Source organism: Epilithonimonas hungarica (assembly GCF_900102265.1).
Classification (GTDB): Bacteria; Bacteroidota; Bacteroidia; order Flavobacteriales; family Weeksellaceae; genus Epilithonimonas; species Epilithonimonas hungarica.
Genome location: NZ_FNBH01000004.1, coordinates 115,344 through 173,014, shown reverse-complemented (window position 1 = coordinate 173,014; position 57,671 = coordinate 115,344). Strand labels below are relative to the sequence as shown.

Sequence of the window (57,671 nt, the reverse complement as noted above, 5' to 3'; positions counted from 1 at the left end):
GATTTTTATTTTAAAATACAGATCCTTAAATCCTAATCTTTTTAAATATACAAGTTTCCATCCCTTTCGAGATGAAAACCTGTATTAAATATTAATTATATAATGTTGTCTGAAAAATTCAAAAACATTATCGTTATAGATTATTTTTTGATAATCTTTTTAGTCACTGTTCCATTATCTGTTGTGACGCTGACAATATAATTACCAGTATTCAAGCTTCTCAGATCAACCGAATCACCATTCATAGTTACATTATTTTTCACAATAGCTCCGGCAAAATTGTAAATTTTAACGCTTAGCACTTTTCGACCATCAGTATTGATATGCAGATGATCTGAAACCGGGTTTGGATATAACTTGACCTGAGCTTTGTTGACATCAGATGTTGCCATTGTTGCATAAGCTGTCTTGATGTAGAACAAATTGGTCGTATCCCCTTTTGTAATACTATGTGTACCCGCAGCAACATTTGGAATTGTAACGATACCGTTTACTGCCGTATAATTAGTTCCGTCAAACTTAACATTTTTAGAGAAGTCTGCATCGAAAACTAAAGTCAGTGTAGACTCTACAGTAGTTGTATAATTTATACTTGTAGAAGATTCCATTTTGAAACGCTTCGTCAAAGTCAATCCATCGTAAGACTGGGAACCGTCTGTAGAATTCATATTACCAGTGATGGCATAGAATGTACTTACTTTTCCAGAAGTCGTGAAGTTATGGATCAATCCATCTGGTTCACCAGAATTTCCAGGACCAATTTTAACTGTTCCGCTGATAGAAACTGAATTTCCAGTACCTACCGTTGTTACTGTATAGCTTATTGTAATTGTTGGCGTTCCACTGATTGTAAGCGTTTTAGCAGCTGTATCTTTTGTGAAAGAAAGTCCGTTAGCAGGGATTCCTGTAACCGTAACATCTGTTGCATCGCCACCCCAAGTGAATACAATTGGAGCAATCGCTGCGCCATCTGCCACTGTTTGATCCTTGTTCCCTGAAGTATTAACCAAAGTCTGAGAGCTGCCTTCTGCCTGGATATAAACTAAATTGGTCCCGTAGTTTGTTAAAGCAGATTTTAGTCCCGTAATAACTGCGTAAGATCTGTCATCAACGGCGTTATCAAAAGTCCATTTGAAATCTCCGCCTTCAACACGTCCAGAGTATATTTTAACTTTATCCCTTGCTGCGGTAGGTTCATCAGTTATTAAATTCTTAACATAAAGAGCTGCATCTGTATCAAAATTGTTATAGGTTTTTGCTCCAACTTTTGATTTAACCGTTGCAGGAACTGTTTCACCACGAGTGGACGCCAGATAAGCATCAAAATCCGTCAAAGAACTGATCTTGCCATCGATATTATATAAAGGATTCGGATCTGCGTACGCAACAAATCTCATTGAATTGGTTGCAATATCAGCATCCATCGTATTGTTGAAAGCCTTGATCATGCCTCCATCTTCTCCGGAGAAAGTCCCTTGATTAGCCGGGTCGTTCATTTGCTTTGTCGGATTCCAAACATCGGTTCCCTGCAATGAGATCATCATCGGATTTTTAGAATTTCTGAAATAATTTCCTTCCAAAAACAGAGATGAACCTTCTGTAGAACCAGAGCCGTATTTCGCAATTCCATCAAAATAATTATTATAAATATGGGCCGAATAATAACGAACTCTAGGATGCCTGGAATCTGAATGGTCGAACCAATTGTGATGATAGGTAACATACAAGCCAGAAGTTGTATTCTCACTAAGACCTAACAAACTTGCTTTTCCAGAATCCCAGAAATGGTTGTAAGAGTAAGTTGCATATGTTGTTCCTTTGTTATCCAATGCACCGTCACCTTTGATCTGATCGGCATCGCTTCCAGCATGACCGTAGAAAAGGTCGTTGTTATGAACCCAGATGTAAGAATTGTTCTGTTGCATCCCGATGTTATCCCCTTCACTGCTATCGCAATTCATGAAACCAAGATTGGCAATCTCTATATTAGTGGCATTTTTCACACGGATTCCCCAACCATTTGCAGTTGCATCATTCCCTACCCCTTCTACAGTAATATAACTTAGGTCGTTATTTTTATTTTCAACCACAAGATCACCGCCTTCCATATCTGTAAAATCTGTGATATTGCCTACCAACCTGAAAATATATGGTCTTTTATCTATCCCTTTTTTAATACCTGAAAAGATGTTTTGAAAACCCACATAATTTGTAGTATTACCATTGTTATTTGTGATAACATTGAAAGAAATTGTGTTTTTACTTTTCTCTGTAATGTATAAAATAACAGCATTATCTTTTGGAGTACCATCTGCCTTATATCCCCCGGGAACTCTTCCGCCATGGAAGGCGAAACCGTTCCTGTCCTGAGGAAGAACCGTCAATGTGCTTGTTGTAGAACCTTCTCCTTCTATTCCTAAAATCACAGGTTTTACAGTAATCGTATAATTTCCTGCTTTTAAACCTAAAATATCTGTTCTAAGATATGATCCATAACTACGGATCAAATAATCATCTACCTGTTTGTTCACTACTCCTTCACCAGAATAGTAAACATTATACCTTCCAGCATTGGTCACCGGCTGCCATTTTACAAAAGCAGTCTCTACCCAGCCCGCTGATTCGTTGAATGTAACAGACTGTCCCGATACTTGCATGATCGCAAGTAAAAAGAATAGATAAAGTAATTTTAATTTATTCATATAAAATATATTTAATGAGTTTTTTACGAGTTTTTAATTAATTGTAATTATTATAATTAGTGTTGACCTTCAACGAACCCATCTCATTAACTAATTTTAAATAATAGCTGTGTTTTTTTCTTAGAATTAAGTCAATACAATTCTTAGATTCAGCTCCATCAGGGTATAAAACCCTGATGGAGTGAGTCTTCAAAAAAAATTAAAAATATAATAACTTAAAAAATCCTAGTCCAGAATTCTTTCTTTTCTAATAGCCGTAATCTTGTGTCAGATTATAGTTAGATTGGATAATGTCTTGGTAGATCGGCAGCAATTCTTTTCTGTTGGCTTCAAAATATTGAGCATAACCTTTTAGAGGATCATTGATGTATTGTCCAGTTACCGCCGCTCTCCAGTTGATTGCTTTGTAACCTGTTGGCACAGTTGTCGAAGCAGGAGCAGGTGTATAATAAACATCAGATCTATTAACCCCGGCAGGAACATAAATATCGATGGTCTGAAGCGCTGCTTGTGCTGTTTTTGTTCTGTCGTAAGGTGATTCCTTATAATATAAAACAGAAGGTACATTCGCATATTGCCCTGTTCCATTTGACAAATCTGAAAGTTTGTGTTTCGTTTCAGCAATTTTTGTTGCTAATAGATTCCAACGGATAAGGTCATATTTTCTAAGGCCTTCCCCTCCAAATTCCAATAATCTTTCGTGAACGATATAATTAAAGAATCCAGTTTTATCTGTCGGGATAGAACCAGCCTGCCCAACATTACCAGCATAAGCACGATTTCTTACCAATTGTACCGCATTGATAGCATCTTGAGAAGGAGAACCGTTCAGTTCATTGTCAGCTTCTGCAAACATCAATAAAATATCTGAGTAACGCAGCAATGGCCAGTCAATAGCAAGGTTTTGTGCTGTTCCTGTAATGCTAGTCCATGATTTTCTGAATTTTCCGTCTGTACAAAGTGCACCAGTTGCCAAAATCGCCTGATTGGCATCATTGATCTGCATAGAAGCCACTGTAAGATCTCTTCTTACATCATATTTTCCAAATTCATAGAAATAAGTTGCAACTGCATTGATACCTCCACTGCTTTTCCAGTTAGATCCGTCAGTATGTCTCATCCCGTTGTAGTAACCAATCTTACTATCTGTCGCAGCATTACCTCCAAATGCTCCTACTGCAAAGATCACTTCGTGAGCTGCATCTTCCGTATTGTCATGCAAAGCTCTGAAAACGGCTTCAAAACTGGCATTCAAACCATGTTGACCAGAGTTGATGATATCTCTACATTCGTCATAAGCTATTTGATAATATGCTTCTGAATTAGAACCTTTTGCCATGATTCGCGGATCTCTTCTGAGAGAATATCCAGCTCTGGCCAAAGCAATTCTTGCTCTAAGTCCTTTTACAGCAGCTTTTGTAAACCTCACATTAGCAGTCGCTGCTTCTGATCTCCAAGGAACCAGTTCTGCTGCAGTTGCAAGATCGGCAATGATCTTATCATAAATAACATCTCTGTCCGTTTTTGGCAAATAAACCGACTCCAGATCTGAAGACGGAACCATTTGCATTGGAACATCTCCCCAGTTCTTGATCAGATCATAATAGAACATTGCTCTCAAGGTCAAAGCTTCTCCTAAATAACGATCCATTGATTTTTTGTCAGCAGCAGAACCTGTTTGATAAACTGGCGATAGAGGAATATTCTTAATTACAAGATTAGCTCTTTCAATTCCTGAATATAATTTCAAGAATGGTTTATTAAGGTCAGGATTGGAAGTACAGGCACCATAAGTACTGATCCCTCTTCTGTCATTACAGTTATAATCTCCGGATGTTTTGAAATCATCGGCCGTCTGTGGATAATATAGGTTAAGTCTTTGCCCATATCCGTCATCGCCGATCACTTGATTGTAAACCCCGATCAATGCTGTGAAGGTATCTGCTACACTATCAAATTGTTGATCTTCGTTTGAATTAGAAATATTTTCGGCGTCCAAAAACTCACTACAAGAAGTAACTGTAGTAAAGCTTAGTGTACAGCTTAATATTGCAATTATAAGTTTATGTTTTTTCATTTTTTTTTGAATTAAAAAGTTACATCAACACCTGTTAAGAAGAATCTGCTTCTAGGAAAAGCCGCATAATCTACACCTGGTGTAAGGGTGCTTTTTCTTGTACTCACTTCCGGGTCATATCCTGAATATCCTGTGATCGTGAATACATTATTGGCCGTTGCATATAGCCTGAAATTGGTGATTCCAAGCATCTTCAAAGAATCCTTTGGAAGTGTGTATCCGATTGTCACGTTGTTAAGCCTCAAGAATGATCCATCCTCAATTGCATACGAGTGTAAGAAATAATTACCTCCTGTCGGCGTCCACATTGTTGTATCAGCATTTAATGCGGCAAGTGCTTCCGGGTTGACAACTTTCACACCATCCGCTCCAAACCATTTCCAACGGTTAGCCATTTCTGCTAACATATTTTGGTCTGTGTACTGATACTTTGTTGTAAATTCAATTTTGTTTGCATTATAAACTTTGTTCCCAACAGAGAAGTTGAAGAATAAGCTCATATCAAAGTTTTTATAACGGAAAGTCTGGTTAAAACCTCCATAGAACTTAGGTTGGGCATTTCCAAGGTCTGTTTGGTCCTTTACATCGATTACTCCATCTCCATTAAGGTCCCTTAATTTCAGATCCCCTGGTTGAGGCACTTTGTTACCTAAAGCTACAGAACCTGAACTTGGAATACCTTCTTTTAATTTATAGGTGTTATTTGCTGAGTTGAAATCAAAATCACTGATCTCATACCTGCCTTCTGTAACATATCCATAGAAAGTTCCAACAGGTGCTCCGATCTGAACTTTGAAATCATATAAATTATTAACCCATCCTGATGGTTGAAGATAATAATCCGTTTCCGCATTGGTAAGTGGCCCTAAACTTTTGATAATATTCTTATTAGAAGCAACGTTAAAGTCAGCTTTCCACTGGAAGTTTTCATTGCTTACTACAATTGCTCCTAAACTTAATTCCAAACCTTTGTTCTGAGTTTTCCCAGAATTCTGGTATTGAAATTCATACCCTGAAGTTTGAGGAATTTTAGCTAATAAAAGCAAATCCTTGGTATTAGTTATATATCCATCAAGCGCTCCATAAACCCTTTTATTAAACAATGTAAAATCTACACCAACATTCTGAGAGACAGTCGCTTCCCATTTGATATTAGGATTCGCCATAATATTACCTGGCGCAGAACCTGTAATAATTCCTGTTCCTCCTGTATATCCATAAGTGCTGGATGGCGTATAAAAAGTATCGAATAAGAATGGTGTGATCCTATCATTTCCAGATTGTCCATAACCTAAACGTAGTTTAAGGTCATTTACGATTTTAGAATCTTTCAAGAAGTTTTCTTCTCCAACTTTCCATGCCAATGATGCTGATGGGAAATTTGCCCATCTGTTAGAAGGACCAAAAGAGTTAGACCCATCTCGTCTTATAGAGAATGTTGCAATATACTTGTTGTTATATATATAATTTGCCCTAGCAAAGAATGATGCTAATCTCCCAACCGTCATAGATGTTGCTGGCGCATCCTGGATCATGCCTGCAGGTGGCATTGCCAATTGGATATTTGCAAAAGCCTGTTTAGGGGACAATGATGTTGGCAACCATCTTATTGTCATATCCAATTTATCGCCATCTGTCTGAACGATCTCCTGACCTAACAGGAAATCCATTTTGTGGTTACCTATCTTTTTTTTGTATGCTAAGGTATTGGTATTTGTAATTCTTCTAGTCTGGGTATTGGTCAACTGAGCAACTGACATATCAGAATTAATTCTAGATAAATATGTTGAAGGACCTGAGAATTGTTGTATTTCCTGATCATTTTTCACATAACCTATCGTACTTTTGAACGTTAGGTCCTTCATGATATTATAAGTAATAACCCCATTCAAAAATAGGTTATCAGTATTGTTATACTTGATCTCATTATTAACCAGAACCAATGGATTGATCAAGTTTGTAGTTGCATAATCATCAGAATCAAATTCATCAGAGCCTGCACCTGCATAAGCTCCATCTTCAAAAGGTTTGTAACGGATGATGTTTCTAAGTCTGTTTGTTGTCTGTGAACCGGTAGTTGATGTACCCGCTCCAAGAATAGAAGTTTCGCTATATCTTGCTGTCAAGCCAACTTTCAGTTTTTTACTGATATCAAAATCGTATTTGAAGTTGGCCATGTTTCTCTTGTAACCGGAATTGATCATAATTCCATCTTCTTCCACATGGTTCAAAGATAACGTAAAAGCAGAGTTTGAGTTACCACCTGTGATATTCAAGTTATGTGTGTAGTTGAAGGCTTCTTTACCAAAAACCTCATCCTGCCAGTTTTTAGTCTGGATTGTTCTATACTTTTCTATTCCAGCATCTATCAATTTCCCTTCATTATCGTAAGTTGGAAGATAATTGCCATAAAGCTCTACGAATTTGTCAATCTGTTCCTGATAACCATCTTTGTTCCGAAGTTCGTACTGATATTGCACAAAATCATACGGACTCATTACATCCAAAGTTTTAGCAATCTTTCTTACACCTGTGTAACCATTGTAGTTAACGGTAGTTTTTACATTTTTCCTACCGCTTTTAGTTGTGATCAAAACTACACCGTTTGCACCCCTTGCTCCATAGATAGAGGTTGAAGAAGCGTCTTTGAGAACTTCGATAGACTCTATTTCTTTTGGTGATATCAATGATAAAGCATTATCCATCTGGATTCCATCCACAATGTAAAGTGGCGCATTATCCTGGGTGATAGATGTCCCACCTCTCACCTTGATCTCAGGGTCAGAGCCTGGAGAACCTTCTCCAAAAGTCACCTGAACTCCAGCCATTCTTCCTTGGATAGCTTCTGCAGCACTGTTTACAGGCATATCGGCCAATTGCTCCCCTTTTACAGATGCAATAGAGTTGGTAACATCTTTTTTGGAAACAGTCGTATATCCTACCAGAACGACTTCATCGATAGTTTTTTCCTTGTTAGAATCAAATTTCGCCAATGCAATATTGATCACATTCTGGCCATTGACATCTACCTCTTGCTCTTCGTACCCTTTTCCACGAATCACCAAGGTTGCATTTTTAGGAACATTGAGTTCATACCTTCCAGACTTGTCAGTCATTGTGGAGAATTTGGAATTCTTCACAGCGACTTCCACATTCGGAACAATCTTCTTTTGGTCAGAGGTAATTGTCCCGGAAACTTTAATTAATTCTTGAGCTAATCCAAATGCTGGTAGTAAAAAGACAGATGCAATCGTCGTTTTAATAAAAGCACTATGGATACCTAGTTTTAAACCACTCATAGATATTTGTTAGTTTTTATAATTAGTAATTTATTCTTTACTTAATAAAAGTGTTAATCTCTATTAAAAAATGCAATCGATTGCACTTATTTTTTAAAGTTTTCTTAACTCGACTAAACTAAGATTATTTTTTAATTGACAAATGCAAATTGTATTTTTTTCATTAATATTAATTTAACATAAGTAAAAAACAAATTCTGACATCCATTATAAACAACTGATTAATTGATAATTAAAATTTACATTAGAATAATGGCCATCATTCAAATTAACAAAATTTTAACATTTTCAAAGATACATTTTAGCTCAAAAAGTGATTTTTTCAGCAAAGCCAATTAACCAAAAATTAACTTAAAATCCTTTTTTTTTTCAAAATCATACTTTTTTTGTACAAATTGTACATTTTTAGACACAAAATCAAAAAACGATAAAAATAACTATAGTATAAACCAAAATAACTTGATAATCACATATTTAAAATTATAAATAAAGAATATTGATAATAAATTACTAGAGATAACATAATTTTGAATGTTGCACAAATTTTGGCGTTTAAAAGCAAAATATTGCACAAAAAAAATTATCAAAATAATAAATAAATGTATCAAAAATAACCACAACTAACTGTTTTTCTTTAAATTAAAAAATATTTAAGATTTTTCTTCCTTGGTTAATATTTATATATATATTTACAAATATTATTTTTTGTTTCAGAAAGAGCATTATTTAATGCAATCGATTACACAAAATTAATTTTCAGTTAATATAAATAGATAACATGACTCATTCAGAATTCAGATATGCGCATCATCCGGATGATGTAAAAAAATATACCACTGAAGACCTTAGAAGAGAATTTCTCATCAACGATTTATTTCAGGAAGGACAGATTAAATTGGTTTATACAATGTATGATAGACTGATTGTTGGAGGAGCAATGCCTACCGACAAAGCATTGAAATTGGAAACAATCGATGAACTGAAGGCCGAAAACTTCCTTGATAGAAGAGAAATCGGAATCATCAACGTTGGTGGGAAGGGAAAAGTAACCATTGACGGGACAGTTTACGAACTTAATAATAAGGAAGCCTTATATATAGGAAAAGGAAACAAAGACGTAACTTTTGAAAGCGTAGATGGTGAACAAGCTTATTTCTACATCAATTCTGCACCAGCTCATCATTCTTACCCAACAAAAAAGATTACAAAAAATGAAGCTGAAATCGTAGAATTAGGAGATTCCAAATATGCGAACAGAAGGACCATCAATAAATTATTGGTAAACAGTGTTCTGGAAACCTGTCAATTACAAATGGGAATGACGGAATTGCACGAAGGAAGCGTTTGGAACACAATGCCTTCTCATACGCACACCAGAAGAATGGAAGCTTATTTCTACTTCGATTTGGAAGAAGGGCAATCGGTTTCACATTTTATGGGACAGCCTCAGGAAACGAGACATATTTTCCTAAAAAACAGAGATGCTGTGATTTCTCCGGAATGGTCTATCCACTCTGGTGTTGGAACTTCAAACTATACCTTTATTTGGGGAATGGCAGGAGAAAATATGGACTACGGCGATATGGATGCTGTAAAAACTGACGAATTAAAATAAAAGAAGAATATAAATTCTCGGAGATTGAGCAAATCAAGCAAATTTAAAATCAGCACAATCTGCTAAATCAGCGAGAAACAAAATATTTGAAATATTCTATCTAAAGATATTTAAAAATGAAAAATTTATTTGACTTAACTGGAAAAGTAGCTCTTGTAACCGGAGGAACGCACGGTTTGGGCTTGGCGATGGCAGAAGGTTTGGCTTCAGCTGGAGCAGAATTGGTTGTCACCAGCACTACGCCTTCCAAATTGGAAGAAGCCATTTCTTATTACCAGTCAAAAGGTTACAAAGCAACTGGTTATATTTTTGATGTGACCGATGAGAAGATTGCTGCTGAAAAAGTAGCAGAAATAGAAACGAATCACAAACAAATTGATATCCTTATTAATAATGCCGGCATCATCAAAAGAATTCCGGCTTTGGAAATGGAAGTTTCAGATTTCCGAAAAGTAATTGATGTGGATTTAACAGGGCCTTTCATTATGTCTCAGTTGGTAGCAAAAAGTATGATTGTCAGAAAATCGGGTAAAATCATCAATATCTGTTCTATGATGAGCGAATTGGGTCGTGACAATGTTGTGGCTTACGCTTCTGCTAAAGGCGGATTGAAAATGCTGACGAAAAACCTAGCAACCGAATGGGCAAAATATAACATCCAAGTGAACGGAATCGGTCCCGGGTATTTTGCAACGTCTCAGACAGAACCAATTAGAGTTGATGGAAATCCATTCAACGAGTTCATTATCAGCAGAACACCAGAAGGTCGTTGGGGAAACCCCGAAGATTTGGCAGGAACAGCAATATTTTTAGCATCCGAAGCAAGTCAGTTCATCAATGGGCAAATCATCTACGTTGACGGCGGAATCCTTGCAACCATCGGAAAACCTTCAAACGAATAAAGTCTTTTATCTATCAGTCAATTATCTATTAGTCATGAGCACACTTACAAAACCATTTATCACAGATACATTTCTATTAAAGAACAAATTCGCTGAAGAGTTGTATTTCAATTTTGCAGAAAAACAGCCCATCATCGATTATCATAACCATTTGCCTCCGAAAGAGATTGCAGAGAACCGTCAGTTTGAGAACATTACTCAGGTTTGGATCGGTGGCGACCATTACAAATGGAGAGCAATGAGAACAATGGGCGTGAATGAAAAATTCATTACCGGAGATGCTTCTGACAAAGAAAAATTCGCAGCTTGGGCAAAAACAGTTCCGAACACGTTGAGAAATCCTCTATTCCATTGGACACATTTGGAATTAGCGAGATATTTTGACGTTTACGATTTGCTTAATGAAAAAAATGCAGATGCAGTTTACGAAAATGTATCGGCTCAGCTTCAAACACCGGAGAAATCAGTTCACGGGTTGTTGAAAATGAGAAACGTGGAAACGGTTTGTACCACAGAAGACCCAATCGATACTTTAGAATATCATCAAACAATCAAACAAAATAATATTGGAATCACAGTTAGCACGGCTTTCCGTCCTGACAAAACGATCTTGATTGATAATGAAGATTATAATGCTTACATCGATAAGTTAGGCGAATCTGCAGGAATCGAAATCAACTCTTACAAGGATGTACAGGATGCGCTACTCAGAAGGATTGAATACTTTCACGCCAACGGATGCAGATTGTGTGACCACGGATTGAACAACATTTCTTTTGAAACGTTCACAGATTCAGAAATCAACGCAATTTTTGAAACGAAGAGAAAAGGAGAAACTTTAACGCCTCACCAAATTGAGCAGTTCAAAACAGCAATTTTGTTATTTTTGGGCGAGACTTACCATTCTTTTGGTTGGGTTCAGCAATATCATTTGGGCGCGTTGAGAAACAATAATGCAAGAATGTTGAAAGTTTTAGGACCAGACACAGGTTGGGATTCCATCGGCGATTTCAGTCAGGCTGCAAACCTTTCGAGATTTCTAAATACATTGGATTCTAAGGATAAATTGACTAAAACAATCATCTACAATCTGAATCCTGCCGATAACGAGATTATGGCTACAATGATTGGAAATTTCAACGATGGTTCTGTGAAAGGAAAAGTACAATTCGGTTCCGGCTGGTGGTTTCTGGACCAGAAAGACGGAATGGAAAAACAGATGAATGCGCTTTCCAATATGGGACTCATCAGCACATTTGTCGGGATGTTGACCGATTCCAGAAGTTTCCTTTCGTTCCCAAGACACGAGTATTTCAGACGTGTATTGTGTAACCTTTTAGGAAACGAAATAGAGTCTGGTGAATTGCCTGAGGATATGGATTTAGTCGGAAAAGTGGTGGCAGATATTTGCTATTTTAACGCTAAAGAATATTTCAACTTCTAAACAACCAACCCAAAGGGTTGAATATCAATAGCCGTAGGTGAAACCTATGGATGACAAAATAAAAAATGGAAACAAAACAAACATCCAAAATATATTACAAATCCGATTCAACAGAATGGGAAAAAATCGATGACTATATAGACCGCCAAATTGTAGGCTACGACGAATCTGTAATGATGGTGAATGTCCGTTTCAAAAAAGGCGGAATTGGATACAAACACAAACATCCTCATATTCAAGTGACATATGTTGCAGAAGGAAAATTTGAAGTCAACATTGGCGAAGATATTTCAATTTTGAAAAAAGGCGATTCGTTCTTCGTTCCTTCCAATGTTCTTCACGGCGTCGAATGTCTGGAAGACGGAGTTTTGGTAGATGTTTTCAGTCCGTTTAGAGAAGATTTTATAAAATAAAAACTCAAACCTTCGAGGTTTAGAAAAAATAAAAATTAATGAGCAAAGTTGTAACCTTTGGCGAAGTATTGATGAGATTGTCTCCGTCCGACAGCAAAATGCTGAGACAAAGCCGCGAAATGGAATTCTTCTTCGGAGGAACAGAAATGAACGTCGGTGCGTCTTTAGCCATTATGGGATGCGAAACCAGACACATCACGAATGTTTCCGATTGTTTCATCGGAGAATCAGCCATTGCAACAATGAAAAGTTACGGAATTGATACACAATTCGTCAACAGAACAGAACATCCGATTGGTTTATATTTCCTAGAAGTTGGTTCTGCAATGCGTGCGAGTCGAATTTCGTACAACAGATTAAACGGTTCTTTTGCTAACATCAAACCAGAACAAGTGGATTGGGAAAAAGCTCTGGAAGGTGCAGAATATTTCCACTGGACAGGAATTTCTCCCGGAATTTCGGAAGGTGCTTATGAAACTCTGAAACAAGGTTTACAGTTAGCTAACTCAAAAGGAATCGAAATTACTGCTGACCCAGCTTATCGTTCCAATCTTTGGAAATATGGAAAAGAAGGATTCACTGTTCTTAAGGAACTCATCTCCTACTCTACGATTTTCATTGGTGGTGTAAACGAAATCAATGAAATCCTTGGAACATCTTTCGGGTATGATAAAGACAGTTTTATCCAAGCTGCTGAGACATTAATGAAAGAAATTCCTTCTATCAAGAAAGTATTTGATAAAACCAGAATTGGTGTGACAGCAAGTAATCAGGCAACTCAGGGAAGAGCTTTGGTTAACGGACAATATTTCGAAACAGAAAGTCTGGAAGTAAATCCTGTTGTGGACAGAATCGGAACCGGCGATGCGTTTGCAGCAGGTTTGATTTACGGTTTAATAAACTTCGATGATGAGAAAGCTTTGAAGTTTGCCAACGCAGCCTGCGCCATAAAACATACGATTTTAGGTGATGTAAATCTGAGCAGCGCCAACGATATTCTGGAAGTAATGAACGGCAATTCAGGAGGAAGAATTAAAAGATAATTTAGAAAAAAATGATTATAGATACATTAGAAAATGCTTCTCAATATTCTTTACTCAATCCATTATTTGAAAAAGCTTTCGAGTATTTAAAATACAAAAATTTAGATTCCTTAGAGGTTGGAGTTACAGAGATTGAGGAAGGTCTTAGAATGATTGTTTTTGATGAAATGGCCAAAACAAAAGAAGAAAGTCTTTCCAAATTCGAATGTCATAATCAAAATATTGATATTCAAATCTGTCTGAAGGGAATAGAAAATATTGGTTGGAAATCAAGGCAAAAATGCACAAACCCAATCGGAGAATACAATGCAGAAAAAGATGTTCTTTTTTACAATGATAATCCGGATATGTTTTTCCAATTAAACGAAAATCAATTTGCTATTTTTTATCCAAATGATGTCCACGCGCCAATGATTGGAAATGGTTTCATCAGAAAAATAGTTTTTAAAGTAAAAATTTAAAAAAATGACAAAGATTCAATTAGTTACAAACGCCATCATCAAGCAAGGACTTTTGCCTTTGTATTATAATGCTGATGAAACGGTAACTTTAGAAATACTGAAATCGCTTTACAGAGCAGGAATCCGAGCGGTAGAATACACAAGCCGAGGCGAAGCTGCATTGAGCAATTTCATAAAAATGATAGAAATCCGAAATGCAGAAATGCCGGATATGCTTCTTGGAATCGGAACAATTAAGAATCAAAAGCAAGCAGAAGAGTATTATAATGTTGGTGCAGACTTTTTTATCAGTCCGGGATTTGTTTCTGAAGTTGCAGAATTCCTGATTCCGAAAGATGCTTTGTACAGTCCGGGTTGTATGACGCCGACAGAAATCATCGAAGCTGAAAATTCAGGTGTAACATTCGTCAAATTATTCCCTGGAAATGCTTTAGGAACTGGATTTATGAGTGCTATAAAAGACGTATTTCCAAATCTGAAATTTATGCCAACAGGTGGTGTTGACACAACCAAAGAAAACATCGAAAGCTGGTTTAAAGCAGGCGTTTCCGCGGTTGGAATGGGAAGCAAATTGGTAAGCAAAGAATTAATGGCTTCCAAAGATTACGCTACCATCGAAAACGAAACGAAAAAAGTATTGGACATCATCCAATCCACCAAATAATTATTGAAAACTAAATTCCTAAAACCAATATGAGTTCAGTCAAATCCTTAAAACCTAGTAATTTCAGATGGTCCATCTGCGGACTTCTGTTCATTGCTACGACTATCAACTATCTTGATAGACAAGTTCTTTCTTTGACTTGGAAAGATTTCATCCAGCCCGAATTTCATTGGAATAATAATGACTATGGAAACATAACAGCATTATTCTCGATTTTCTATGCAATCAGTATGTTATTCGCAGGGAAATTTGTGGATTGGATGGATACGAAGAAAGGATTTCTTTGGGCGATTTTCATTTGGTCAATTGGAGCCATTTTACACGCATTTTGCGGAATTGCAACTTCCGGGATCCTGACAGGGAATTGGTTTGTAGGATTTGCAGAATCAAAGGAAATCATTAGTACAGTTAATAATATTTCGCTTGTCACAAGCACAAGTGTGACGCTTTTCATCTTTGCAAGATTTGTTTTAGCGGTCGGAGAAGCTGGAAACTTCCCTGCTGCAATCAAAACCACTGCAGAATATTTTCCTAAAAAAGACAGAGCATTTTCTACAAGTATTTTCAATGCGGGAGCGACTGTTGGAGCTTTGGCAGCACCGGTAACCATTCCATTTATCGCTAAATCGATGGGCTGGGAAATGGCATTTATCATCATTGGTGCACTTGGATTTGTTTGGATGGGACTTTGGATTTTTGTTTACAAAAAACCTCATCAGCACCCGAAAGTTAATGAACACGAATTGGCTTACATTCAACAGGACCAAGACGATGTTGTAGAAAATGCAGACGAACCTCAGAAAAAAATGAGCTTGAAACAAGCTTTTGGATACAGACAGACTTGGGCTTTTATTTTTGGTAAATTTATGACAGACGGCGTTTGGTGGTTTTACCTTTTCTGGACTCCGGCTTACCTAAGTTCAGTTTACGGAATGGACAGTACACAAAGTGCATTACCGCTCTTCGTTTTGTATATGATAACGCTGGTTTCAATTGTTGGAGGCTGGCTTCCAAAATATTTTGTGGACAAAAAAGGAATGAATCCTTATTCAGGAAGGATGCGTGCCATGTTGATTTTTGCTTTCTTTCCATTGTTGGCTTTGGTTGCACAACCAGCAGGAAGTATTTCTTATTGGCTTCCGGTTTTGATCATCGGGGTTGCAGGTGCAGCACATCAGGCATGGTCTGCTAATATCTTTTCAACGGTTGGCGATATGTTCCCGAAAAAAGCAATTGCTACAATCACAGGAATTGGTGGAATGGCTGGCGGTATCGGTTCTTTCCTGATCAATAAAGGTTCAGGATTATTGTTCGACCATGCTCACAAAGCCTGGACAACTGTTAACGGGGTTCCGCTTTTGGAGAAATTCCCTCAATATGCTGAGGAGCGTCTTCCTGATGATCTATTTGAACAATTAAAAACTTCCGGTGCTGTTGTTTCAGACGGTATCGACAAAGGATATATGATTATTTTCTCAATCTGCGCAGTAGCTTATCTCATTGCGTGGTTCGTTATGAAATCATTGGTTCCTAAATATAAAATCATTAAAGAATAAAAAAATGGAATATCAAACTAAACAAAAACTTAACCGTGAAAATTCAGGTTCTACCGAGAAACTTCCAATCAAATTTTTACAGTTCGGAGAAGGTAATTTTCTTCGCGCATTTGTAGATTACCTTATCGATAAGATGAACAAAGAAGCTGGTTTCAACGCTGGGGTAGCTGTTGTTCAGCCTACTGTTGGTGGTCTTGTCGATATGCTGGAAGAGCAGGATAATCTTTACACGCTTTTCATAAGAGGTGTGAAGAAAGGACAAATCGTGGATGATAAGAGAGTGATTTCCGCAATCCAGCGTTCATTCAGTCCTTATGAAAATTACACTGAATACCTTGAACTTGCAAAAGGCGAAGACTTACAATTCATTTTATCTAATACAACAGAAGCCGGAATTGCATTTGACGAGTCTGAAACATCTTTGGCTTCAGGTCCTCACAAGAATTTTCCTGCGAAAGTGACTGCGTTTCTTTACGAAAGATTCAAGCATTTCAATGGCGATTCGGAAAAAGGTCTTCACATCATACCTTGCGAATTGATTGAAAACAATGCTTTGACTTTGAAGCAATATATTTTAAAATATGCTCAATTATGGAATCTTGAAGAAGGATTCTCAGCTTGGGTGGAGAACAACAACTATTTCCACAACACTTTGGTGGACAGAATTGTTCCGGGTTATCCAAGAGAAGAAAAAGACGAATATGAAGCTAAATTGGATTATGATGATAATCTAATGGTGGTTTGTGAAGCTTTCCTACTTTGGGTCATCGAAGGTGATGAAAAATTGAAAGCTTTGATTCCGTTTGATAAAATTGATGACCAGGTTTTGGTTGTGGATGACATCACGCCTTACAGAACCAGAAAAGTTAGAATCCTGAACGGTGCTCACACGGCGATGTTAGCCTTCTCTATCCTTGATGGAAAAGAAACAGTGAAAGAAGCAATTGATGCAGAATTTGCAGGACAATGGATTTCCGATACGGTTTATAATGAAATCATTCCTACTCTGGATTTATCAACAGAAGAATTGACGGCGTTCTCAGATGAAGTCTTTGACAGATTCAGAAATCCGTTCCTGAAGCATTTGCTTTCCAGTATTGCGTTGAATTCGGTTTCTAAGTTCAAAGTGAGGGTTTTGCCAAGCTTATTGAAATATGTTGAGATCAAAAATGAATTACCTACTAACTTGACTTTTGCATTAGCAGCGTTGATCAGATTCTATCAAGGTGAGTTTGACGGAAAACAACTTCCTGTAAATGATGATGCCCCAGTTTTGGAGAGATTCAAAGAAATCTGGTCAACCAATGACCTTGGAGAAGTGGCGAAAAATGCTTTATCAGAAGTGAGTTTCTGGGATATAGATTTGACTCGGGTTCCTGGATTAACAGAAGCTGTAACCAATGCTTTGCGTGCAATCGATTCCAATGGAATTGAGGAAGGGTATAAAAGTTTCATTCAGTAATTTTTGTTTTAATAATTAAACGTTGAATCACAGCAGCCCGACTTGAGCGGAAATCCTTTTTTGCTTTGACTAAGAGTTCTATTTAAACTGAAATCGTCTGCAAAAAAGATTGGGAGCGGAAGGCGGATTAAGCTGCCCAAATTATTATTGAGAATAAAGTTATAATCTGAAAATTATGCAAAAGAAAGTATTAAAAGTCAATCCAAATGATAACGTAATTGTTGCGCTGATGGATTTGCGTGCCGGAGAAATCGTGCATCTTGATGGTGCGGATTACACGGTTCTAAAAGATACGAAAGCAAAACATAAATTCGCGGCAGAAGATTTTGCAGTGGGCGACCATATCATTATGTACGGCGTCATCGTTGGAAAAGCGAATCAGCCGATTCAGAAAGGCGAAGTTATCACGACGGAAAACGTAAAGCACGAGAGTGAAGAGGTTTTCAAAAAGACAGGAGATTTGGGTTGGACTCCGCCCAATGTGGATAAATGGAAAGACAAAACATTCAATGGTTATCATCGTTCTGACGGACAAGTTGGGACTAAAAATGTCTGGTTGTTTTTCCCATTGGTGTTTTGTGAAAACAAGAACATCGAGAAGCTAAAAGATATTTTCGAAAATGAATTGCTGCCGAAAAAAGAAGTTTCATATAAGAATTTCCTGCGCTCTCTGATTGAAGAAAAGAGCGTGGAAGAAGTGGAAGACCAATCCCGAAATGAAAATCTTCTGGATAATATCGAAGTGAAATTTATCAATCATCAAGGTGGTTGTGGTGGAATAAGACAAGATTCGGAACTGTTGGCGAAATTGCTTGCCGGTTATGTGAACAACCCTAATGTGGCTGGTGCAACGGTTTTGAGCTTAGGATGCCAGAATCTGCAGGTTGATATTTTTCAAAATGCTTTGAAAGAAATGAGCCCGAACAGCGATAAAGAAGTTCTGATCTTTGAACAACAAAAAATCGGGACTACGGACAAGATGTTCCAAATGGTTATCAAAGATTCTTTTGAAGCAATAAAAAGAGCCAACAAAATCGAACGTAAACCTGCGCCAGTTTCTAAGCTGAGTATTGGTCTGGAATGCGGTGGTTCTGATGGATTTTCAGGAATATCAGCGAATCCGGCTTTAGGAATTGTCTCAGATATTTTTGCAGCATTAGGCGGAAAAACAATTTTGGCAGAATTTCCAGAATTATGTGGTGTAGAACAGGAATTGATGAACCGGTGCGTGGATGAGGAAAAAGCGGATAAGTTCTTATCATTAATGAAAGCTTTTGAGAAATCCGTTGTGGATGCAGGTTCAGGATTTGATATGAATCCATCACCCGGAAATATCAAAGACGGTTTAATTACAGACGCAATGAAATCTGCAGGAGCTTCTAAAAAAGGTGGAACTGCACCGATTGTAGATGTTTTGGATTACGGCGAATATATTTCGAAACCAGGTCTGAATCTATTGAACACACCTGGAAACGATGCCGAATGTACGACAGGTTTAGTTGGTGCAGGTGCAACAGTCGTTTTGTTTACGACAGGTTTAGGAAATCCAATGGGAAATCCAATCGCTCCTGTTGTGAAAATCTCTTCCAATACAGCTTTGATCAACAGAATGTCGGATATTATTGATGTGAATGCCGGAACCGTGATCACTGGCGAGAAAAGCATCCAGGAAGTGGGTGAAGAAATCGTAGATTATATTATTGAACTGGCTAGCGGCAATGTAGAAACAAAAGCAGACCAACTGAAACAGGATGTATTTATTCCTTGGAAACGAGGAGTGTCATTATAATTTTTTTGAATTTTAAGGTTTTTATTTTTAAAGGGCATTTCTTCTTTTTGAAGAGTGCTCTTTTTTATTGAAGAAAGTCTGAGCAAAATCAATTTTATTAAAGACAAAAACTCAGTAATTTTGTTAGAAAATAGAACAATATGCTCATTATAGATTCGCCTTCTCACAACGCTTTTTTCAACATTGCTTCCGAAGAATTCCTATTGACCAAATTCCCGACAGAAGATATCTTCCTTCTTTACATCAATGCGCCCTCAATTATCGTTGGGAAATTTCAAAATACACTCGCAGAAATCAATCTGGACTATGTGAACGACAACAACATCAAAGTTGTACGAAGAATGTCTGGCGGAGGAACGGTTTATCACGATTTGGGGAATCTTAATTTCTCATTCCACACGCTTTTGGGCGACTATGATTTTATGGATTTCGGGCAGTTTACAAGTCCGGTTCTTCAGCTATTGAAAGACTGGAATGTTCCAGCCAAACTGGAAGGCAGAAATGACCTTTTGGTTGACGGTAAGAAATTTAGTGGGAATGCGAAATTGGCGAGAAGCGGAAAAATGATCCAGCACGGAACGATTTTGTTTAATTCTGAAATGAGCGTTCTGAATGATGCCCTGAAAGTCAATCCTTTAAAGTTCCTCGACAAAGCAACAAAATCCAACCGCTCACGAGTAACAAACCTGATCGATTATTTACCAAAAGGAACAACGATAGAAGTTCTGAAACAAAAGCTGATTGATGAAATACTGAAAGGCTCTGATAACGGACAAATCTATGATCTTACAGACGAAGATATCCAAGGCATTGAAAAATTAGCCAAAGAAAAATACGAGACCTGGGATTGGAATTTTGGTTTCTCCCCGAATTATAATTTCAAAAAAGCTATTAAAATCCCAGCAGGTTTTATAGAAATTCATCTCGATGTTGAAAAAGGAATCATTAAAAAAGCTAAAATCTTCGGCGACTTTTTTGCTTCCAAACCGATTGAGGAATTAGAAGATCTCCTCATCGATGAAAAACACGATATTGAGAATTTAAACCAAATTTTTTCTAAAATCCATATCACAGATTATTTCGGAAAAGTGACTGTTGAAGAGATTTTGGAATTATTCAAATAAAAACAAAGCCTCCAAATTAAGTTTTTGGAGGCTTCATTATTTAAAATTTAAAAAGATTATTTCTTGATGAATTTCTCCTGATAAGTTGCTTTATCGGTTGTAATCCTTAAGATATAATTTCCTTTCAATAGTTCAGAAACATTGATTTTTCCATCAACTATCTTCGTATTGATCACTTTTCCTGTAGAATCAAACACAGAAACCTCAACAATTTTGTCCTGAGTTTTGAGGTTCAAAATATCTGTTGTTGGATTTGGATAGATGCTTAGATTGATCTTCTTAGCATTATCATTTACAGCTAATGATGAAGAAATTATGGTCAAAGTTTTATCTACCACTTTCCCATTGGAATTAAAACTAACAACAATATTTGCCGTTCCTGCACCTTGTGGTGTTAGAACCAACTCTTCATCAGAGTTGATTTCAGCAGAAATTGCATTGGTATTGCTATTGGATCTGATTGATTTCAAAATAGAAACTGAAAGATTATCCGCATCCGTAACAATTGTTTTCAGGTCAATTTTTATAGCACTACTTGCATTAATTTCTGAAGGGAAAGTAGAGCTGACAACCGGCTCAGTAACATCCGGAAATACCGTCACAGCAGGGAACCAATAGTAATCATTTAAGGTTTTTGTATTTAGCAAAGCTCCTGTATTGCTATATGTATGGATCCAATTCTTCTGATAATGCGCACCATAACCGCTTTCTGTAGTATTCAAAATCAATCTGTCAGAAACAGGATCTACTCTCAAAGCTGCGCCGTAAGGAATCTGCTTGTACGTGCCTTCCTGTCCGGGAATCGTGATAAAATTGTCAACCAATGTTTTTGTTGTCACATCGAATTTGATAACCTTTGTTCCTGATGTGAACGCATTAAGTGAATTCATCCAATACAGGACATTCTGTTGATTACTGTAAGTGAAACTTCCTGCGTTCCAAGCGCCCCAAGAACCCAAATACTGCGTTGCAGTAGAAAGTGCATATTCGGTAATTGCGAAAGTTGTCGGATCAATGTTAACCAATTTCTGATTTTGAATTGCCCAAACGCTTCCATCTTTTGCCTGAACGATAGAATGATAAGCGCCAGAAATGGTCTTCACCAAAGTATTGGTCTTAGGGTCAATGATTAAAACACCTGCAGATTGCTTCACAGCGAAAACGTATTGCGAAGTTCTTATCATATTCCCGATCTGTCCCGCATATTGGCTTCCACCGCCAGTTCCACTGATCAAAGTTCCAACCTGTAGATTTTCGATATCGAAAGTATAGATTCCGTTGGATGCACCGATATAGCCCAATTTGTCAGTTACACCCACGAAAGAGCGGCCGTCTCCTCCACCGATGTTATCGAAACTCTTTATTTTCTCCATCGTCGTAGCATTGGCAACAACCAATCTTCCGCCTGGCGTGTATTGCGTGTCTCCGCCGTCAGCTGCTTGTTTTGAGATAAAATAGAATTTGTCTCCGTAGATCGTTCCAAACTGAGTCGTCGCACCAAAAGCCTGATTGTTATTTTTTTCGCTGTAAACTCTGTAATGGATTTGGTCATTTTCTCCTATGAAATTCACGGAACCGTTGGTGTGACCAAACCATTCCTCATTCACCATAAAATAGCCTTTAGTAAAATCTGCCTGCGTAGAATAAGCTGAAACCGGCGTAAAAGCTGAAGAAATATCATAACTTTCCATATTCGGGTTAAAATTCCAGACATCCCAAGAACCATTCTCCAATTGTCTGCTGCTCGCTCCCAGACCAGAATATCCAAATTCCGTATCAGCCGGGTCTTTTACCCAATACGACCAATACCCAGAATACCAGCCACTTCCCCAATGGTCATCGGCATCTTTTGCGGTATAATCATCAAAATCATACGATGTCGTATTGATGATACCGTCCACAGGATAAAGCGGATAAGTAGTGTTTCCGTTCTTAAAAAGTGCGTTCGTGTCGTTCCCGTCCAGGTCAAAACCAAGTCCACCAACGGCGCTTCCGAATTGCGTTCCCTGGTAAAGCAATGTAAAGAATCGCTTGTCGGTTTTGGCAATCGCTTTCAGCATATCTTCGCCGGTTGCAGTACCATTCCACCTGAATCCCCAAACCAAAGCGTCCGGATTTTTGGCATCGTTCCATTGAACGACGAAAGCCGCTTCGTTGGTTCCTGTTCCAACCCAATAGATGATGTCATCAAAATTGAAATCGGCTTTTTTGGATTGTTTTTTAATTGAGTTTCCCTTGATGTCATTTCTGGGAACACTTTGAACTGTGACTTGTGCATTGGTAAAAAATGTGAAGAACAACAGCAATGTCAAAAGATAAAACTTTTTCATTTTTAATTGATTTAAAGAATATTATTGTTGAATTTTATTTTAAATGTAAATCGTATGCGCCAGCAACTTCTGTAGAAACTTCACCAAGCCAGCCAGCTTCCTGATTGATTCCAGTATAAACTTTCACGAAATCGATTCCGGGAAGTTTGACGTAATTGCCGTTCTTGTCAACAGCCCAAGAAATATCAATATTGGAAGCTTCGTCGTTATTCGGTGCGTTGTCTGCGTATCCGAATTCATAGGATTTTCCAACCCAATAAGTTCCGGTTCCGCTTTGGTCATAATAATTGTTAGCGAGTTTGGTTCCTGTAAATTGATAAGAAGCATCCGTAATCCATAATGGATAATAGCTTTGAACGTGGAAAACATTTTTAGTTTTAAATCCTGAATTCCCAAGATTGTCTGTCCATTTGATATACTCTACATCATTTTCCCAATATTCTATTCCGGGAACTGGCGGTTTATTTTCATTGGGTTTGAAGTAATTAATAGTGTAATTCTTTATCGTCGTATTTTTGAAATATTCGCTTCCTGCAATTTCGTACCATTCGTCTTCATCGGGTTTTCCGTTTTTATTTTTGTCATAAGCCACCAAAACAATTCCGGGTTCACAAGAGCCTGCGCGTTCATCTTCTGATAAGTCGCCCCAAAAAGCGTTACCAAGTATTTTAAAATCCCGTCCGTTCATATTCGGAATCGTGTGGTCAAATCCGAAAGTGACATAACCGCCAAATCCGCCCAATGAAATCATTGTAGAATTGGAACCAACTAAAGATTGTTTCGCTTTCTGAATCATTTGTTCCGAAGTATTTTCAGCAACATATTCCGGAATTTCATTCATAAACTGTCCAACTGCAGGACGGAAATCAAAAACATTTGAAATGTACTTACTGTAAGAAACGGATTCTTTGTTGACAATGATTTTTGAAGTGTAAGTAGTTGTCGTTCCATTACTTTCAACCTTCAGTGTTAAAGGATAAGTTTTAGCGTAAGGGCTGATGAAATCCAAAGTTGAATTTTCAGAAATCAAAGAATCATTAATTTTCCAAGTGAAAGTTCCTGAAATATTAGTCGGAATATTCAAAACTGTGAAGCGGTCAACGGAATAAGAATCAGCAAGACTAAACGTATTTTCGTCGTCATCATTTTTACAGGAAATGATTCCAACAGTAAAGATTGAAAGCAAAGTGAATTTTAGAAAGTAATTTTTCATTTTCATATCAATTTATTTATAAAGAAAAACAAAATGTGCTGGGATATTCCCGCCTTCGGTTTTCCATTTGAATTTTCCGTTTTTATCAAAACAATACACGAATCCTGTTGAAACATAATTCCGGGCATCAGTCATATAGATGTCTTCTGTGATTGGATTTACAGCGATTCCGTAAGGCGTTTTTATCACATCTACATATTCTTGGTCAATGATTTTGCTGGAAATGATTTGCTCCGTTTTCACATCGATGATTCCGAAAGATTTGGTGTAGGCGTGCGTGTTGTAATTGAACTCGTTGCCGTAATAATAGAGCTTGCCGTTCACAATTGTCATTTCGCTAACCGCAATGTGAAAGTCTTTTTTCACCGTTCCCGTTGCTGCATCTACCAAAAATAAACTGGAAGGAACTGTGTAATAATCGCCTCTGGAACTCACATACAAATCGCCGTCATCGTCCTTTGCAATGTGATGCAGATTGATTGCCGCATCGATTTTTTTGGTCTCTGTAAATGTGTTCAAATCAACTACGGAAACGGTTCTGTCATAATTCGGAAAACGATAACCACCGGAATTGGCAACGTAAAGATTGTTCCCAATAATCGCCATTTCTTCCGGCTGATAACCGACCACCACTTCCCTCTTTATCGAAAGCGAAACCGTATCAATTTCAGCGACTTTTCCGAGTGGTGCATTTGGATTTAGAACTACAGGTCCGGCGTAACTTGAAGCGTAAACTTTCCCGTCTTTGAACGTCACATATCTACAATTTTCCAGATTGATGGTTTTGATTCGTCTGGCCGTTTTTGCGTCTAGAACTTCGATTTTGTTGGAAACGTTGATGACCGCGTACATTTTGCTGCCGTAGATTTTGATATCATTGCCGACGTCTCCAAGTTCCTTCACCACATCCGGATTGATGTCCGCATAGATATTCCTGTGGTAAGTCCCAGTTGTATAATCGAAGAAATCCAAAGTTGCCTTATTGCTTCCCATATTGCCTTCGTTCAAAAGATAAAATCCTCTGATAGCAGTATTTTCAGGTGTTGCAAGACCTTCCTCCACTTCCGGGCGAACGATTATTTCATCTGTTCGGCAAGACACCAGACAAAGTAAAATCAGCAGAAAAAAGTTTATTTTCTTCATAATGTAAAGCTTAAAATGAGTTTGAAATTCCGGCCTGGCATTGGGTAATTAAGAACCACGTCGTAGTATTGATTGAAGATATTATTGACCTCGAAACTGGCTTTGAACTGGTGATTTTTCCAATTCATTTTCTTCTGGATTGATAAATCGTGTGTGTACCAAGGCTGGATATAATTGTACTGGATGTTGTTCTGCTGACCATCGTAACGCTCGCCGACATACATAAAACTGTAATTGAAACTCCAATCCTTATAATCCGACATCAGGGAAAAAGTTCCGGAATGCCAAGGCGTGTACGGGATTTGGTCACCAAAATAAGTTTCATTTCTGTCGGAAAAATCTCTTGCTCTTTGGAAGGTGTAACTCACCAAAGGTTTCAATTTGACGTTCCCGACGAGCAAATCAGCCTGAACATTGACATCTGTCCCGATTATTTCCACTTCGCCGAGATTCAGCATCATCCAGCGGAACATATTTCCGGTTGGTGCCGCGATGATTTTGTTTTCAACTTTATTAAAATAACCATCGACCTTCGCATAGAAATTTTGAAAAAGCTGATTATGAAAAGACTTCTGATACGTGAATCCAAGGTTGTACTGATTGGTAAATTCCGGTTCCAGAAAAGCATTTCCAATCATCGTGTAATACAAATCATTGAAAGTCGGCATTCGAAAAGTCCGCTTGTAGAAAGCTCTGACCGTAAAATTATTGGAGTCAAAAGGCTGATAACTGAGAAAAGCCGCCGGTGTCCATTCGGTTTTGTCCGGTGATTTGGCATTTTTCTCCACATCTTCGTGCACAAAAGTTCCAAGTATACTTCCAAGGAATTTCAGTTTTTTCCATTGGTATGTTGTGGCAAATGCAAGCAAAGAAGTGTAACGCGTCGGATAAGAAAAGTTGACCAAATCTGCGTCGAGATTATTATATTGGAAGTCAAAACTCGCACTGACATCCCAATTCTGAGTCACTGAATAAATATTAGACGAAGACAAATAAATCTCTCTCTGAATGTATTGATTCTGGATTTTGATGGATGAAACCGTGTCAATGTAATGTGTGAAATCGTAAGCGAATTTGGCTTTGAACTGTGTTTCTAATTTGGGAAACAACTTCTTTCTGAAATTGGCCTGAACGAAATAATTCTCGTCCACCAACCTTTGTCCACGCCCATCAAACCTGTTATTGACAATCGCTGCGGGAATGCCGCGGTCGGAAAGATAGCCGTAAGCACGAACGTTCCAACTTCCATTATTCAACGTTCCGTGAAAGCTGGTTTCGAAACGTTTGGCTTTGATGTCGGAATCAAAACGCTTCGCAATCGTATCGTAAGCAACGACTCCATCGGGATATTTTTTACGGTAACGGAATTTATAAATCCCATCACTCTGCAAAAACTCAGAACTGAAACTCGCCGAAACTCTATCCGAAATCTTCTGTTCTAATCTGAAGGAAGGATTAAATAAATCGATGGAACTGTTCTTCAATCTCAGAACAAGATTTGTTTTTTTATTAAGTTTAAAACTTGGCGTTTTAGGCTGAAGATAAATTGAACCTGACGAACCGAAATCTTTTGCCGGCTGGAAAATTTCAGATTTTTGTCCATTGTAAAGCGAGATTTCCTCAATGTCATCCAAGGAAAATCTTCCCAAATCAACCAATCCGTTTTGAGCATTTCCCAATTGAATCCCGTCATAGAAAACGCCAACATGCTGGCTTCCCATACTACGGATATTGATTGTTTTGAGTCCGCCAATTCCGCCATAATCTTTGATTTGAACACCAGAAAAATATCTCAGCGCATCGGCAACGGATTGGCTGTTCAATCTTTCCAACTGGTCTCCGGAAAGTGTCTGAGCCGGTAAAATCTCTTTGAAATTCTTTTTGTAAACATCGACTTTGATAATCTCCGTTTCGATAGAATCTTTTTTGGATTGGGAAAAACAGAAAGATGAGGCTGTCACAAATATTGCAACAACAGTTTTGAAAAACCGAGAAGTAAATCGTGTCACCATTAGCTCATATCGAATAATGATGACGCCAATGGAGGTAAGAAAGCAAGGATAAGGCGCAGTTTGTGCTGCACAAAATCATTGTTGACTAAGCTTTATTCCACGAAAGCGTCAAATATTAAAACATTCTGGCAGGTCTTCTGACTTACTTCATTTTTGAAATCCTTCCCATTCGCCAAGGCGGACAGTGGATATAATTTTCAAAAACCTTTGTGTGAAGCTTACAGCAGCGGGTCTGCTCCGGATTTTCACCGGATTCCCTATTAAGCGCTTTTTACGGCTCACCAGATTGGCGCAAAGATATATAAAATAGGTTTATAAAAAACTAATGTTGGTCATTTGATGGAAATCTAAATCAAAGCATTGATTATCAACAACTAAATTAGCAAAGAAAAATTGACAAGAAAACTTATCACTTCTATAAAAATTATCCAAATGTTATTAATGAATCAAATCTGCCTTTAAAAACTCAATCTTATCATTTTTAAAAATAAAGTTAAAACTTCCGCCAATTTTACCTTCCGGGAAATCTCCTGTAAATTCTACTTCTAGAAATGCCGAATTGTCCTTAATTTCTAATTTCCTTAGTTCAGTCTGAGTTTGATAACCAATAAAATAACTTTCAAAATATTCTTTGATTCCGCTATGACCGATAAATTTTCTTCCAACTGACGGGTCGTCTAAAACTGCATTTTCGTTGTAAAATTTCAGATATTTTCCGGTGTCGTAACTGTTGCTGGCGGCAATCCAATCTTTGATAAACGATTCTATATTCATTTTAAATTTAGTTATGATAAAAACTCTGTTTGAATTGCACAGGCGTTTGGCTGGTTTTATTTTTAAACAATTTGTTGAATGATTGCGGATGTTCAAAACCCAATTGATAGGCAATTTCTGTCACAGAAAGCTGAGTTGTCGTAAGGTAATCTTTTGCTTTTTCAATCAATTTTTCGTGGATGAGCTGTTGTGCATTTTGTCCCATCAAAGACCGAAGCATATCGCTCAGATATCTTGGCGAAAGGCTGAGTTCTGTCGCCAAATAATCTACAGTTGGCAAACCTTTACTCAAACCTTGTTCTTTTTCAAAATAGACATTTAAAAGTTCTTCGATTTTCGAAAGCAAATCATTGTTGACCGCTTTTCTGGTAATGAATTGTCGTTTGTAAAAACGGTTGCTGTAATTGAGCAAAACCTCGATGTGTGAAATGATGACATCCTGACTGAAATCGTCAATCGTGTTATTCAGTTCTTGTTTAATATTATCAAAAATCGAAAAAAGCATCTGCTTTTCTTTGTCCGATAGAAACAAAGCTTCGTTCGCCGAATAAGAGAAAAATCCAAAGCTTTTGATTCGGGTTGCCAAAGAATAATTTCTCAAAAAATCGGGATGAATGAGTAGCGTCAAACCTTCATATTCCATATCATCCGAACTTGTGGAAAGTAACTGATTTGGAGCCGTAAAAACCATTCCGCCTTCATCAAAATCATAATAGCCCTGTCCATAACCAATTTTACCCTTGAGTGTTTTTTTGAACGATATTTTGTAGAAATTGAATAGAAAATGTTGATTAAGAAGATTTTCCCCAACAATCATATTGGCATTGTCGTTAATACTAATCAACGGATGAACCGGCTTCCCAAAACCCAGCATCTCATGAAGCTGAGATATGGAATCTACTTTTATAGGATTATTCATTTCTTAATTTTTTAGTTGAGCAAATTTCCAAAAACCATCTGTTTCATTTCCTGAACTGCAGCCTCTGAACCGATTTCCAAACGGCGGTTGTACAGCTGATTGGCAAATTCTCCTGTGACATATCGCAATTGATTTTTACCGTCTGTCGCTGCTTCGTAAACTACATCTGCAATCCATTCTACAGGTTCGAAGTTGTCGGGATTCATCAATTCAAATAATTTCTGCATTCCGTCTTCATAAGCCGGATGATTGACAACGGCTAATGCGTCTCCTGCAAAATTAGTTTTAATTCCGCCCGGCGCAATAGTTTTGATACCAACATTATACAGAGCCAGCTCAAACGACATACTTTCACTCCAGCCTTCCAAAGCCCATTTTGTAGCGTGATAAAGCGAATCCAGAGGAAAAGTAAGTAATCCGCCAATCGAAGTTGTGGTGATAAATAATCCGTTTCTGTTTTTTCTGAAATAAGGAATAAAGGCCTGAGTCACACGAATCACACCCAATAAATTGGTGTCTAATTGTTTTACGATCTGTTCGTCTGTCAAAGCTTCCAAAGCGCCGATCAAACCATAACCTGCGTTGTTGAAAACCACATCAATCGTATGAAGTTCAATCGCCTTTTTTACCGTTTCCTGAATCTGTTCCAAGTTCGTAACATCCAACGGAAACAAGGTTACATTTTCCAGTTGGGAAAGTTCAGTTTCCTTTTGAGGATTTCGCATTGTGGCAATAACGTTCCAGCCTTTTGATTGAAATAATTTGGCGGTCGCTTTTCCTAATCCTGATGATGCGCCTGTGATGAAAATTGTTTTTTGCATTGTAAATCTTGTTTAAATTTTATAATACAAATGTCTGCAGAAGCGCCAAGGAAAATGTTGCCAAAATGAGTTTGTTTGTATCCAAAATGACGAAGGATTTGAGATTAAAATATATTAAAAGAATTGGTTTTATTATCATTAATCTAAAAATCGATACCTTTGATTTTTACAAACCTATGAGCTCAATCACCATCAAAGAATTTTATCAGGATATTTTGGGAGAAAGTTGTCCTGACATCAATCAATTCCTTACTGAAAATATCAATAAAGACATTGGTCATTTTAACGTTTTTGATATTTCCAAGATGTTCAGAGAGAGCAAATCGAAATCTGAAATGCCTTATAACAGGCGGACTTATTACAAGATAAGTTTGATCAATGGCCAAAACAAAGTGGAATATGCCGACAGAACCATTGAGATAAAAGACTGCGCCATTCTTTTTGCATCACCAAAAGTACCTTATAATTACAACAGCCATTGCATCAATCAGATGGGACATTTTTGTGTTTTCACAAAAGATTTTTTACCGAAAAACAAAATCGGAACAGACATCGATAATTTGCCGGTATTTTCTCCCCAGAGTGATTTTGTATTTCAAATTTCGACAGAACAGTTTTATCAGTTTGAATCCATTTTTCTGAAAATGCACGAAGAAATCAATTCCGATTATATGTTTAAATATGATTTGTTGAGAAACTATGTGATGGAATTGATACATTTTGGGCAGAAATTACAGCCTATTTTACCTGTCGAAAATAACAAAACCGCTGCTTCCAGAACCACCACTTTTTTCATTGAATTATTGGAAAGACAGTTTCCTATCGAAAATATCAGTCAGCTTTTACAACTGAAAACACCGGCAGATTTTGCTGGAATATTAGGAGTTCACGTCAATCATCTCAATAGAGTTCTAAAGGAAACAACCGGAAAAACTACAGGCGAAATCATCGGAAGCCGAATTTTCCAAGAAGCCAAAATATTGCTGACCCAAACGCAATGGAATATTTCGGAAATCGCTTTCGCACTAGGTTTTGAAGAAGTTGCTCACTTTTCCAACTTCTTCAAGAAGCACAGCAAGCAATCGCCACAACATTACCGGGAATTATCGATTGTTTGATTTTCACAAACTTTCATTTGATTTATACAAACACACCAATGTGCTAATTTTCCAACTTTGTACCATTAATTAAAACAATAAAAAATGGCAAGTAAAATAGCATTAGTGACTGGCGGAAGCCGTGGATTGGGTAAAGATTCAGCTTTACAATTGGCAAAAAGAGGATTCGACGTCATCTTGACTTATCAAACAAAAAAAGAGTTTGCAGATGAAGTAGTAAAAGAAATCGAAAGCATCGGACAAAAAGCGTTTGCTTTACCTTTGGATATTTCTACAACTGCAGGTTTTGACCAGTTCGCAACTGAAGTGAAAGAACTTTTGGGCACCCAGTTTTCTTCTGCAAAACTAGACGCTCTGGTAAATAATGCAGGAATCGGAATCAATCAAAGTTTTGAAACGACAACTGAAGAAACCTTGGATGCAATGACGAATATCCACTTCAAAGGTCCTTATTTCTTAACCCAAAAATTATTACCATTACTGAATGACGGAAGCAGTGTTGTGAACACATCTTCTGGTTTGGCAAGATTTTCTTTCGCAGGATATTCGGCTTATGGTGCGATGAAAGCGGCGATAGATTCCCTGTCAAGATATCAGGCTTTGGAATTGGGAAGCAGAAAAATCAGGGTGAATTCTATTGCTCCAGGTGCAATCGAAACCGATTTTGGTGGCGGAGCTGTACGTGACGTTGCAGATTTGAACAATCATATCTCTTCTGAAACCGCTTTGGGAAGAGTTGGTTTGCCTGATGATATCGGAAGTGTGGTTGCGTTCCTTTGTTCGGATGATTCTAAATGGATTAATGCGCAGAGAATCGAAGTTTCCGGAGGATTTAAGATCTAGGAAAAGTATTTCATCAGCACTCAAGTGTAATTATAAAAATGCAGAAATAGTTCACATAAGTGCAATTAAGTTTTGAAAATCAATGATTTTCGGCTAAAGTGCGCTTCTCTTTTAAATATATTATTATATAATGACTTAAGTGTTTAAAACTAAATCTATAAAAAAGCCCATTCAACGAATTGTTGAGCGGGCTTTTTGCGTAAGGGATAGTAGCGGCATCCTTTTTTGTTATTGCGATTGCTGAAAGGTTCTACTGATTGCTTCACATCGTTCGCAATGACAAAAAAAATATAGCGGATAGCCCGACCCGCTTGCATTTTTGTTTGGGATTTGGCGTCGGCAAAATGCAAAGGGATACGCCCATAGATCATTCCCAGACTTTCAGATCATAAGCGGCTTGCCAAAACTGAAACTCGAGTTTGGAAGCTGTGATGAAAGCTTCATTCATTCGGGTTCTTATTTCTGGAGTTGTATTTTCAGCGGCTTTGTCGCAAATTTCAATAGCGATTTTAACGGCAACAGCAAAATCTTCTCCGCCGTAAGTTTCAATCCAGCTTTGATAAGGATTTTTTGATGCTTGTTCAAGATTCAGAATATGATCTCCGACTTCCTGATAGATCCAAAAACAAGGTAAAGTCGCAGCCAAAGCTACTTCTACAGGTTCAAAAGCTGCAGTACTTCTTAAAAAATGAATATAATGATGACAGACAGGCTCTAAAATTCCTTTGCCTGAAATTTCAAATTCTTTAAAATAAGATTCGTGCAAAGCATTTTCCACAACGATTGCATTTTCGGCAAATCTCATATACGCCAAAGCGTCTTCAATCTGATGCGCTTTACTCCCAATTAACGCTAAAGTTCTTCCAAAATGTTCCAAATACAAAGAATCCTGGGCAATGTAAAACTGGAATTTTTCTTTGTCTAAACTTCCTTTTGATAATTCTTTAATAAAAGGCATTTCAATGATATCTTGGTAAATGTTTTCAATTGATTTCCAGGTGTTTTCAGACCAATTCATTTTTGATAAGTTTTTGAGGATTAAAAAAGTGATTTAAAGGACCATTTCCTTTTCCGGTTTTTACATCGCTTCCTGCAAGAATAGCTTCTGAAACATAGTTTTGAGCTAAAGCCACAGCTTCTTTCATAGATTTTCCTTGAGCAATAAATGAAGCAATCGCCGATGATAATGTACAACCCGAACCGTGCGTATTTTTTGTATTTAATTTTAAAGATTCAAAAGTTTGAAAATCATCATTATCACTATAAAATAGAGAGATAATTTTTTCAGTTGTTTGATGTCCGCCTTTTAGCAGAATATGTTTACAACCTAATTTTTTGATGTTTTCTCCGGCAATTTTCATATCGTCTAAAGTTTTCACTTCCATATTGGCTAAAATTGCAGCTTCATCCATATTCGGAGTGATAATATCTGAAATCGGGAAAAGTTTCTCAATAATCGTCTGAATGGTTTCTTCTTCAATCAACCGATGTCCGCTTGTTGCAACCATTACAGGGTCAAAAACAATCGGTACTTTTTTATATTTGGCCAAAGTTTCCACAATGGTCTCAACCAATTCTGGTGTGTGAACCATTCCGATTTTGATGGCATCAGGAAAAATGTCATCTAAAATTGATTCAATCTGTTCTGAAACTGCCTGAACAGGAATCGGGAAAATATTTCGAACGCCCATCGTATTCTGAACAGGCAAAGCCGTCAAAACTGAAGTTGCATAACAGCCCAAAGCTGAAATCGTTTTTATATCAGCCTGAATTCCTGCTCCTCCACTTCCGTCGAAACCGGCAATCGTGAGAACTGATGGATATTTGTATTGTGTCATCTGTCAATTTTATTTTTTATTAAGGTCAGATGGAACGCCTACTTTTTCCTTCTATAGTAAAAGTCTTTTTCATCAGGCGTTTCATTTATTGATTTCGTTTTTTAGATTAAAAGCTGCTTTTTGAGGATTTTCAGCACTGCATATTTCTGAAACTACGGCGATACAATCTGCTCCTGCATCCATCACCGCTTTAGCATTTTTTAAATGGATATTTCCGATGGCAACCAATGGTTTATCTGTCAGTTTTCTGATTTTCATTAAACCTTCCAATCCCCATTCTGTAACAGTATCGGTTTTAGTATCTGTTCTGAAAACCGGACTGATTCCTAAATAATCTGAAACAATCGTTTCCTTATTTTCAAGCTGCTCCAAATACTCAATAGAATAGCCTATCATCTTATTTTGAAATAAATTTTCTCTCAAAACTGTTGGCTGAACATCATTATTTCCAAGGTGAACTCCAAAAGCATCGACTTCTTTGGCTACGAAAATATTATCATTAATGATTAAAGGAATTCCATACTTATCGGTTATTTCTTTTAGTCGAATTGATTTTTCCAGAAAATCCTGGTCAGAAGTATTTTTCTCACGCAACTGGATGATGTCTACTCCACCTAAAATTGATTGTTCGGCAACATCCAAAAAATTACGTCCTTTACAATCAGCTTCGGAAATCACGAGATATAATTGATAAGGAAATGATTGTATTACATTCATTTTTTAGAAACTTTTACGTTTTCAAAAAACTCCTGCTCAGAAATATTATAAAGCTTATCTAAAATATTCATTTGAAGACTTCCAGGACCATTTGAAATTTTTTCTGCCAATTCTCCGGCAATTCCTAAAAGTGACATCGCAGCAACGGTAGATTCGGTTTTATTTTCAGAAATTGCAGCAAAAGCTCCGACAATGGCTGAAGCAGAACAACCCAAACCTGTTATTTTCGTCATTAATGGATGCCCGTTTTCAACAAAATAAGTTTCTTTATCATCAATAATAATATCCGTTGCTCCAGAAATACAGACTACAGATTGATAATTTTCAACAAGATATTTTGCGGCATTAATTGCTTCGTTACTTTCTGCTGTACTGTCAACTCCTTTTGTGACAGTTTTATTGGCTTTGGCTAAAGCAATAATTTCCGAGGCATTTCCTCTGATAACAGTTGGTTTGAATTGTAAAAGCTTAGCCAAAACCTCATCTCTGAAAGAAGTTGCGCCCGCTCCAACTGGGTCTAAAATCCAAGTTTTATTAAGTCTATGAGCTTCTTCTGCAGCAATCAACATTGCTTCAGACCAATATTCGTCAAGTGTTCCGATATTGATAACGACGACGTTTGAAATGGCGATTATTTCTCTGATCTCTGATTTTGCGTGAGCCATGATCGGTGAAGCTCCGACTGCCAAAAGCGCATTGGCCGTGTTATTCATTGCCACAAAATTGGTAATATTGTGTACAAGTGGCGATTGATCTTTTACGGATTGAATGTAATTCCAAAGGTTGTTTTCCATTTACTTTAAATTTAAATTAGCCTTAGGAAAACAAAATAGAATAAGAAAGAAAACATCAAAAGATGCATTCCTGCTTTTCCCTACGTCGGTGTTAGCCGTATCAGGTTCAAAGGGACTCTCTCAATTCTTTTCAGAATACCCCTAAAGCTTGAAACAAATATACAAATGTTTGGCGTTTAAAATAAATTATAGATCAAAAAAAACAGTATTTATTAATAAAAAAAACCGGGACAAACCCGGCCGAATATTGTAATATGCATATAAAAAGTAACCAAACGAATGGATATTTTTTATTTTACTTTACTAGCTCAATATTAATTGCAGAAAACCCTTTTGGAGATCTTTCTTTTTCGAAAGATACTTTGTTTCCTTTTTTTATAGGCACTGCACAGTTGTTACTATGGAAAAAGATATTTTCGTTGGTCTTATTTTCAGTGATAAAGCCATAACCTTTGTCACTAACAAAAGTTACAATTCCCGTCTTCACAGCCTCTTCAGCTTCTATAGGAGCTGCTCCTAACTGAATGTTGTCCAAATCAACCTCTAATCTTTCTTCCGGCGGTGTAGAAGTCAGTCTTCCGTATGCATCTACATACATGAATTCGGTTTCTTTTCCTTTGTCATTATTAGTTTTTCGCTCTTCACGACGAAGCGCTTTGTCTTTTTGTTTCTGAAGTTTTTTCTTGAAGTTTTCTTTTTTTGAGAAAGAATCTGCCATAAATTATTTGTTATTATTTTAAATTAATGTTCTGAAATTGAATTAAATGAATTCAGAATAAATCTTCATTAATGGAATTTGAAAATCGATTCCTAATAAGATTAAAAAGTTATTCTGTTTCTACTATTCAGGAAGTTGTGTCGCCAATAAAAAACATTAACCAAGAGGCCGAGAACACAAAATAAAAGAAAACGTTGCATCAGCAGATACAGAAAACCGTTTAGAAATTATGTTGCAAATATACTACAAATTTGTGAGACACGGAAAATGCCTCTAAAATTAGAGGCATCATCTTTATCTATGATTTGAAATTGGATCAGAAAAAGTCCATCCAATCACTTTTTTCACTTGTATCGCAGATCGCATTGATATCTTTATGATGATTCATAGATGCCAAAAGCGTCACAATTTCTTGTCTTACGATCTCGATAGAATTATCTGTCAATTCTTGGTTAAAACCAGCATCGTTCAACTCTGTCAAATCATTTACTGTAACAATTCTTGAAATGATCTTGCCCAGATCGATCATTTTTCTTTGAGAAAGTGGGCCACTAATCGTAAAATTCAATTCCTTTGAATACAACTTAGCAGCATCTTTAGTAATTTCATTAATAGAAAGATAGTCTGCCAGATTATCCGTCTTCTTCTTTTTCATATCTTTCAAAACACCTTCAGAGATCTGTGTATAGAGCATTTCATTAGAACCTTCAAAAATCTGAAAAGGACGACTATCCATAATACCTCTTCCACCGATATGGCTTAATCTATAACCTTTAGCTCCGGACAATTGCACCAAAATCTGGGCAGCTTCCTGCATCATATCTGTCACAAAGGCCTTCATACTGTTTGCATGAACTCCGCTTCCGGAGACATCTTTATCAATACCGCTTATAAGTGTGCTTTTTGCGCACATTGCAGAAGAAAGGGTAAAGAATGATTGCAATTTTGCCAATTGATACTGAACTTGATCCAAAGAGAATAAGTTAGAAGCTCCAACAATTCTATCTTTACATTGGGTCATCGCTTCCTCCATCATTCTTTTCAGGAATCCCATTCCCATTCCTGGAAACTGCAATCTACTTCTGTGAAGCAGGTCCAACATCAGTTTAAGACCTGTCGATTCCGGGATCAGTTTATTTTCTTCAGGAACTTTGATATCAAGTTTGTTAAGACCGTAAGGGATCATATATAATCCCGCATTGTCATAATATTCCTGAACTTCGATATTTTGTTCCGGCTTGTGTGTATCTGCTATAAAGAAATCAACGTCTCTCGCAAGATTACCGTCAGAGTTCACATTTCTTGATGTAACTAACCAATAGTTAGCTAAGCCTGTAAGACCTTGCCAATGTTTTGTTCCCTTGATGTGGTATTTGTTATCTTTAAGTTCGTTCTGGGTTCTCATACTAAGAGCATCGCTTCCATAATCCGGTTCTGTGATCATCAGTCCTCCCATTGCTCCAAAATCCAAGAAATGTTTGAAAATGTCACCTTTGATAATATTATTACCATATTTTGCCAAAGGCTCAAGGAACAAAGCTATATTGATCCCAAATGTAAGTGACAACGGTAGTGACTCATAAGAAGCAGCAGAAAGGATACCTAAGCATTCTTTTACTTTCACACCTCTTCCACCGAATTCTTTCGGAATAGCAACAGAAAGTGGCTTCAAATTCATTATCTCTTTCCAAACATTGGGAGGCAGGCCTCTGGAGAGACTAAGCTGATCGATGTTTTCTTTTTGAAACAAAGACCCCAAAGAAGCTTTGAAACGAGAAAGGAATTCTCCATATGAAACTGTGGGAAAATCTAATGCTACTGCATTCATAACTATATAGAATAAACTGCTGTATGCCATTTATACAACAAAAATTAAAGTGAAGCGAATGGCCACCGAATTTAATCATATTAGAATCAGCAGCTTCACACGTATATTATAACGCTTCAAAGATACTATTAATTATCTATAGTTAATTTAGAAATCTTCACCAATTGAAAAGAGATCCTAATTCTATAAGGTTTTCTTAGTAATCTTATTGATTCAAGTAACTGCTGTCAGGATCTCTATAAATCAGGAAGGAACCTTTACGATTAAAACCTATCTTACAGAATCTCTTCTGCCGCCAGGTGTCATTTTACTACTATCGGACACAGATCCGGAAGCAGAAGTAGTCGTACTATCTGTCTGTGGCGCAGGATTTGGGATTGCAGCGGTACTGTCAGAAGTCAAGATATCATTGGACATCGAATTTTCGGTAGTGTCTTTTTTTGAACAACTAATGATGAATAGAACGATCATCGGTAAGAATAACTTTTTCATAATAATTTATTTTTAGGTATTCTTCAAAGTTATCACAATCGTAGTCTAAAACTTATGACCTGTATCATAATAAAAAAATAGATTGCTGATTAATTTCGCACATCGGAAAAACAATGCTTACGGCTACAAGAAGCTACTTGGCATAAGATTTATTATACATTGAATTAATTGCCAGCTACTTAATCATTAAATCAAACTAAATATCATAAACTAACTAAAAATGATCGCGGAAGAACTATTATTATCATACGGTGCAGAATTTGAAAATTTCAAACGTGGTGACATTATTTTCAGTGAAGGAGATTCCCCAAAATGCTATTATCAGATCGTAAAGGGGCGGATAAAGCTCAATCATTATAATGAAGCTGGAAAAGAATTGATATTAGCGATCCTTCAGCCAGGCCTGAGTGTTTGTGAACTCTTGCTTTTTATTGATAAAAAATACCCCGTGAATGCCGTGGTTTTTGAAGAAAGTACTGTACTGAAATTACCAAAGGCAAAGTTTATAAAAATGCTGGATGATCATCCCAAACTTTCAAGAGATGTTAATAAGTTTCTCTCAGAACGGCTATATTACAAATTTGTAATGTTGGAGAACAACGCTTCTCTGCAGGCAGATGTCAGGATCAAAGGTGTTTTGGACTACCATAAAAGTTTCAGTCCGGACAGGAGTATGTATTCTTATCAGGTTCCATTGACCAGACAACAGCTGGCCTCGATAACCGGACTACGTGTGGAAACTGTTATCCGAACTATTAAAAATCTCGAGAAGCAGGAGCTGCTTAAGATCATAGACAGGAATATTTATTATTAATAAGATCATTAAAAAAACAAAAATCCCACTTTCACAAGTGGGATTTTCTTTTGAAAATTTAAATTTATATGTTACTATCATCAATTAATCAAGCGGTTTCCTGCCCGATATAATATTGTAAAGCACAATTATAACTGCTATTACCAAAAGCACGTGAACCAAATATCCCGTACTCAAGCCTTCGATCACACCGAGCATTCCTAGAAGCCAAATGAAGATACAAAGTGCTGCTACTAACCATAATATATTTTTCATAAAATAAAATTTTTATAAGTTTAAATTGTTGATTTTTCAATTACATCCAGGGATCCAAAACAACTTTTATACACCCATCTTCACACCAGTTATACTTCGGATTTCATCTACGGTTTGTATGCGCTTTCCCATAAGATAATTATAATGTTTATGGTGTGACTTGATTTCTATGCCGGATTATTTCTATCCTTTTCCAATTCCCAAACACGGTGATTGGATACGGCCTTAATGAAAGATTCATCAGAATTATTACTTTCTGAAGTAATGATTGCTGAATCCTCGTGCTTTTTACCTTTCACGTTGCTTGCATTATAGATCTCATCTGTTTCTTTTCCAAAATAGATCGCTTTACAATGTTTATAAGCTTCGTTCACAAATAAAAGCGTTCCCGGTTTGTTATCCTCATTCAACAGGTTTTCTGCAGAATTCTTACCACTACACAAATACAAAGCATCAAAGCACACGCTGGCCGTACTTGTAAGAGAATGTTTCGGTTCGAAAATTGTTCCGTCGTCCGCTTTTACAGGCGCAAGACTTCCGGCAATGATCTGTACAACAGCTTCTTCTTTTTCAAGTTTTGATTTCAACGTTTTTACATCTTTAGCATTCACTCCATTTTCCATAACAAAACCGATCACACGGCTTTTTATGGTATCTTTAACCGTATTTTTCATGCTCAATGCTTCTGAGCTTTTAGTTGAAGGTTCCTTTTCAGTACTTTGCAACGTTTTTGGATCGGCATCTGCAGGGATACTTCCGTTAGGTTGTTGTAGTTTGGTTACATCAACACCTACTTTTTTAGCAACCAATGACGCTAATTCTTTGTTGATAAAATTTAATTGTCCAACTACTCTCTCACGGATCGCAGGAATCGTTACTTTTGATAGTTCAAAGATCAATGCATTCTGAAGGTGTGTTTTTTCAGGTTCCGATTGGCTGTTATAAAATAATTTAGCCTGAGAATAATGGTCCACAAAACTTTGGCTTCTCGCTCTGATTTTCTGTCCATCCACTCTTTCTTCCTGTGAAGTAAAGCCGCCTTCTTTCATCATCGCCTGGAAAGGGCAGCCACCACCGATCGTATTAGGTTCATAGCTTACTTTTCCTTTGACGATCTGTTGGCGCATATGACCGTCACGTTGATTATTATGAACCGTATTGATCGATCTGTTGATCGGGATTTCATGGAAATTCGGTGATCCTAATCTTGATAATTGGGTATCTGTGTATGAAAATAATCTGCCTTGTAGAAGTGGGTCATTCGTGAAATCTATCCCCGGAACCAAATGTCCCGGATGGAAAGCGATCTGTTCTGTTTCTGCAAAAAAGTTATCCGGATTTCTGTTCAGTGTCAAAGTTCCGACCAATTCTACCGGCACTTCTTCTTCGGGGATCAGTTTGGTAGGATCAAGCAGATCGAAATCAAATTTATGCTCATCCTCTTCAGGAATAATTTGTACTCCAAAATCCCATTCCGGGAAAGCACCATTTTCAATGGCCTCCCAAAGATCTCTCCTGTGAAAATCCGAATCTTTTCCTGAAATCTTAGTCGCTTCATCCCAAGCTACGGAATGAACGCCCAATTTTGGTTTAAAATGAAATTTCACAAAGTGCATTTTCCCTTCCTCATTGATAAATTTAAACGTGTGAACGCCAAATCCCTCCATCATTCTGTAACTTCTGGGAATTGCCCTGTCACTCATTGCCCACATGATCATATGCATACTTTCCGGCATCAGGGAAATAAAATCCCAAAATGTATCGTGCGCAGATGCGGCCTGTGGAATGGCATTATCCGGTTCGGGTTTTACCGCGTGGACCAGATCAGGAAACTTCATCGCATCTTGTATAAAAAATACAGGAATATTATTTCCGACCAAATCATAATTACCTTCTTCCGTATAAAATTTAATGGCAAAACCTCTTACGTCTCTCGCAAGATCCGTACTTCCTGCACTTCCTGCAACGGTAGAAAAACGCACAAAAACAGGCGTTTCTTTTCCTTCTTCGGACAAAAAGTTTGCTTTGGTATATTTGGCCAGGCTTTTATTGATCTTAAAAACTCCGTGTGCTCCGGAGCCACGTGCGTGTACAATTCTTTCAGGAATTCTCTCGTGATCGAAATGTGTGATCTTTTCTCTCAGAATAAAATCTTCCAATAGACTTGGCCCTCTCTCCCCTGACCTCAAAGAATCTTGATTGTTGTTGATTTTTAATCCCTGGTTGGTCGTTAGCATCTCACCAGTGTTGTCTGTTGTGTGATCCCGGAGTTGATCGACTTTACTATTCGTGCTTTTTTCATTTTTACTATTTTTCATACTAACTTATTTTGGCTGTTATTCTTTATTGATCTTTAAAGATTGTTGGTTTGGTATAAATCAAAGATAGAATGAAGTTCAAAAATGGTTTATGATTTGAGTCATAACATTCATAAATGATAAAAAGACAATTTACCTTGGCAATATGAAATATATTATCCCATTATCGACCGCCCAGACTGGGATTTTCCAGATATTTGGCATCATAGCGGACTTTGGGATATTCGAAACATTGAAACTTTGGAGAGAGAAATTCATTCAGACAGTCTTTCGGCTTTGAGAGAATTAATAGGGATCAAGGTCTGAAAAGTATTTCCAGACAGAATACGATCATATTTTTATTTATTTCTGGTTTTAAGAGATGTTTTATACGCTTCATCCCTTAATTTTTGAATTTTACCGACCGGTTCCAATCCAGCAATATTTTCAAAAGGATCAAAAGACATTTTTTCAATATTTTTATCGTCTTTATCTATTAATTCTGAGATCTTTATTTTTCCGATAGGAATAAATTCAGAATTTTTCCACATTTTATTTAGCTGATTGATCGGCTGGTCTTTCAGATCATAACAATATTGAATCATAAGTTCCAATACATGATCATTGTTCTCTAAATAATTTTTTATAGAAAGATCTATTCTGTTCTCAGTCGTTTTCCGAGGAATACCAATTGGAACCAATTTATATTTGACCATATGATCTCCTAACCTGTAAGCACCAATACTGTGATAATCGAAGGACAAAATAAAATCATTCCGTTTATTTATAAATTTAAAAATCTGAGTAATGAATGATGGATGAAAGAAATCAGGAATGACGGTTATTAAATTTTTCAGGATCCTTGAAAATTCCAAAAATTTCTGCGCAATGTTTCCGGAAAAAAAATAATTAATGGAAGTGAATATCTTTAAAAAGCTGGAAACAAGATCAACCGGAAATAAAGGAAAATTGACCAAGGGCAGATTCAGAACTGTATCTTCAGCATCTGAGATCTTAACAGAAAACCCATAGGCTGGTACAGTTTTTTTCTGTGAGACCAGCTTCATATGAGCATTTGAAATCCTGATGATACAATCCAAATTCTTAGCGGGAAAGATCGCATGTTCCTCAAAATTATTATATGCTGAAAAAGTACCACGAAGCGACGAATATGGAGTTACGTGAGCATCTCTTGTCTTGTAGCCGATCTTATTGATCTTTTCTGATCTGGAGACGAAATTTTCTATCGCATCGCAAGCCTTCTTTAAAAGTTCCTTTTCATTATTATTCAAAAGGTCGAGATCCGGATCGTATTTAAGTTTCTTTTTCATAGGTCTGTTAAAAGCTAAAATGAAGCCAGCAAATTAATTGTAACTTCAAACATTAGCTGGCAGAATAGAGAGAAAGAGAGATTTAAAAATCAAGGAGACCATCTGTATAGCTTTTCCATTGCATTTTGGTAATCCTTGTGTAGCCACCTGTCGAGATCAAAAAATTCCTGATCCTCCCCCAAAATCCTGTCTTTTTATAATTAGGTATTTCGTTTCGTCCATACACTGCAGTTTTAATGAAATCGTGCCCTCTGGAAATAACGAATGTAGAAGATGATTCCCGTGAATAGAAATGAGCAATGTGATCGGTATTGCTGCCAGGAATTTTAGATGGTCTGCAACATATCAGATATCTTTCCAGCTCATCATCCGAACAATGATCATCTACCAATACAATTTCTACCCAATCGTAGCCCTTTGCTTCGATATCTCCCGGACCAGGAATATCGATCCTCATAAAGTCTCCTTTCTGCGGTATCCGTTCTATGTAAGAACCACCAGAATCAAAAAGCCGAAAATCGGCCGAACCTTTTCCGCAATAATCTTTCCAGTGGTTGATAGAAAAAAAGCGTTCTTTTAATATTTCGAACTTCTGAGCCAACAGGTCGGATGCTACAATTTTCTTGATGCTTTCGGTGTCATGATATGCTCCGCTATGCTGCCACGGAACACCAGGTATTTGTTTCGCTTTCATTTTTAAAATTTTAATATGAATTATTTTGCGGGATAATTAAGCATATCAAACTTACCAAGCCATAGCCAATATCTTTATGATTCGAATCATAAAAATATATAATTGTTTTTGAATTTACATTTTTATTGATCGTCTATTCTTCTCTACCTATGATTTGATTCATATAAATGTAATTATTTAAATGTAGCTGATCCTTTCAATAACGGTTTAGCTTTACATATCATATCAATAGAGCCTTAAGATATAGCAAGTCAGATCCTTTTCAATTCCACAAATACTCACAATTTCTTTGAGATAGTTTTGAAAATCAGTTCTTATGCTCCCAAAATATGAGAGCCAAGCTAAAAGTGGGACGATGGTCGTTATTCATAAAGAAAATTGCTGATTTTTTTTTAATACAGTGACGATTCAAAAGGATTGATATCTTTTGGGTACTATAGAATTTTATATTTCAGGAAATCGGCAAGGGTTTCAGGCCAATGGAAAAAAGACTTTTTCTTTATTTGAAATGATAGAGAAAGACCACATCACCAGTGTAGGCAGGTTTAGACTCGCCCTTGATCATGAGCTTAGCCCCGACAATGACTTTGACCGTACCTCTCAGATCTTTGACAGATCTGATCGTGGCCTGAAGGGAAACTTCGGAATCTACTTTTACAGGAATACCAAATCTAAAATTTTCTATCCCATAATTGATCTCGAGACTTACATTCCTTACTTCGACAATCTGCTTCCAAAGATAAGGAATGAGGGACAGTGTCAAATAGCCGTGCGCTATGGTTGACCTATAAGGCCCTTCCGCCACCGCTTTCTGAGGATCTACGTGTATCCACTGATGGTCCAATGTGGCATCTGCAAATCTATCGATCTGGGCCTGGTCGATGGTATGCCAGGAAGAGCTGCCAACCATAACCCCCTCCAGCGATTTATATTTTTCGTAATTGTTGATGATAACCATTAAGCATTACTTGATTTAATTATTGATAAGTCTTAGTAAATTCAGTTAATTGACCGGCATAAGCGTTAAAAAACCTCTCACATAAAGTGAGAGGCTGATATAAATATAACGAGTATTACTTAGTAATATACTGATTAGATTATGCCAATTTTACATTGATAGCGTTCAAACCTCTATCACTTTTTTGTACCTCAAAAACAACCTGGTCGTTTTCACGGATCGATTTTGAATCAAGTCCTGAAGAATGTACAAATATGTCTGCGCCACCTTCTGATGGAGCTATAAACCCGAAGCCTTTTGCTTCATTGAAAAATTTTACTGTGCCTTTTTGCATTGTAATAAATATTGAAATTAAATATGATGATATCTGTACACTTTACAGATCCCATTTTAGAAAATAAAGTATGTTTTAGAGGATAAACAAATCAGAATCTACTGTTTCTGTTTATCAGCTTCTTTGCTTAGCTCCGCAATGATCTACTTAAAAGCAAAATAGCATTGGTCAACCTGCAATGACGTATCATTTCTTATAATCAACGGGAGTAATATTCTCGTTATTATCAAAAAATCGGATTAATAATTTGGGTATCTGGAGAAGCAAGACTGATCAATCTAAATGAATCAGTTTTAGCGAAGGCAGGAACCTGTCTTATGAACACTTTGCAAATGTAAAGGAAAAGAAATTAAAAACAATAAATATAATTGATTGATTTTCATTGTTTTATTCGTACATTACGCACATGATAGATTTTATTTGCAAAATGCGGGTGATCCAACATATTTTCATCAACGATTGTAATATAAGCATCGCTGAATCGGGAACCTGTTATAATCCTTAATCATTGCTACATATTTTTTATAAAAAAATAAACAAGAGCAAGGTTGGCTAGCTCTCGTTTTTGTAAATTAAATTTAAATTACTGTTGATAATCAAATTATTGGCATTGTAAAATTACATATCACTAAGTTCAACAATAAAAGGGTAAGATTCAATCTAATCAATCTATAAATGTTGCATAAAGAGTATATAAATTTTGTCTCAAAAATAGTCGCAAGTTCAATATTAGTTTAAATACATTCATGGGCTGAAAATAGAATTCCAATTTTCGAATTTTAAGTCGGACAGCCGATTTTTGTTCAAACTGTCAAGAAAAGCCTGATAAGCAATATCTAAAAAGGATTTTAATTTACAGTCATGAGATGAGAACACACAGGGTTTTGCAATACAGCTTATCACAGGTGATTCGTCCTGCTCCAATAAGTTGATAAGATCACCAAGTCCCATTTGAGTTGCTTTTTCTGATATTAAAATGCCTCCGTTTTTACCTCTTTTTGTTAAGACCAATCCATTATTAGATAAAAATTGGACCACCTTGACCAGATGATTTCGTGAGATACTGAACCGTTCTGCCAATTCATCCAATGAGCTTGAATCGGCATTATTTTTTTTATTCAAATACATCAGGACACGCATACTGAAATCGGTAAAATGGTTCAATCTCATCTTTTATGTTTATTAGTTGATCTGTAATAGTTGAGGTCCAAATTCTTCATAAAATATACTATCTCTACTAACCCCAAGTGTTATCAAAGAATTATAATGGGCTTTTATAAAAGGTTCTGGTCCACAAATATAATATTTTGCTCCATTGATAATAATTTTAGCTTCAAGTGCACTCAAATCGATTCTTCCTTTTCTTACAACCTCGTTTTCAATTTCTGTCTCTTCATAAAAAACAAAAGACGAAAGCCAATCATTATTTTGCTGTAGTAATTCCACCTCTGATTTAAAAGTATGAAACTCTTCATTCTTGCAGCCATGTACCCATACAACATTGTTGCCCATACCGGAGTTGCTGTATGCTTCTAAAATACTCATCATTGGTGTGACACCTACCCCGCCGCTTATCAACACCAATGGATCATCAGAAACAATATCAGCATAAAAAGTCCCGGATGGTGAACTTACCCAGATCTCATCACCAATTACCTTTTCATGTATATGATTGGACACCATTCCATCAGGAATTCTATCCATTCCTATTTCTTTTTTCACTGATATTCTATAGTAGTTCGGAATAAATACTGAAGATAAACTGTATTGTCTAGGCTGTTCATATCCCAATGATGGAATAAATATTTTAACTGTGATGTATTGTCCCGGGAAATACGGCGGTATATCTTTTTTATCTTTAGGTTCCAGATAGAATGATTTTATTTCTTTACTTTCGTCTACTATACTTGAAATAGTAAATGCTCTCCATCCTTTCCACCCTCCTTTTTTTGTCAGATTATTTTGATATAATTTTTCTTCAATGGAGATCATTATCGCAGCAAGTTCATTATATGCCTGTGTCCATGCTTCAATGATATCGTCCGTAGCTTTATCCGCCAATACTTCTTTTATTGATGCTAAAAGATGCGTTCCTACTATATCATATTGCTCGGGAGTTATATTGAGGCTTACATGTTTGTTGCCAATGGTCTCCAATGTCCCAATCAATATCCCTGGATTCTCAATATGCTCTGCATAGGCAAGCACTGCTCCTGCTAATGCATTCTGCTGTTTTCCATTTGCTTGATTTCCCATATTAAAAACATTCTTGAGCTCTGGGTTATGAAAAAACATTCTTTTGTAAAAATGTTTTGTAAGGTCAATACCATTTGTTTTCAGTGTCGGAATAGTATCCTTGATAGATCTTTTTTGTTTGGAAGTCATTTTTTTGTGTTTAATTCTGTACAAAGATATAATAAAAAACTAATTGTTGTATTTAAAATACAACAATTAGTTTTTTATTCAAAATTTTATGTGATTAAAATTTATGCTCTCTATTTTATGATTGAATTGAGCCTCGATCTTGTATTATATCTGTTCCTTTCCAGAGTCTTGCCCGGATGTGGACAAGAATAACCTTTTCCATTTTGTAACAGTATTCCTGCTCAATTTGAAATGCCGTGCAAGCTGTATATTATTCAACTTGTGGGCTTTCTGGTAATCCAGTATTTTCAGAATGGCAGATATGTCATAAGAACGATGCTTTTGATTGAATGCTTCCGTGGAGCGATTGGACAGACCAAAGATCCTACGGTTAAGTTCTATGATATCCAGTATAGATAGGTTTTGTTTAGCTAACAAGGTTTTACATTCTTTTTTTCTATCAGGATATTTTTTATCTATGATATCGTTATAGATACGATGATAATCCGGATTTGATCCCATTCATAATATTTTTTGAAATTGATTCTATTTTACTTTAGTGTATGGAGAAATGCAAGTAATATGGTTTTTCTACCGAACCAATTGGATTTTGATGGATAGAAAATAAACGTATTATCTCTTCCGATTTTTATCCTTTTTTAATCGATTCTAATCTTTATTCTTCATTTTACATTCCAAGATAATAATCCCTTACTTTTTCCTGAAAAAAGAATAGATGAAGTCTTTTTTTTATAAGTCCGAAGCAATATTTATCAATGACATAGACCCATTCATCATGACCTTTACGGTCTGGCTCGCCAAGTAGGGATCCAATTATTTCCATAGAGCTTCCAATCAGCATATCTTCTTCTATTATTATTTCTTTGAATTGTATTTGCTTATCCATTTATACAAAGTCGTTTTAGGGATCTTATATTCTTCCAATATTTGATTTTTGGTCTTCTCGCCATTCTCTATCATTTCAAGAATGAAATCTATCACTTCCTTGGTATATATATTTTTCCTGAACTGTGGAAGTTTGGATCTTTTTTGCCTTGATATGTCATTATAATTCGTATTCCCTTGCGGGGCATATAATATCAAGTGCTGGGTATATAAACGGAAGAAATCGTATTCCAATAATTTGCTCCATTTCAATAAAATACCGGTGTTCAATTCTTCCTGTAAGAACATTTCTTCTATCTCTGCATTACTGCACTTGAAAAAATTACAGATACGCTGTATATCCATCTCAAGCTCCACTACTCTTTGCTTTACCAAGGTGCCTATATGTATGTTCTTAAAATGACCATTCATTTTTCCTGTAATCTTTTGTTCTCCTTAAATACATGTTTGATATATTTGGCACTTACCATATTATTTTCAAATTCAAGGAACATAATGGTTTTTAGTCCCCACCAAGTTTTGCTTAGCTTATAATGCCAGATATCATCAGTATAGGAATTCAGACCTTTTCCAAATTCTTCCACTACTTCTTTCTTGGTCATACCAAGAGGAGACCGACTATCTGTGTTTTTCCTTATCATATGAATATTCTGTTAGGTTAAAATCCCCGATCGGGGACAAAGCTTATGAAAAAGATTGCCCGATCGGAGAGAGGTGTTTATAGATCTAATAATTAAGGTTTCCAAAAACTCCACATTGTACCGTTATAAACCGCCAGTTGTCTTTTTGTCGTATCATACACCATCATCCCCGTACTAGGATTGATGATATTTAAATGTGGGCTTGCGACCTTAGGCAAGATCATCGCCTTGTCCGTATCTGTCAAGACTAGAATCCCATTTACAGTATCTGTAGCTCCATTGATCCCAATGGCTGTTTTAGCAGTCATTTTTTCATCTTTTGATGTTTGAATAGAAAGATCTACCACACCTGTAGTATCTAAACTAAGGTCGAACCAACCGCCGTCTTTCTTATATTTTACTTTTTTATCAGCCGTATCATAGAAAATCGTACCGTCTTCTAAAATATCATTCTTATCCTCAATATACGGAAGGATTAAACCCTTGTTCTCTGTATCTGCAAATTCCAGAGATACAGAAGCGTTGGAGACACTCTGTTTGCCAATCGCCACCTGAGATTTTACGACAATAGCAGAAAAAAAGATGAGTGTTGTTATTATTTTTTTCATTGTTGTTACTATTTAATTAACTTTTAATGATGACCATTATCAAAAAACGTGATGAGCTTAGGATCTGTAAATCTTATAGACAGATTGTTTTTCGATGTGGTACTAAGCACTTTATCACTTAGAACATCAAAGCTCAATGTATCTCCGCTCTTCAGCTGTATCTGGAAATAATATTTTCCTTCCAGAGATAGAGCTCCCTTTTCAGACTGAAAAGCTTCCTTATTATTCAGATGAATGGAATATTTCAATTGTTGTTCTTTTTCCACTCCTTTGTTAATTTCTGAGGATAGGCCTATTCTGTATATACCATCTTTTTTTACGGTAATTTCATTGTTATTCAGGGTAATTTCATTTTTATTGTCGCCCTCGATATTTAGATTTGAAAAGATGATCTGTCTTTTCGATCCCGATTCTTGATAACCTGTACCTTCAATAGAATATACTGGGTTTTTATCTATCGCCCCTTCAGTTGCCTGAGAATAAACCAGACCGGAAAGCATTACCAGAAAAAACAGACCCAATTTTTTTGTGTGTATCATTATTTTTTTCATTGTATGAATTTTAAATTAAAAGCTTTGGGCAAAAGCAACAGAAAAATCTGTTGCTTTTTGCTTACAGCTCAAATTATTATTAATTTAATCAGGGCAAGCCTGAGTACTGATACAATACCACGCGAATGTTAATCCATCATCAGTGGAAGTATACATTTTAAGGCACTTGTTCGTAGTGTCATATACCATCATTCCCTCAACAAAATTGTCAGAAGAAATTCCTGTTGGTACATCCATAGTTGCAGCATCATTGTCCGCATCTGAGAAAGCGACTCTATTCACCACAAAACCTTTGGTCTTGGATTCTAAAGCTATCCATCCTCCTTTACGAACCATTGGCCAGTTATCTGGATCATCTGTTCCTGCTCTGCTAAGAGAAGTGATTCCTACTTTGGTATCCAGAGTATCTCCTCCTGTTGTTGCTCCCGGTTTGTAGCAGAAATTCTGACATGCAGCCGGAGTCCAATCTACATAATAGTCTTCTACTTCTCCATCCGGTGCAGCTAAGAAACTACGCTCGTCAGCAGCCGTGGTGGCATCATCTACAAACTGCTCTGTCGTTAAACGTAAACGTACAAAACTTCTTACAACTTCAGTTCCGCATACGGCATGATTATCCGGCCATGTAAGGTCTATCGTCTGTTGTGTTACAGAAGAAGGTACCGGTACCTCTATCGCCTCCCCTGTTTCAAAGATGCCGTTATAGTTCCAATCGATGAAGCCATACAGATACGCCGTGCTTCCCGTATTATTGGTAAGTGGTATACTTAATGTATAGGTTGAACCGGCTATTTTTACAGGTAAGAATGCTTCAAGCCTTTCTGGCTGCGCAGGTATTTCAGGTCTACTTTCATCTATATCAGGCGTAGCAGGATTATCAGGTATAGCTGGTTGAGCTGGTTGAGCTGGTATATAATGTGTCGCATTTAATGCATCTTCATCATCAGGGAATCCAGTAGTATCATCTCCGAAAGCATCGTTGCCACTTGCTGTAACCGTAAATTGCGGTCCATTTTCAGCATCCGGAGGCACTATTCCTAAAAATAGTTTGTTGTCTTCCGGTATGTATGAAATTTCATGGCTGGCTTTATCACCCAGATTATATCTATCATCCAGATCTCCATAATCAAGCAGCTTGTTACCACATACCTGCCCAATTGCTGGGGTTTTGGTAAAGTTATATTCTGTAGGTGTTCCTGTACAACCTCCACATCCATCACTTCCATCTATGGTATGCCCTACATAACCAAAACGGTCACTACCTGCTTGTACAGCTATGGATATATGTCCACCTGCTTCTACATAGGTCATCTCTCCCGGAAGCATTGCTGTACCATTCCCAATAGTTACCGCTGTCAGTATCTGTGTACTTGTTGGATTTACTACCCCACTTCTAGAACCTCCATTTTCACCTGTACTGTAGATTCTTTTTTCATCGGTAATCACATTGAGCAATGTTCCATAACTATTATCATGATTATTTGCAGCGATCCATTTAACAGGTCGGATAGGCTTCGTAACATCTGTTTGATTCCCTGAAGCGTTTGGCTCTTCATTCATAAAATTGATGGTACGCCAAATCTTGGAATCAACGGTATTTCCTAGTCCTAACTGTCCATTAGCATTGTTTCCTAACACAAAAACCTTTCCGGCACTGTCTCTTAAGAAATATGAAGTAGAAGAAAGACTATGAGAAATATCCTGTTGTTTTACCGGAAGGCTGATTCCGGTAGGAGTTGTCATCTTGGTTGCATAATTTTTGTCGGACGCGGTTTGCCCGTCTCCCAAAAACACATTATTACCCCAAGTATAAAACTCGCTTCCGTTTGTTGCTATGGCAGACGCTCCCACATTACGGACATCTTTCATCCCGGCAAGCGGTGTTCCGGCATCTGTCATTACCTGATGCCATCCAGTAGCGATCATATTTCCATCTCCCTGTACATTACTTCCTACTGTATTGGAATATACCCAAATCTCTCCTGCTTTGGTCAAGAGCGTCAACGAGCCTACAGAAGAGTTAGAAATACCTGCATCCATAAACTGAATGCTTGCAGGGCCAACTCCGGCAGGTAATGCAACCTGGTGGAAACTATTACCTCCAGAAAATACTGCAGGGGCATTAGTAGCACTAGCATTACCTAGTCCCCATACATATAATCCTGCAGATGAAAGCAGCATATATTGATGATTCCATACATAAGATGCACCCGTAAGCAACAAAGGCACTCCGGGATAATTATACCCGTTGGCAGGGGTTACTTTTACCGGAGTCATCTGGTCGGTACCATTTGCAGCTGCACTATTTCCAAAAACAAGAAACTCGGAATTACGCAGTTTTACGATAGTACCATGGAATAGGGCTTGCAAAGGATCTGCTACGCCTAAGCGGTCATCATCATTATTACAATCTATTGTAGTATTTACATTTGGCACTGCTGGCAGGTAGTAATCTTCTACTTCGCCGTTTTGTGGTATCGTACCATACGCTCCTGTAGCAAGCCCGTCCCCTATGGAACGTTCATCCACATTATCTGTACTGTCATTATCTGTAAATGTGGCGCTGGTAGCATTGGTAAGACGCACCCTCATGTAAGTATAGTTTGCTGTACTTGTATAAGTAGGCATAGCCCAACTTAATTTGCTAACATAATCTCCCGCATTTGCCGGAACTGTAGTAGAAGTATATTCACTTTTTGTGAATCTTCCGTTACCATCCAAATCTATCCATGCATGCAATGTTGCTGCAGTGGCAAGATTATTTTTAACGTTGATCAGTGTCGCATATTCTGCTCCTGAATAAAGCGTAGGCAATGGAACGGTATTATCAATACCATCTTCATCCAAACCGTCACCATTGGTCCCGGTATTATTCGAACCGCCTGTTACACTTTGTGGACCATTCTCAATATCAATTGTGCTTCCTATCATAAGATCTTCAACCTGTCGATGGCGTGCAGGAATAGAAGCTCCTATAAAGTTCTCTTCAAAATCTACAGGAACATCACCATAATCAAGCTGAGTCGTCATAGGGATGATATGATCTTCTACTTCACCATTATAGATAACAGGTGTTGTAGCATGATATTCACCAGTAGCTAATCCGTCAGCTAAGGCTCTTTCGTCTACTAAAAGTCCAGGGGCTCCAGTCGTAAAATCTGTAAGAGTTCCTTCAGATAAACGCAAACGCAACTTTAGATTACTTGGGCTTCCTGTAATTGTATTCTGCAAAGCCGTCCAGTTAAGAGTTACATAACCTTGGGCTGCAGCAATAGGCACGGATACGGTTGTCGCTTCTCCAACTTGGAAACGGCCATCGTTATTGAAATCGACCCATCCGTAAAGAGTTCTAGCTCCTGCTGTATTATTGTATGTTTTTACACGTACAGAATAAGCGTAACCTCCGCCTGCATACATTGGGGAGATTTTTACCCCATCTTCATCATCTGTCCCATTATTATCATCCCCGATTGCTGTTGCTGAGGTTTGTTTAGTTGCCTCGGAATCCGGAGCAGCATTCCCAATATACAATGCACTACTGACAGCTTGTCTTGCAGGTGCATTAACATTATTTCTGCTGTCGTCATAGGTAACCGGAGCATCGCCATAATCATAAGTGGTCGCTACTGGTAATCTATAATCTTCTACTTCACCGCCAAAGACAGCTCCATATATACCTGTAGTTAAGCCATCACCTATAGAACGTTCATCCAGTAAAACATTAGCATTGTCGGCTAAAGCACCTTCTGAAATACGAAGACGCATATACACGTTGGTTGCTCCTACAGGAATTGTTCCTGATAAAGTATTTGTCCAAGTTAGTTGAACCTTCTGTTGTGTAGGAGAGCTAGGCACACTTACCGTTTCCACTTCAGAAGTTTCAAAATAACCATCGTTATCAAAGTCAATCCATCCGTAAAGCGTTTTATTAGCTCCTGAATTATTGAATACTTCTACGTCAGTATAGTAGGCGGTTCCTTCATACACTGCCATTACTGTGGTAATACCGTCTTCATCTGTTCCGTCTCCATTAGTCCCGTTATTATCTGCTACTGTGTTTGCGGCAGATTCTATATCTATTGTTGCCCCAAGTCTCAATACATCAGATAATGACTGTCTTGGTTCTACATTTACGCCTGCCTGATTTCTGGAGTAAATTGCCGGAGCATCTCCATAATCATAAACATTGCTTACGATATTGAATCGATAATCTTCTATCTCTCCTAAAGCACTGCTTCCGCCATAACTGCGGGTGTCTATAAGAGCTGCAGCATTACTATTGGTAAGAGCCGCAGAAGAAAGTCTCAATCTTACGTAAGCTTTTCCTGCTGCAATAACAGCTGGAGAAGCAGCGGTAGCTGGCCATGTTAATGTCATCTGACCGGCTGTAACAGCTGTAGACACAGCAGCTTCATTACCATTAAATACTCCGTCACCATTAAAATCAATCCATCCATATAAATTGGACGTTGTGCCTGTTGTGGTTACAGGAATCCTGATGGTAAACTGGCTTCCGCTGGTAATAGTCAGTGGTGCAGAGAACGCATCTTCATCTGTTCCGTCACCATTAGTCCCATTATTATCCACTCCGGCAGCTACACTTTGAGGAGCAAATTCAAAATCAACACCAGTTCCCATATAGACATCAGGTGTTCCGCCATTAGACTGGAACGCAGGATTACTATTTTCATAAGAAGCAGGTACATCTCCAAAATCACGAACCACCTGCAACTGATAGTCTTCAACCTCGCCAAGAGCGACATATCCGTACAATCCTGTAGACAATCCATCACCGATAGCAAATTCGTCTACTACGGCATTAGCATTATCTCCAAGAGTTACTCCGCCTTCTGCCTGTATCAACCTTGCCCTCATATACACTTTGTTTGTTGAGGTAGCAATAGCACCAGTTTGCGCTGCCGTAAAAGATATTGGTTGGGCATATCCTCCTACTGGAGCAGATACAGTTTGCTTTTCGCCTACTTCAAATCTTCCGTTATTATTAAAATCAATCCAAACCATTAATGTGGCATTAGCACCTGTGTAATTCTTAACCCCTAAAGTAAAGGTATTAATAGCACTCGGATTAACATATAAAGGATCTGTAATACCATCTTCATCAGAACCATCTCCGTTAGGATTATTATCATCATTCGGATTGGTTACAGAAGCCGGACCAGATTCGTGGTCCCAAGTTGTTCCCAGATACAAATTGTAGGAAGCCGCATTTCTAGCCGGTTTGAAGTTGGATGGAGCTGTTCCATCTTTGTCCATATCATAACTTACCGGAGCATCTCCAAAATCATAAACGTTAGTTCCTACTGTAAAGCGGTAATCTTCTACTTCACCAAAGCTAGGCAAAGTATATGTCCCATATGTAGCAACAGTAGTTCCTGCTGCTCCGTCTCCTATAGAACGTTCATCAATACCTGTGGTTGCAGTAGCATCAGCTCCTGCAGTTGCGGTAAGTCTTACTCTAGCATACAGATTGGTTACTCCCGCAGGAATTTGGCTGGTTTGCGCACCTCTAAACCAGAAATTCACTGTGCTTGCTCCCGTAGTTGTGGTCTGGTATCCACTAGTTGTATCTGTAGAAGTAGCATAAGCTGCTTCAGTAGCCTGAAACTTACCATCGTTATTAAAATCGATCCATGCAATGGCACTAGATGCCACTGGCGCATTGATATTTGTAAAAAAGTTGAAAGGCGCTCCTCTGGTAATGGTAGCGACATCTGTTCCGTCTTCATCTGCACCGTCACCATTTGTTCCGTTGTTATCAGCACCAGTAGCTACATTTTGTGCAGCTTGTTCTGCGTCTACAATTGCTCCGATAGTGTATAACTGATTCGCCATATGTCTTGCAGGAACAAAAGTACTAGCACTGTTCGTATCATAACCTACTGGAGCATCTCCAAAATCATACAGACCAACCGGCAATTGATAATCTTCCACCTCTCCAAAAGGAGAAGTAAGCGCATTAGTAGCAACGGCACCAGATGTAGCACCATTCCCTACACTTCTTTCATCTATCGTAGCGCCTCCGCTTGCAGCGGTAGTAAAATCAAATAGACTTAAATTAGAAAGTCTCAATCTTAGATAGATCTTTGTAGTTCCCGATGCAATGGTTGCCGTTTGGGCAACTGTCCATGTAAGGGTTGAAAGCTGTTCGCCAACTCCCGTTACATTTCCTATTGCAACTTCTCCTAACTGAAAACGTCCATCACCATTAAAATCCAACCATCCGTACAGATATTTGGTTCCTGATAGTGCGTTTGGAACATTTACAGGAACATTAATGCTGTATGCAACATTAGGGCTTACACTTGTTACAGTTGTAATACCATCTTCGTCTGCACCATCTCCGTTTGTTCCATTATTGTCCGCACCCGAGGCAACACTTGTTGGAGCAAGTTCTGTGTCCAAAAGTTTTCCTATGCTAAATCCTAAAATAGAAGCATGCAATGCAGGCAAAACAACACCGTCTTTATTATTTTCAAATGTAGCAGGTACATCTCCATAATCGAAGGTATTGTCTAGCTCTATCTGATAATCTTCTACCTCACCATTAACTGGAGTGGCGTGATTCGCCGGATTACCGGCTGCTGCTGCACCATTCCCAATACTTCTCTCATCCATATCTGCGGCACCGGTTCCACTCGTAAAATCCAGCAACGCTCTGTTGGAAAGCCTCAGCCTCATATAAAGCTTGTCGGCAGTAATTGTAGCTGTCTGAGCAGCAGTCCAAGTAAGGGTAGGAGTACTGCTTCCCATTACAGCGCTTGTCATAGCCGTTGCAAACTCTGTACTTTCAAACTTACCATTGTTGTTAAAATCAATCCAACCATACAGATATTTGGTTACAGCAGTCGGGTTGTTTATTGGTACACTTAGAATATATGGTACACTGCTTTTAATTTTATGTGCAACAACATTGATGGCATCTTCGTCTGCACCGTCTCCGTTGCTTCCGTTGTTGTCGGTTCCTGTCGCAACACTAGCTGGTACTTGCTCTACGTCTGGAGCAACACTCCCTAACATAAATCCTGTAAGTGCCATATGCACAGCTGGTAAAACTACACCATCTTTTGAGGTATCATAAGATATTGGTGTATCTCCCATATCAAACAGCCCTACCGAAAGTTGATAATCTTCAACCTCTCCAAAAGCAGTAGTAAGAGCATTAGTGGCATCAGCAGCTGATACAGCGCCATTTCCTACGCTTCTTTCATCTATCGTAGCACCTCCGCTTGCAACGGTAGTAAAATCAAATAAGCTTAAATTGGAAAGTCTCAATCTTAGATAGATCTTCGTTGTTCCAGCTGCAATGGTTGCGGTTTGGGCAGCAGTCCAGCTAAGAGTTACATTTGTTGCGGTTACCGCTGTAGTGGTTGCTGATGCAACCTCTGCTAACTGAAAACGCCCATCACCATTCAAATCCAACCATCCATACAGATATTTGGTTCCTGTAAGTGTACTTGGTATATTTACAGGAACGATAGTGCTGTATATAACACCAGGCGTTACACTTGTAAGGGCTGTAATGCCATCTTCATCTGCGCCGTCTCCGTTTGTACCATTATTATCTGCCCCTACAACAACATTGCTTGGCGCACTCTCTAAGTCTAAAAGTGTTCCTATGTTAAAGCCTGAAACCGGTGCATGCAATGCTGGCAATGCAACACCATCTTTACTATTTTCAAAGGTAGCAGGTACATCTCCATAATCAAAGGTATTGACCACTTCAATTTGATAATCTTCTACTTCGCCATTGGCTACAGTAGGATAATCAACTGCACTCCCAGTACTT

The 57,671-nt window shown here is 37.5% G+C and carries 46 protein-coding genes and 2 riboswitches (1 of these 48 only partly in view); of the genes, 14 read left to right on the top strand and 32 right to left on the bottom strand.

Annotated elements, in window-relative coordinates; all coding sequences use genetic code 11:
* Positions 1-140 precede the first annotated feature (140 nt).
* The 3 genes from BLT30_RS15570 to BLT30_RS15560 form a co-directional block, all read right to left on the bottom strand.
* Entirely contained in the window at positions 141-2,702 is a 2,562-nt protein-coding gene (locus BLT30_RS15570) for a pectate lyase family protein (RefSeq protein WP_089874496.1), read from the bottom strand.
* A 247-nt stretch (positions 2,703-2,949) separates the two neighbouring features.
* Complete coding sequence (locus BLT30_RS15565) at positions 2,950-4,779, bottom strand: RagB/SusD family nutrient uptake outer membrane protein (protein WP_089874495.1); 1,830 nt, start codon at positions 4,777-4,779, stop codon at positions 2,950-2,952.
* 11 nt (positions 4,780-4,790) lie between these two features.
* The gene (locus BLT30_RS15560) at positions 4,791-8,078 is read right to left on the bottom strand and encodes a SusC/RagA family TonB-linked outer membrane protein (protein WP_089874494.1); all 3,288 of its coding nucleotides are present in this window, start codon (positions 8,076-8,078) and stop codon (positions 4,791-4,793) included.
* Between the two features lie 778 nt (positions 8,079-8,856).
* Between BLT30_RS15560 and kduI the strand changes: the two genes are divergently transcribed.
* From kduI to BLT30_RS15505, 11 genes are all read left to right on the top strand, one after another.
* Positions 8,857-9,693, top strand: a complete 837-nt coding sequence (gene kduI / locus BLT30_RS15555) for a 5-dehydro-4-deoxy-D-glucuronate isomerase (protein ID WP_089874493.1) — start codon at positions 8,857-8,859, stop codon at positions 9,691-9,693.
* Between the two features lie 116 nt (positions 9,694-9,809).
* Positions 9,810-10,595, top strand: coding sequence for a gluconate 5-dehydrogenase (locus BLT30_RS15550; protein WP_089874492.1), 786 nt, complete (start codon positions 9,810-9,812; stop codon positions 10,593-10,595).
* 34 nt (positions 10,596-10,629) lie between these two features.
* Complete coding sequence (gene uxaC, locus BLT30_RS15545; RefSeq protein ID WP_089874491.1) at positions 10,630-12,039, top strand: glucuronate isomerase; 1,410 nt, start codon at positions 10,630-10,632, stop codon at positions 12,037-12,039.
* A gap of 65 nt (positions 12,040-12,104) precedes the next feature.
* Positions 12,105-12,452, top strand: a complete 348-nt coding sequence (locus BLT30_RS15540; RefSeq protein ID WP_089874490.1) for a cupin domain-containing protein — start codon at positions 12,105-12,107, stop codon at positions 12,450-12,452.
* 38 nt (positions 12,453-12,490) lie between these two features.
* Positions 12,491-13,495, top strand: a complete 1,005-nt coding sequence (locus BLT30_RS15535; protein ID WP_089874489.1) for a sugar kinase — start codon at positions 12,491-12,493, stop codon at positions 13,493-13,495.
* An 11-nt stretch (positions 13,496-13,506) separates the two neighbouring features.
* Entirely contained in the window at positions 13,507-13,956 is a 450-nt protein-coding gene (locus BLT30_RS15530; RefSeq protein WP_089874488.1) for a NanQ anomerase/TabA/YiaL family protein, read from the top strand.
* A gap of 4 nt (positions 13,957-13,960) precedes the next feature.
* Positions 13,961-14,620, top strand: a complete 660-nt coding sequence (locus BLT30_RS15525) for a beta/alpha barrel domain-containing protein (RefSeq protein ID WP_089874487.1) — start codon at positions 13,961-13,963, stop codon at positions 14,618-14,620.
* 29 nt (positions 14,621-14,649) lie between these two features.
* Positions 14,650-16,176 (top strand): MFS transporter, encoded by a 1,527-nt coding sequence (locus BLT30_RS15520; protein ID WP_089874486.1) that lies wholly within the window; start codon positions 14,650-14,652, stop codon positions 16,174-16,176.
* A 4-nt stretch (positions 16,177-16,180) separates the two neighbouring features.
* Positions 16,181-17,638 (top strand): tagaturonate reductase, encoded by a 1,458-nt coding sequence (locus tag BLT30_RS15515; protein ID WP_089874485.1) that lies wholly within the window; start codon positions 16,181-16,183, stop codon positions 17,636-17,638.
* 175 nt (positions 17,639-17,813) lie between these two features.
* A complete protein-coding gene (locus tag BLT30_RS15510; protein WP_089874484.1) occupies positions 17,814-19,427 on the top strand; it encodes a UxaA family hydrolase in 1,614 nt (537 codons plus the stop codon).
* Between the two features lie 140 nt (positions 19,428-19,567).
* Positions 19,568-20,551, top strand: a complete 984-nt coding sequence (locus BLT30_RS15505; protein WP_089874483.1) for a lipoate--protein ligase — start codon at positions 19,568-19,570, stop codon at positions 20,549-20,551.
* Positions 20,552-20,607: 56 nt separating this feature from the next.
* Here the strand turns inward: BLT30_RS15505 and BLT30_RS15500 are convergent, their stop codons facing one another.
* From BLT30_RS15500 to BLT30_RS15470, 7 genes are all read right to left on the bottom strand, one after another.
* Positions 20,608-22,881 (bottom strand): DUF5074 domain-containing protein, encoded by a 2,274-nt coding sequence (locus BLT30_RS15500; RefSeq protein WP_089874482.1) that lies wholly within the window; start codon positions 22,879-22,881, stop codon positions 20,608-20,610.
* 34 nt (positions 22,882-22,915) lie between these two features.
* Entirely contained in the window at positions 22,916-24,094 is a 1,179-nt protein-coding gene (locus tag BLT30_RS15495; RefSeq protein WP_089874689.1) for a cell surface protein, read from the bottom strand.
* Positions 24,095-24,106: 12 nt separating this feature from the next.
* Positions 24,107-25,237, bottom strand: a complete 1,131-nt coding sequence (locus BLT30_RS15490) for a YncE family protein (protein ID WP_089874481.1) — start codon at positions 25,235-25,237, stop codon at positions 24,107-24,109.
* Positions 25,234-27,249 (bottom strand): TonB-dependent receptor, encoded by a 2,016-nt coding sequence (locus tag BLT30_RS15485; protein ID WP_089874480.1) that lies wholly within the window; start codon positions 27,247-27,249, stop codon positions 25,234-25,236. The genes BLT30_RS15490 and BLT30_RS15485 overlap by 4 nt, the downstream gene beginning before the upstream one ends.
* Positions 27,250-27,359: 110 nt before the next feature.
* Positions 27,360-27,550, bottom strand: a riboswitch (cobalamin riboswitch).
* A 137-nt stretch (positions 27,551-27,687) separates the two neighbouring features.
* Positions 27,688-28,023: a nuclear transport factor 2 family protein gene (locus BLT30_RS15480; RefSeq protein ID WP_089874479.1), complete on the bottom strand. Its 336-nt coding sequence runs from the start codon at positions 28,021-28,023 to the stop codon at positions 27,688-27,690.
* Between the two features lie 7 nt (positions 28,024-28,030).
* On the bottom strand, positions 28,031-28,942 hold the full coding sequence (locus BLT30_RS15475; RefSeq protein WP_089874478.1) for a helix-turn-helix domain-containing protein: 912 nt from the start codon (positions 28,940-28,942) through the stop codon (positions 28,031-28,033).
* An 11-nt stretch (positions 28,943-28,953) separates the two neighbouring features.
* On the bottom strand, positions 28,954-29,763 hold the full coding sequence (locus tag BLT30_RS15470; RefSeq protein WP_089874477.1) for an SDR family oxidoreductase: 810 nt from the start codon (positions 29,761-29,763) through the stop codon (positions 28,954-28,956).
* Between the two features lie 176 nt (positions 29,764-29,939).
* Between BLT30_RS15470 and BLT30_RS15465 the strand changes: the two genes are divergently transcribed.
* Together BLT30_RS15465 and BLT30_RS15460 are read left to right on the top strand one after the other, a co-directional pair.
* Positions 29,940-30,881 carry a helix-turn-helix domain-containing protein gene (locus BLT30_RS15465; RefSeq protein WP_089874688.1) on the top strand — a complete coding sequence of 314 codons (942 nt, stop codon included), beginning with the start codon at positions 29,940-29,942 and terminating at the stop codon, positions 30,879-30,881.
* Between the two features lie 84 nt (positions 30,882-30,965).
* Positions 30,966-31,724 carry an SDR family NAD(P)-dependent oxidoreductase gene (locus BLT30_RS15460; RefSeq protein ID WP_089874476.1) on the top strand — a complete coding sequence of 253 codons (759 nt, stop codon included), beginning with the start codon at positions 30,966-30,968 and terminating at the stop codon, positions 31,722-31,724.
* A 367-nt stretch (positions 31,725-32,091) separates the two neighbouring features.
* On the opposite strand, the gene tenA is transcribed toward BLT30_RS15460, so the two are convergent.
* The 7 genes from tenA to BLT30_RS15420 all read right to left on the bottom strand — a co-directional run bounded on the left by tenA (position 32,092) and on the right by BLT30_RS15420 (position 38,111).
* Positions 32,092-32,742: a thiaminase II gene (gene tenA, locus BLT30_RS15450; RefSeq protein WP_089874474.1), complete on the bottom strand. Its 651-nt coding sequence runs from the start codon at positions 32,740-32,742 to the stop codon at positions 32,092-32,094.
* Complete coding sequence (gene thiD, locus BLT30_RS15445; protein ID WP_089874473.1) at positions 32,729-33,562, bottom strand: bifunctional hydroxymethylpyrimidine kinase/phosphomethylpyrimidine kinase; 834 nt, start codon at positions 33,560-33,562, stop codon at positions 32,729-32,731. The genes tenA and thiD overlap by 14 nt, the downstream gene beginning before the upstream one ends.
* Before the next feature lie 81 nt (positions 33,563-33,643).
* Positions 33,644-34,279: a thiamine phosphate synthase gene (gene thiE, locus BLT30_RS15440; protein WP_089874472.1), complete on the bottom strand. Its 636-nt coding sequence runs from the start codon at positions 34,277-34,279 to the stop codon at positions 33,644-33,646.
* A complete protein-coding gene (thiM, locus tag BLT30_RS15435) occupies positions 34,276-35,073 on the bottom strand; it encodes a hydroxyethylthiazole kinase (RefSeq protein WP_089874471.1) in 798 nt (265 codons plus the stop codon). The genes thiE and thiM overlap by 4 nt, the downstream gene beginning before the upstream one ends.
* 60 nt (positions 35,074-35,133) lie before the next feature.
* A riboswitch (TPP riboswitch) is annotated at positions 35,134-35,226 on the bottom strand.
* Positions 35,227-35,368: 142 nt separating this feature from the next.
* Positions 35,369-35,791, bottom strand: coding sequence for a cold-shock protein (locus BLT30_RS15430; RefSeq protein ID WP_089874470.1), 423 nt, complete (start codon positions 35,789-35,791; stop codon positions 35,369-35,371).
* Positions 35,792-36,107: 316 nt separating this feature from the next.
* Positions 36,108-37,619, bottom strand: coding sequence for an acyl-CoA dehydrogenase family protein (locus tag BLT30_RS15425; RefSeq protein WP_089874687.1), 1,512 nt, complete (start codon positions 37,617-37,619; stop codon positions 36,108-36,110).
* 270 nt (positions 37,620-37,889) lie between these two features.
* Entirely contained in the window at positions 37,890-38,111 is a 222-nt protein-coding gene (locus BLT30_RS15420) for a hypothetical protein (RefSeq protein WP_089874469.1), read from the bottom strand.
* A 220-nt stretch (positions 38,112-38,331) separates the two neighbouring features.
* Here BLT30_RS15420 and BLT30_RS15415 point away from each other — a divergent pair, with 220 nt between their 5' ends.
* Entirely contained in the window at positions 38,332-38,925 is a 594-nt protein-coding gene (locus tag BLT30_RS15415; RefSeq protein ID WP_089874468.1) for a Crp/Fnr family transcriptional regulator, read from the top strand.
* Between the two features lie 84 nt (positions 38,926-39,009).
* Here BLT30_RS15415 and BLT30_RS18110 read toward each other — a convergent pair whose 3' ends face one another.
* From BLT30_RS18110 to BLT30_RS15345, 15 genes are all read right to left on the bottom strand, one after another.
* Entirely contained in the window at positions 39,010-39,180 is a 171-nt protein-coding gene (locus tag BLT30_RS18110; RefSeq protein WP_139166688.1) for a lmo0937 family membrane protein, read from the bottom strand.
* 167 nt (positions 39,181-39,347) lie between these two features.
* The gene (locus BLT30_RS15410) at positions 39,348-41,498 is read right to left on the bottom strand and encodes a catalase (RefSeq protein ID WP_089874467.1); all 2,151 of its coding nucleotides are present in this window, start codon (positions 41,496-41,498) and stop codon (positions 39,348-39,350) included.
* A 338-nt stretch (positions 41,499-41,836) separates the two neighbouring features.
* Positions 41,837-42,808, bottom strand: a complete 972-nt coding sequence (locus BLT30_RS15405) for a catalase family protein (RefSeq protein WP_089874466.1) — start codon at positions 42,806-42,808, stop codon at positions 41,837-41,839.
* An 82-nt stretch (positions 42,809-42,890) separates the two neighbouring features.
* The gene (locus tag BLT30_RS15400; RefSeq protein ID WP_089874465.1) at positions 42,891-43,502 is read right to left on the bottom strand and encodes a hypothetical protein; all 612 of its coding nucleotides are present in this window, start codon (positions 43,500-43,502) and stop codon (positions 42,891-42,893) included.
* A 499-nt stretch (positions 43,503-44,001) separates the two neighbouring features.
* The gene (locus BLT30_RS15395) at positions 44,002-44,460 is read right to left on the bottom strand and encodes a MaoC family dehydratase (RefSeq protein WP_089874464.1); all 459 of its coding nucleotides are present in this window, start codon (positions 44,458-44,460) and stop codon (positions 44,002-44,004) included.
* 139 nt (positions 44,461-44,599) lie between these two features.
* Positions 44,600-44,794 carry a cold-shock protein gene (locus tag BLT30_RS15390; RefSeq protein ID WP_027383888.1) on the bottom strand — a complete coding sequence of 65 codons (195 nt, stop codon included), beginning with the start codon at positions 44,792-44,794 and terminating at the stop codon, positions 44,600-44,602.
* A gap of 744 nt (positions 44,795-45,538) precedes the next feature.
* The gene (locus BLT30_RS15385; RefSeq protein ID WP_089874463.1) at positions 45,539-45,964 is read right to left on the bottom strand and encodes an RrF2 family transcriptional regulator; all 426 of its coding nucleotides are present in this window, start codon (positions 45,962-45,964) and stop codon (positions 45,539-45,541) included.
* Positions 45,965-45,976: 12 nt separating this feature from the next.
* Positions 45,977-47,179: an NO-inducible flavohemoprotein gene (hmpA, locus tag BLT30_RS15380; protein WP_089874462.1), complete on the bottom strand. Its 1,203-nt coding sequence runs from the start codon at positions 47,177-47,179 to the stop codon at positions 45,977-45,979.
* Between the two features lie 144 nt (positions 47,180-47,323).
* Entirely contained in the window at positions 47,324-47,680 is a 357-nt protein-coding gene (locus BLT30_RS15375) for a transposase (protein ID WP_089874461.1), read from the bottom strand.
* A gap of 166 nt (positions 47,681-47,846) precedes the next feature.
* Positions 47,847-48,065, bottom strand: coding sequence for a hypothetical protein (locus BLT30_RS15370; RefSeq protein ID WP_089874460.1), 219 nt, complete (start codon positions 48,063-48,065; stop codon positions 47,847-47,849).
* Positions 48,035-48,475 (bottom strand): helix-turn-helix domain-containing protein, encoded by a 441-nt coding sequence (locus tag BLT30_RS15365; RefSeq protein WP_089874459.1) that lies wholly within the window; start codon positions 48,473-48,475, stop codon positions 48,035-48,037. Before BLT30_RS15365 ends, BLT30_RS15370 begins: the two co-directional genes overlap by 31 nt.
* Positions 48,472-48,705, bottom strand: a complete 234-nt coding sequence (locus tag BLT30_RS15360; RefSeq protein ID WP_089874458.1) for a hypothetical protein — start codon at positions 48,703-48,705, stop codon at positions 48,472-48,474. The genes BLT30_RS15365 and BLT30_RS15360 overlap by 4 nt, the downstream gene beginning before the upstream one ends.
* A gap of 92 nt (positions 48,706-48,797) precedes the next feature.
* Positions 48,798-49,313 (bottom strand): hypothetical protein, encoded by a 516-nt coding sequence (locus BLT30_RS15355; RefSeq protein WP_089874457.1) that lies wholly within the window; start codon positions 49,311-49,313, stop codon positions 48,798-48,800.
* Positions 49,314-49,336: 23 nt separating this feature from the next.
* A complete protein-coding gene (locus tag BLT30_RS15350; protein ID WP_139166686.1) occupies positions 49,337-49,852 on the bottom strand; it encodes a hypothetical protein in 516 nt (171 codons plus the stop codon).
* Positions 49,853-49,948: 96 nt separating this feature from the next.
* Positions 49,949-57,671, bottom strand: the 3' portion of a protein-coding gene (locus tag BLT30_RS15345) for a GEVED domain-containing protein (protein ID WP_089874455.1). 1,259 nt of this gene lie beyond the right edge of the window; the window shows 7,723 of its 8,982 coding nt (coding positions 1,260-8,982); its start codon lies off the right edge, out of view — the gene reads right to left on this strand; its stop codon occupies positions 49,949-49,951.

Coding starts and splice junctions, on each gene's coding strand:
- BLT30_RS15570 (WP_089874496.1), bottom strand. CDS start 2,702: ATGAATAAATTAAAATTACTTTATCTATTCTTTTTACTTGCGATCATG.
- BLT30_RS15565 (WP_089874495.1), bottom strand. CDS start 4,779: ATGAAAAAACATAAACTTATAATTGCAATATTAAGCTGTACACTAAGC.
- BLT30_RS15560 (WP_089874494.1), bottom strand. CDS start 8,078: ATGAGTGGTTTAAAACTAGGTATCCATAGTGCTTTTATTAAAACGACG.
- kduI (WP_089874493.1), top strand. CDS start 8,857: ATGACTCATTCAGAATTCAGATATGCGCATCATCCGGATGATGTAAAA.
- BLT30_RS15550 (WP_089874492.1), top strand. CDS start 9,810: ATGAAAAATTTATTTGACTTAACTGGAAAAGTAGCTCTTGTAACCGGA.
- uxaC (WP_089874491.1), top strand. CDS start 10,630: ATGAGCACACTTACAAAACCATTTATCACAGATACATTTCTATTAAAG.
- BLT30_RS15540 (WP_089874490.1), top strand. CDS start 12,105: ATGGAAACAAAACAAACATCCAAAATATATTACAAATCCGATTCAACA.
- BLT30_RS15535 (WP_089874489.1), top strand. CDS start 12,491: ATGAGCAAAGTTGTAACCTTTGGCGAAGTATTGATGAGATTGTCTCCG.
- BLT30_RS15530 (WP_089874488.1), top strand. CDS start 13,507: ATGATTATAGATACATTAGAAAATGCTTCTCAATATTCTTTACTCAAT.
- BLT30_RS15525 (WP_089874487.1), top strand. CDS start 13,961: ATGACAAAGATTCAATTAGTTACAAACGCCATCATCAAGCAAGGACTT.
- BLT30_RS15520 (WP_089874486.1), top strand. CDS start 14,650: ATGAGTTCAGTCAAATCCTTAAAACCTAGTAATTTCAGATGGTCCATC.
- BLT30_RS15515 (WP_089874485.1), top strand. CDS start 16,181: ATGGAATATCAAACTAAACAAAAACTTAACCGTGAAAATTCAGGTTCT.
- BLT30_RS15510 (WP_089874484.1), top strand. CDS start 17,814: ATGCAAAAGAAAGTATTAAAAGTCAATCCAAATGATAACGTAATTGTT.
- BLT30_RS15505 (WP_089874483.1), top strand. CDS start 19,568: ATGCTCATTATAGATTCGCCTTCTCACAACGCTTTTTTCAACATTGCT.
- BLT30_RS15500 (WP_089874482.1), bottom strand. CDS start 22,881: ATGAAAAAGTTTTATCTTTTGACATTGCTGTTGTTCTTCACATTTTTT.
- BLT30_RS15495 (WP_089874689.1), bottom strand. CDS start 24,094: ATGAAAAATTACTTTCTAAAATTCACTTTGCTTTCAATCTTTACTGTT.
- BLT30_RS15490 (WP_089874481.1), bottom strand. CDS start 25,237: ATGAAGAAAATAAACTTTTTTCTGCTGATTTTACTTTGTCTGGTGTCT.
- BLT30_RS15485 (WP_089874480.1), bottom strand. CDS start 27,249: ATGGTGACACGATTTACTTCTCGGTTTTTCAAAACTGTTGTTGCAATA.
- BLT30_RS15480 (WP_089874479.1), bottom strand. CDS start 28,023: ATGAATATAGAATCGTTTATCAAAGATTGGATTGCCGCCAGCAACAGT.
- BLT30_RS15475 (WP_089874478.1), bottom strand. CDS start 28,942: ATGAATAATCCTATAAAAGTAGATTCCATATCTCAGCTTCATGAGATG.
- BLT30_RS15470 (WP_089874477.1), bottom strand. CDS start 29,763: ATGCAAAAAACAATTTTCATCACAGGCGCATCATCAGGATTAGGAAAA.
- BLT30_RS15465 (WP_089874688.1), top strand. CDS start 29,940: ATGAGCTCAATCACCATCAAAGAATTTTATCAGGATATTTTGGGAGAA.
- BLT30_RS15460 (WP_089874476.1), top strand. CDS start 30,966: ATGGCAAGTAAAATAGCATTAGTGACTGGCGGAAGCCGTGGATTGGGT.
- tenA (WP_089874474.1), bottom strand. CDS start 32,742: ATGAATTGGTCTGAAAACACCTGGAAATCAATTGAAAACATTTACCAA.
- thiD (WP_089874473.1), bottom strand. CDS start 33,562: ATGACACAATACAAATATCCATCAGTTCTCACGATTGCCGGTTTCGAC.
- thiE (WP_089874472.1), bottom strand. CDS start 34,279: ATGAATGTAATACAATCATTTCCTTATCAATTATATCTCGTGATTTCC.
- thiM (WP_089874471.1), bottom strand. CDS start 35,073: ATGGAAAACAACCTTTGGAATTACATTCAATCCGTAAAAGATCAATCG.
- BLT30_RS15430 (WP_089874470.1), bottom strand. CDS start 35,791: ATGGCAGATTCTTTCTCAAAAAAAGAAAACTTCAAGAAAAAACTTCAG.
- BLT30_RS15425 (WP_089874687.1), bottom strand. CDS start 37,619: ATGAATGCAGTAGCATTAGATTTTCCCACAGTTTCATATGGAGAATTC.
- BLT30_RS15420 (WP_089874469.1), bottom strand. CDS start 38,111: ATGAAAAAGTTATTCTTACCGATGATCGTTCTATTCATCATTAGTTGT.
- BLT30_RS15415 (WP_089874468.1), top strand. CDS start 38,332: ATGATCGCGGAAGAACTATTATTATCATACGGTGCAGAATTTGAAAAT.
- BLT30_RS18110 (WP_139166688.1), bottom strand. CDS start 39,180: ATGAAAAATATATTATGGTTAGTAGCAGCACTTTGTATCTTCATTTGG.
- BLT30_RS15410 (WP_089874467.1), bottom strand. CDS start 41,498: ATGAAAAATAGTAAAAATGAAAAAAGCACGAATAGTAAAGTCGATCAA.
- BLT30_RS15405 (WP_089874466.1), bottom strand. CDS start 42,808: ATGAAAAAGAAACTTAAATACGATCCGGATCTCGACCTTTTGAATAAT.
- BLT30_RS15400 (WP_089874465.1), bottom strand. CDS start 43,502: ATGAAAGCGAAACAAATACCTGGTGTTCCGTGGCAGCATAGCGGAGCA.
- BLT30_RS15395 (WP_089874464.1), bottom strand. CDS start 44,460: ATGGTTATCATCAACAATTACGAAAAATATAAATCGCTGGAGGGGGTT.
- BLT30_RS15390 (WP_027383888.1), bottom strand. CDS start 44,794: ATGCAAAAAGGCACAGTAAAATTTTTCAATGAAGCAAAAGGCTTCGGG.
- BLT30_RS15385 (WP_089874463.1), bottom strand. CDS start 45,964: ATGAGATTGAACCATTTTACCGATTTCAGTATGCGTGTCCTGATGTAT.
- hmpA (WP_089874462.1), bottom strand. CDS start 47,179: ATGACTTCCAAACAAAAAAGATCTATCAAGGATACTATTCCGACACTG.
- BLT30_RS15375 (WP_089874461.1), bottom strand. CDS start 47,680: ATGGGATCAAATCCGGATTATCATCGTATCTATAACGATATCATAGAT.
- BLT30_RS15370 (WP_089874460.1), bottom strand. CDS start 48,065: ATGGATAAGCAAATACAATTCAAAGAAATAATAATAGAAGAAGATATG.
- BLT30_RS15365 (WP_089874459.1), bottom strand. CDS start 48,475: ATGAATGGTCATTTTAAGAACATACATATAGGCACCTTGGTAAAGCAA.
- BLT30_RS15360 (WP_089874458.1), bottom strand. CDS start 48,705: ATGATAAGGAAAAACACAGATAGTCGGTCTCCTCTTGGTATGACCAAG.
- BLT30_RS15355 (WP_089874457.1), bottom strand. CDS start 49,313: ATGAAAAAAATAATAACAACACTCATCTTTTTTTCTGCTATTGTCGTA.
- BLT30_RS15350 (WP_139166686.1), bottom strand. CDS start 49,852: ATGATACACACAAAAAAATTGGGTCTGTTTTTTCTGGTAATGCTTTCC.